53 protein-coding genes (1 of these 53 cut by a window edge) are annotated in these 57,671 nt (G+C 35.9%); 29 read left to right on the top strand and 24 right to left on the bottom strand.

Annotated elements, in window-relative coordinates; translation table 11 throughout:
- The 7 genes from RE431_RS13660 to RE431_RS13630 all read right to left on the bottom strand — a co-directional run.
- Positions 1-164: the 5' end (the start) of an ABC-three component system protein gene (locus RE431_RS13660; RefSeq protein WP_309562545.1), read on the bottom strand. It extends 922 nt beyond the left edge of the window; the window shows 164 of its 1,086 coding nt (coding positions 1-164); it begins with the start codon at positions 162-164; its stop codon lies beyond the left edge, outside the window.
- A 591-nt stretch (positions 165-755) separates the two neighbouring features.
- Complete coding sequence (locus RE431_RS13655; protein ID WP_309562544.1) at positions 756-1,592, bottom strand: DUF932 domain-containing protein; 837 nt, start codon at positions 1,590-1,592, stop codon at positions 756-758.
- Between the two features lie 16 nt (positions 1,593-1,608).
- On the bottom strand, positions 1,609-1,770 hold the full coding sequence (locus RE431_RS13650) for a hypothetical protein (protein WP_309562543.1): 162 nt from the start codon (positions 1,768-1,770) through the stop codon (positions 1,609-1,611).
- Positions 1,771-2,028: 258 nt separating this feature from the next.
- A complete protein-coding gene (locus tag RE431_RS13645) occupies positions 2,029-3,825 on the bottom strand; it encodes a ParB/RepB/Spo0J family partition protein (protein WP_309562542.1) in 1,797 nt (598 codons plus the stop codon).
- Between the two features lie 313 nt (positions 3,826-4,138).
- Positions 4,139-4,939, bottom strand: coding sequence for an ImmA/IrrE family metallo-endopeptidase (locus tag RE431_RS13640; RefSeq protein ID WP_309562541.1), 801 nt, complete (start codon positions 4,937-4,939; stop codon positions 4,139-4,141).
- Positions 4,914-5,321, bottom strand: coding sequence for a hypothetical protein (locus RE431_RS13635; RefSeq protein WP_309562540.1), 408 nt, complete (start codon positions 5,319-5,321; stop codon positions 4,914-4,916). Before RE431_RS13635 ends, RE431_RS13640 begins: the two co-directional genes overlap by 26 nt.
- Complete coding sequence (locus RE431_RS13630) at positions 5,297-5,899, bottom strand: hypothetical protein (RefSeq protein WP_309562539.1); 603 nt, start codon at positions 5,897-5,899, stop codon at positions 5,297-5,299. Before RE431_RS13630 ends, RE431_RS13635 begins: the two co-directional genes overlap by 25 nt.
- 101 nt (positions 5,900-6,000) lie before the next feature.
- Here RE431_RS13630 and RE431_RS13625 point away from each other — a divergent pair, with 101 nt between their 5' ends.
- The 7 genes from RE431_RS13625 to RE431_RS13595 all read left to right on the top strand — a co-directional run bounded on the left by RE431_RS13625 (position 6,001) and on the right by RE431_RS13595 (position 17,350).
- Positions 6,001-6,177 carry a hypothetical protein gene (locus RE431_RS13625; protein ID WP_309562538.1) on the top strand — a complete coding sequence of 59 codons (177 nt, stop codon included), beginning with the start codon at positions 6,001-6,003 and terminating at the stop codon, positions 6,175-6,177.
- A 256-nt stretch (positions 6,178-6,433) separates the two neighbouring features.
- Complete coding sequence (locus RE431_RS13620) at positions 6,434-6,928, top strand: Pycsar system effector family protein (RefSeq protein ID WP_309562537.1); 495 nt, start codon at positions 6,434-6,436, stop codon at positions 6,926-6,928.
- 1 nt (position 6,929) lies between these two features.
- A complete protein-coding gene (locus tag RE431_RS13615) occupies positions 6,930-7,916 on the top strand; it encodes a hypothetical protein (protein ID WP_309562536.1) in 987 nt (328 codons plus the stop codon).
- A complete protein-coding gene (locus RE431_RS13610; protein WP_309562535.1) occupies positions 7,909-8,583 on the top strand; it encodes a hypothetical protein in 675 nt (224 codons plus the stop codon). Before RE431_RS13615 ends, RE431_RS13610 begins: the two co-directional genes overlap by 8 nt.
- Before the next feature lie 365 nt (positions 8,584-8,948).
- Positions 8,949-10,283: a phage integrase SAM-like domain-containing protein gene (locus RE431_RS13605; protein WP_309562534.1), complete on the top strand. Its 1,335-nt coding sequence runs from the start codon at positions 8,949-8,951 to the stop codon at positions 10,281-10,283.
- A 151-nt stretch (positions 10,284-10,434) separates the two neighbouring features.
- Positions 10,435-16,692, top strand: a complete 6,258-nt coding sequence (locus RE431_RS13600) for a P-loop domain-containing protein (protein ID WP_309562533.1) — start codon at positions 10,435-10,437, stop codon at positions 16,690-16,692.
- Positions 16,649-17,350, top strand: a complete 702-nt coding sequence (locus RE431_RS13595) for a hypothetical protein (RefSeq protein WP_309562532.1) — start codon at positions 16,649-16,651, stop codon at positions 17,348-17,350. Before RE431_RS13600 ends, RE431_RS13595 begins: the two co-directional genes overlap by 44 nt.
- A gap of 381 nt (positions 17,351-17,731) precedes the next feature.
- Here the strand turns inward: RE431_RS13595 and RE431_RS13590 are convergent, their stop codons facing one another.
- Positions 17,732-22,195 (bottom strand): NACHT domain-containing protein, encoded by a 4,464-nt coding sequence (locus RE431_RS13590; RefSeq protein ID WP_309562531.1) that lies wholly within the window; start codon positions 22,193-22,195, stop codon positions 17,732-17,734.
- 57 nt (positions 22,196-22,252) lie between these two features.
- On the opposite strand from RE431_RS13590, the gene RE431_RS13585 reads away from it, so the two are divergent.
- The 7 genes from RE431_RS13585 (at position 22,253) to RE431_RS13555 (ending at position 27,517) form a co-directional block, all read left to right on the top strand.
- Positions 22,253-23,257, top strand: a complete 1,005-nt coding sequence (locus RE431_RS13585; RefSeq protein ID WP_309562552.1) for an RHS repeat-associated core domain-containing protein — start codon at positions 22,253-22,255, stop codon at positions 23,255-23,257.
- Positions 23,258-23,259: 2 nt separating this feature from the next.
- On the top strand, positions 23,260-23,871 hold the full coding sequence (locus RE431_RS13580; RefSeq protein ID WP_309562530.1) for a hypothetical protein: 612 nt from the start codon (positions 23,260-23,262) through the stop codon (positions 23,869-23,871).
- Between the two features lie 3 nt (positions 23,872-23,874).
- Positions 23,875-24,528, top strand: a complete 654-nt coding sequence (locus tag RE431_RS13575) for a hypothetical protein (protein WP_309562529.1) — start codon at positions 23,875-23,877, stop codon at positions 24,526-24,528.
- 102 nt (positions 24,529-24,630) lie between these two features.
- Entirely contained in the window at positions 24,631-25,611 is a 981-nt protein-coding gene (locus tag RE431_RS13570) for an RHS repeat-associated core domain-containing protein (RefSeq protein ID WP_309562551.1), read from the top strand.
- Between the two features lie 14 nt (positions 25,612-25,625).
- The gene (locus tag RE431_RS13565; RefSeq protein WP_309562528.1) at positions 25,626-26,027 is read left to right on the top strand and encodes a hypothetical protein; all 402 of its coding nucleotides are present in this window, start codon (positions 25,626-25,628) and stop codon (positions 26,025-26,027) included.
- A 130-nt stretch (positions 26,028-26,157) separates the two neighbouring features.
- Entirely contained in the window at positions 26,158-27,117 is a 960-nt protein-coding gene (locus RE431_RS13560) for an RHS repeat domain-containing protein (protein ID WP_309562550.1), read from the top strand.
- Entirely contained in the window at positions 27,104-27,517 is a 414-nt protein-coding gene (locus RE431_RS13555; RefSeq protein WP_309562527.1) for a hypothetical protein, read from the top strand. Before RE431_RS13560 ends, RE431_RS13555 begins: the two co-directional genes overlap by 14 nt.
- A gap of 195 nt (positions 27,518-27,712) precedes the next feature.
- On the opposite strand, the gene RE431_RS13550 is transcribed toward RE431_RS13555, so the two are convergent.
- From RE431_RS13550 to RE431_RS13520, 7 genes are all read right to left on the bottom strand, one after another.
- Positions 27,713-28,756, bottom strand: a complete 1,044-nt coding sequence (locus RE431_RS13550) for a tyrosine-type recombinase/integrase (protein WP_309562526.1) — start codon at positions 28,754-28,756, stop codon at positions 27,713-27,715.
- Between the two features lie 82 nt (positions 28,757-28,838).
- Positions 28,839-29,171 carry a hypothetical protein gene (locus tag RE431_RS13545; RefSeq protein ID WP_309562525.1) on the bottom strand — a complete coding sequence of 111 codons (333 nt, stop codon included), beginning with the start codon at positions 29,169-29,171 and terminating at the stop codon, positions 28,839-28,841.
- A 277-nt stretch (positions 29,172-29,448) separates the two neighbouring features.
- Positions 29,449-29,664: a hypothetical protein gene (locus RE431_RS13540; RefSeq protein WP_309562524.1), complete on the bottom strand. Its 216-nt coding sequence runs from the start codon at positions 29,662-29,664 to the stop codon at positions 29,449-29,451.
- 102 nt (positions 29,665-29,766) lie between these two features.
- Entirely contained in the window at positions 29,767-30,087 is a 321-nt protein-coding gene (locus RE431_RS13535) for a hypothetical protein (RefSeq protein ID WP_309562523.1), read from the bottom strand.
- A 446-nt stretch (positions 30,088-30,533) separates the two neighbouring features.
- Positions 30,534-30,662, bottom strand: coding sequence for a hypothetical protein (locus tag RE431_RS13530; RefSeq protein ID WP_309562522.1), 129 nt, complete (start codon positions 30,660-30,662; stop codon positions 30,534-30,536).
- 190 nt (positions 30,663-30,852) lie between these two features.
- Positions 30,853-31,479: an Imm52 family immunity protein gene (locus tag RE431_RS13525; protein WP_309562521.1), complete on the bottom strand. Its 627-nt coding sequence runs from the start codon at positions 31,477-31,479 to the stop codon at positions 30,853-30,855.
- 6 nt (positions 31,480-31,485) lie between these two features.
- Complete coding sequence (locus RE431_RS13520) at positions 31,486-32,493, bottom strand: RHS repeat-associated core domain-containing protein (RefSeq protein ID WP_309562520.1); 1,008 nt, start codon at positions 32,491-32,493, stop codon at positions 31,486-31,488.
- 77 nt (positions 32,494-32,570) lie between these two features.
- Here RE431_RS13520 and RE431_RS13515 point away from each other — a divergent pair, with 77 nt between their 5' ends.
- The 4 genes from RE431_RS13515 to RE431_RS13500 are packed head-to-tail and all read left to right on the top strand — an operon-like array spanning position 32,571 to position 38,158.
- On the top strand, positions 32,571-33,407 hold the full coding sequence (locus tag RE431_RS13515) for a hypothetical protein (RefSeq protein WP_309562519.1): 837 nt from the start codon (positions 32,571-32,573) through the stop codon (positions 33,405-33,407).
- Positions 33,377-34,060: a chromosome partition protein MukE gene (locus RE431_RS13510; RefSeq protein ID WP_309562518.1), complete on the top strand. Its 684-nt coding sequence runs from the start codon at positions 33,377-33,379 to the stop codon at positions 34,058-34,060. The genes RE431_RS13515 and RE431_RS13510 overlap by 31 nt, the downstream gene beginning before the upstream one ends.
- A complete protein-coding gene (locus tag RE431_RS13505) occupies positions 34,060-37,233 on the top strand; it encodes a rhoptry family protein (RefSeq protein WP_309562517.1) in 3,174 nt (1,057 codons plus the stop codon). Before RE431_RS13510 ends, RE431_RS13505 begins: the two co-directional genes overlap by 1 nt.
- Before the next feature lies 1 nt (position 37,234).
- Positions 37,235-38,158, top strand: a complete 924-nt coding sequence (locus RE431_RS13500) for a hypothetical protein (protein ID WP_309562516.1) — start codon at positions 37,235-37,237, stop codon at positions 38,156-38,158.
- Between the two features lie 171 nt (positions 38,159-38,329).
- Here RE431_RS13500 and RE431_RS13495 read toward each other — a convergent pair whose 3' ends face one another.
- On the bottom strand, positions 38,330-38,962 hold the full coding sequence (locus tag RE431_RS13495) for an N-acetylmuramoyl-L-alanine amidase family protein (protein ID WP_309562515.1): 633 nt from the start codon (positions 38,960-38,962) through the stop codon (positions 38,330-38,332).
- A gap of 189 nt (positions 38,963-39,151) precedes the next feature.
- Here RE431_RS13495 and RE431_RS13490 point away from each other — a divergent pair, with 189 nt between their 5' ends.
- Positions 39,152-39,439, top strand: coding sequence for a hypothetical protein (locus RE431_RS13490; RefSeq protein WP_309562514.1), 288 nt, complete (start codon positions 39,152-39,154; stop codon positions 39,437-39,439).
- A 16-nt stretch (positions 39,440-39,455) separates the two neighbouring features.
- On the opposite strand, the gene RE431_RS13485 is transcribed toward RE431_RS13490, so the two are convergent.
- Positions 39,456-39,590, bottom strand: a complete 135-nt coding sequence (locus RE431_RS13485) for a hypothetical protein (protein ID WP_309562513.1) — start codon at positions 39,588-39,590, stop codon at positions 39,456-39,458.
- Between the two features lie 119 nt (positions 39,591-39,709).
- Here RE431_RS13485 and RE431_RS13480 point away from each other — a divergent pair, with 119 nt between their 5' ends.
- The 10 genes from RE431_RS13480 to RE431_RS13435 all read left to right on the top strand — a co-directional run bounded on the left by RE431_RS13480 (position 39,710) and on the right by RE431_RS13435 (position 51,169).
- Entirely contained in the window at positions 39,710-42,112 is a 2,403-nt protein-coding gene (locus RE431_RS13480; protein WP_309562512.1) for a TraG family conjugative transposon ATPase, read from the top strand.
- Positions 42,113-42,117: 5 nt separating this feature from the next.
- The gene (locus RE431_RS13475; protein WP_309562511.1) at positions 42,118-42,699 is read left to right on the top strand and encodes a TrbJ/VirB5 family protein; all 582 of its coding nucleotides are present in this window, start codon (positions 42,118-42,120) and stop codon (positions 42,697-42,699) included.
- Positions 42,700-42,701: 2 nt separating this feature from the next.
- Complete coding sequence (locus tag RE431_RS13470) at positions 42,702-43,544, top strand: hypothetical protein (protein WP_309562510.1); 843 nt, start codon at positions 42,702-42,704, stop codon at positions 43,542-43,544.
- Positions 43,541-44,155 carry a conjugal transfer protein TraK gene (locus RE431_RS13465; RefSeq protein WP_309562509.1) on the top strand — a complete coding sequence of 205 codons (615 nt, stop codon included), beginning with the start codon at positions 43,541-43,543 and terminating at the stop codon, positions 44,153-44,155. Before RE431_RS13470 ends, RE431_RS13465 begins: the two co-directional genes overlap by 4 nt.
- 52 nt (positions 44,156-44,207) lie before the next feature.
- Positions 44,208-45,137, top strand: a complete 930-nt coding sequence (gene traM / locus RE431_RS13460; RefSeq protein ID WP_309562508.1) for a conjugative transposon protein TraM — start codon at positions 44,208-44,210, stop codon at positions 45,135-45,137.
- 31 nt (positions 45,138-45,168) lie between these two features.
- Positions 45,169-46,020: a DUF4138 domain-containing protein gene (locus RE431_RS13455; protein WP_309562507.1), complete on the top strand. Its 852-nt coding sequence runs from the start codon at positions 45,169-45,171 to the stop codon at positions 46,018-46,020.
- 6 nt (positions 46,021-46,026) lie between these two features.
- A complete protein-coding gene (locus RE431_RS13450; protein WP_309562506.1) occupies positions 46,027-46,392 on the top strand; it encodes a nuclear transport factor 2 family protein in 366 nt (121 codons plus the stop codon).
- A 66-nt stretch (positions 46,393-46,458) separates the two neighbouring features.
- Positions 46,459-47,646, top strand: coding sequence for a hypothetical protein (locus tag RE431_RS13445; protein WP_309562505.1), 1,188 nt, complete (start codon positions 46,459-46,461; stop codon positions 47,644-47,646).
- Positions 47,647-47,717: 71 nt separating this feature from the next.
- On the top strand, positions 47,718-49,598 hold the full coding sequence (locus RE431_RS13440) for an ATP-dependent nuclease (protein ID WP_309562504.1): 1,881 nt from the start codon (positions 47,718-47,720) through the stop codon (positions 49,596-49,598).
- Between the two features lie 5 nt (positions 49,599-49,603).
- A complete protein-coding gene (locus RE431_RS13435; protein ID WP_309562503.1) occupies positions 49,604-51,169 on the top strand; it encodes a UvrD-helicase domain-containing protein in 1,566 nt (521 codons plus the stop codon).
- A 19-nt stretch (positions 51,170-51,188) separates the two neighbouring features.
- On the opposite strand, the gene RE431_RS13430 is transcribed toward RE431_RS13435, so the two are convergent.
- The 7 genes from RE431_RS13430 to RE431_RS13400 form a co-directional block, all read right to left on the bottom strand.
- Positions 51,189-52,772 (bottom strand): type IV secretory system conjugative DNA transfer family protein, encoded by a 1,584-nt coding sequence (locus RE431_RS13430; protein WP_309562502.1) that lies wholly within the window; start codon positions 52,770-52,772, stop codon positions 51,189-51,191.
- Between the two features lie 10 nt (positions 52,773-52,782).
- On the bottom strand, positions 52,783-53,814 hold the full coding sequence (gene mobB, locus RE431_RS13425) for a MobB family relaxase (protein WP_309562501.1): 1,032 nt from the start codon (positions 53,812-53,814) through the stop codon (positions 52,783-52,785).
- A 10-nt stretch (positions 53,815-53,824) separates the two neighbouring features.
- The gene (locus RE431_RS13420) at positions 53,825-54,214 is read right to left on the bottom strand and encodes a BfmA/BtgA family mobilization protein (protein WP_309562500.1); all 390 of its coding nucleotides are present in this window, start codon (positions 54,212-54,214) and stop codon (positions 53,825-53,827) included.
- A 433-nt stretch (positions 54,215-54,647) separates the two neighbouring features.
- On the bottom strand, positions 54,648-54,845 hold the full coding sequence (locus RE431_RS13415) for a hypothetical protein (protein WP_309562499.1): 198 nt from the start codon (positions 54,843-54,845) through the stop codon (positions 54,648-54,650).
- An 11-nt stretch (positions 54,846-54,856) separates the two neighbouring features.
- Complete coding sequence (locus RE431_RS13410) at positions 54,857-55,306, bottom strand: JAB domain-containing protein (protein WP_309562498.1); 450 nt, start codon at positions 55,304-55,306, stop codon at positions 54,857-54,859.
- A gap of 78 nt (positions 55,307-55,384) precedes the next feature.
- Positions 55,385-55,741 (bottom strand): single-stranded DNA-binding protein, encoded by a 357-nt coding sequence (locus RE431_RS13405; protein ID WP_309562497.1) that lies wholly within the window; start codon positions 55,739-55,741, stop codon positions 55,385-55,387.
- Positions 55,742-56,640: 899 nt separating this feature from the next.
- A complete protein-coding gene (locus tag RE431_RS13400) occupies positions 56,641-57,477 on the bottom strand; it encodes a DUF932 domain-containing protein (RefSeq protein ID WP_309562496.1) in 837 nt (278 codons plus the stop codon).
- Positions 57,478-57,671 lie beyond the last annotated feature (194 nt).

Below are 57,671 nucleotides of genomic sequence, written 5' to 3'. Positions count from 1 at the left end.
TTATTCAAATATCCATCCGCCCATTCAAGAACTAAGTCTTCGAATTCATCTTCGGATAAACTTCTCATTCTTTCAATTGCAGGTGTTATTTGACCGCCAAGTATGTCATTGGTTGAAAGCCTACCTTTTCCTTTAGGTTTAGGGATGTTTTGAAATTTATTCATAGGTTGTTTTCATATGGCATACAACTTGTTATATAGTTCATAAATATAATGTTATCCCATTTATTTACTAGGAATAACAAAACTTTTCTTTTTGGCAGAGTGTAAAGCGGACTTAATTCACAATTTTGGCTAGGGAATGAAGTGTTCTTTTCCAATATAGCGGGAAGGGTTAGCGGAATGGAAAGCTGAAATTGGGAATTGTGTCCAAGAGATATGTAGTGAAGCTCTTTTCACGGAATGAAGTGGTTGCCTGCTTTTTCAGAAGGCGAGCGTGGAATGTAGGGGAATGTGCTGAACGGATTAAGAAAACTATTAATTCTCATTATTCAGGATTTAAAGCGGACTTAACTTTGAAGGTGTAGGTTGGAATGCAGTTTGACCGTTTCCCGATATTTCTCGGGAATGAACGGGCAAGTGGAATGGAAAACGGAAGCTTTGAAGTTGTGTCCAAGATTATTATAGGAAAGCGCTTTTCCCGGAATGAAGTTTTTCGCGAAATGTAGGGGAATGTGCTGAACGGTACTACTATAAAACCTTAAAATGACAAGCACAAAAAAATCCAGTTTAAGGTACTGGATGAACCTTTTGGCTTTAGGACATTTCGTAAATTTCATCAAACAATTTCTTGTCCAATCGTTCTTGTTGGCCAAAGCTTTTCTTCAGCGTGTTGTGCAAAACTGCATTGAAGGCATTATAACCTAACCACAAATTAGGTTCCTCGTTTAGCAACAATGCTTCATAATTCAGAATTTCCAGGACTTCACGAGATTTTTTCGAAGGGTCGCTGTTCTTGTCGCTACATTCATATCTAAAGAGTTTCGTTTTATCAAGTATGGCTTTTACAAATTCCTGTGTATCGATGATTTTAAACTCTTTCATCTTATCAAATTTCTTGGTAATGGTGTAGAACTCATTGTCCAGAAACTTGTCGAATAGGTTGTTCAGTCTCGGCATTATAAGTTGTGTATTATTCCTACTATGCTTAATGGAAAACTCTATTTCAGCCTGTGAAACGTGTAGTCCGTTTGAACAAACCTCTCGATAAAACCCGAAGTGTCCAGAGGTCTTTTCACTTCCGTCATACGAGTTTTTGAACCGAAGCATCGGCAATATCAAGTCCTTATGGTTCTTGACTGTAAACTGGCTTTTATCGTCGATAATAAAGTCAGTAATAAAAGACCTGTCATTCTTGTTTATGGTGCGTTTGTGGAAGTTCAGCTGTGCATCGGTAAGCATTTCTTCAGCTTTCTTGAAGAATAGTTGATTTGGAATGTGACCATAGCTGTTCGAGACCACATTGACGATTTTGCCATTAGAGATTATGGCATTTTCAAGCCCTCTTCGGGATTCCATCTGTGTTAGACTTTTTAAGGATTTCATTTCTGATGGAACAAAGATTTCATCCTGTTGCAAATTTTGTAAATACATAGCTTTTGAATTTAGATTAAACATTTTCTGATAATACTCGGTAATAGTTGGGATGCTTATCCCTGTAATAAGCCAAGTGACTTTCGCCACTATCAATGTCATAATTTTCACTACTCGACTGATAATGCTTTTCAGCCTCTTGTAGCGAAATTTTAGGTTTTTTAGATACTCGTTTCATAATGATATATTTTGATTAAACAATATTTGAGCAGTACCCAAACGGAAGCTAAAATCTCAGCTCAAAAGGAAACGGAATAAATAAGCGTAGGATGTCGCGTTGGCTTTATGCCGTAGTCTTTTGATGGGTGTATTTTACGAGTTTACCTTTGCGCTAACTATTGATTGATAACCCCTTCCTTATAAATACTTTTAAAACACTATCATAAAAAAGAAAAAGGGCCAGCACGAATGCCGACCCTTCTTCAAACAACAAAAGCTACTCGTTGAGTTCCTGAATTTGCTTTTCAAGAACTGTGATGCGCTCTTTCAAACGTGCTTCACGCTTGCTTCGTTTATCGGCATATTCTTTTTTAATGCCGGCAATCTTAGATTTGTAATATCCTTGCATTGCGTTGTAGAATGAAATGTTCGTCAGATTATTGACGTGATTGCTTTCGCCAAAATGCACTTGCTTTGTGAGCATATAGCGTATCAACTTGTGAAAGATTTCCTTTTTGAACTTCTTCTTGAAATTTTCGACCATTTCAACTTTGGTCATCTTTGAAGTGTCGCCCAAGAACTTTGAAAAATACTTTTGTTGACTCATATAGTCCACATTATTTTCAAAGAGCGATATCGAGAATGCGACCATTTCATCCGTTGAAAGTGTCTTCTTCGTATTAATGTATTTTGTTTCACGAATCATCTGCACAACTTCTTCAAACTGGTTGTTGTTCTCTATTTGATTCTTGCGGATTTCTCTTTCGTTGATTTTAATGATTTGTTCTTCAGGCGTACAATCTACCATTTTTCTGTTGGCCAATGGTGCCGAATATTTCGTAAAATCGTTCTTTGATTTTTCAACAATCTTTACAAAGACCTCATTATGCTGGAATGAATTGGGATGGAACACGATGCCGTTTTTAAATCCATCTTCTTTTGCTGAATTGAATTTTTCCAATGCTTCTATATAATTCTGCATTGCTTCATCCAACTCTGCCTTTAATTCATCTTCAGAATAGTCGTAATGCTGATACTCTTTCTGAATACCCTCGATTGTTGGCTCAATCGAATTCTCTATAATTTCAACATCGTCCAATAGATAGACTTTCAATCCGTTCCTTTCCAATTGAGATATAATGAGCTGATTGTTTTCGTCATCTGCCCAATACTGTCGTATTTCAGGAATTAAAAGGATATTCTCTTTCTTGGACTTTTCAATCAGGTTCAAGAACGATTTACTTTTCTTAGTTTCAAAACAGGCTGATTTTGTACAGACCATTTTACCTTCGCCGAACAGATTGCCTTGATTAGCTGCATTGAACGGACATTCTATACAAGACCCTGCTTTTGGAACCAATTTTTTATCGGCAACATCAAAAGATGCTTTTTCCAAATTGTAGGTCTGGTCTTTAATCATCCTGTTTATCAGATGTGCATTAAAATCTTCGCCCATCGTTTCCAACATCATTTGCTGTTCTTCCGGCTCAAAAAGGGCTACACCGACACCCAATGAAATGGTCATTTCTCCATTACGGACGAAAACCTTTAATCCTTCAATAAGTCCAGCCAGTTTTAAGCGTTGTCTTATAAAGTTGTCGCTTCTGCCTAATCGTTTTGAAATTTCTGTAGCCGAATACTTTTCGCTTAGATAAGCTATTGCATCTGCCTCCTCTGTCGGCTCAACATCCTGTCGTTGTAAATTCTCGATAATTTGAATTTCCAAGATGTCATTACTTTTATATTCCCTAACGATACACGGTATAGTTTTCATACCTGCCAATTTACTGGCACGATAGCGACGTTCTCCCATAACGATGATATATTCGTTTCCTGACTTTCGGACTGTGATGGGTTGAAGTACTCCGTGCTTTTTGATGCTTTCTGAAAGCTCCATTAGAAGCAATTCATTAAAAGTCTTTCTAGGTTGCATCGGGTCTGGAATAACCTTTTCGATATTCAGGTTTTGAATTCGAAGTACGATGGCACTTTGTGTCAATTTCTCTTTGACCTGTTTCTTAACGGTCGCATTCGCTTTACCGTTCCTTCTGGTTTTAACTGCTATTGTTGTCATAATACTTAAATTTTAGATTAAACAATATTTAAGCAGGAACCAAACGGAAGATAAAATCTTGGCTCAAAAGGAAACGGAATAAATAAGCGTAGGAAGAAGCGATGGCTTTATGCCGTAGTCTTTTGATGGAAGTATTTTACGAGTTTAAATTGCGATACATATTGTATGATAATAAACTCCCCTTTTAGATAACTCTATTATCAATTTCCAAATAGTACTTCAGTATTTAGAAATAAATTAGGGATTTTGTTGCAGACAATATCCCTTGATTTTTTGAAAATATTTTAGATTGAGTGATTTAAAAACTTATAAGCTATGCTTCCCAAATAACACTTATAAGTGTTTTGTATTTTTTCGTAGGTAAGCAATATTCATTAAACTCAATATCTTCTTCCCAGTCATTTAATTTAAACCAGGTCGACTTTTCAATGGATTGAGTTTTCTCAGCGCCTTCATAGATAAACTCATAATTTGAATCTATATACTCTTTTGCAACTGAAAACTCTGGTGGCGGAATTTTAGTAATATCGTTTGTATAACATTTAAAATCTTCCGTTTTGCGCCAATAGCGTACAACACCGTCGGCCATAAAGACAACGAAAAAAGGTGCAATTTCCAAACTTAACATTCTAAATATCACAGAAGTTAAGCTGGTATTGAAACGCTCACTTAACTCTTTAATTAAATCTGGACCAAATGGCTTTCTTGAAATAAAGTCTCTAAAAACTTGTTCGGGCATTAAAAGCTCGCCTGCAAAATCGTTTGCTTCAATTTCTTGAATACCTCTTTTGTGAACTTCTTCTAATCTATTCCAGCTTAGAGTTTTCTCATCGTCCAAATGAAATTCCAATTTATCGTGAAGAAAGAAGTGTCCTAATTCGTGCGCAGCAACAAACCGTTTGCGCTGAAGAGTAAAAATATTCGTATCTACCTTAATGATTGTTTTTGAATTACCTCTAATGATGACACCATCTGAACCATTTAATTCTTCCTCTATATAGATAACATCAAAACCAGCCAATAAATCTTTCATAGAAAGCTCTGTGACTTCATCAAATCCGATTTGTTTTAATATTTCTTTGGCCTTGTTACTGCCCTTCTGATTCTTTCTCAAGCATTTCTAAAATTTCAATTAGGTTTTGGTCTTTAATAATGTCTTTAATTTGTTCTTCAGACATTTTTTCCAATCTACTGAATTGTGTTTGTAGTTGATTTGTTTGTATTAAATTGTTCATATACGCAATAGGCCTATCTAGTCCTTTGGTTAAAGCATCTTTAAAATAATTTGATGCTTTATCAAGCATACTGTCATTCTTCAATACATTACTCTTTGACTTTAATCTAAATGTTAATTGCTTGATAAATTTATCTTGTGATAAAGATTGTTCGTTCAAATCGACACCTTCCATCTCAAGCTGCTTCCTAACCAAATCATCAGGAATTGCTTTGTCAAAATTCTCAAGACTTTCTTTTACTGTTTTTTTAAGCTTGTCCACTTCTCGTTGAATTTGATTTTTTTTCTTCTTAATCTTCTAGATATTGTATAAATCACATCGATTGGTTTATCGAGTAAATCCGCTATATCTTTTGGTTTGTCAATTCCATTCGCCAAACACTCAAACATTTCTATTTCCTCTTTGTCCGCCCCTTGGTCTTCCAACTGTTTTATCCATTGCTGCAATTTCACTTCATCATCAATCTTTTCGTAATTGTAGTCTTCAGTAGGCTCTTCATCTGAATAATTTGGAATATTGATTATGTATTCTGATTGAGGTTTTTCATCAGAATCATCGCCTTTTCTTTTTAATTGTTTAAAAAAACTATCTAAATCGCTCTGTAAAGCCCAAAATATAAATTTTTCAAAAGAGCAATTTTCTGGTTTCCATTTGCGTGTACCGTCACAGGCCTTGGTTAATGTTTGTTGACAAAAGTCTTGGAACTGAAAGCCTTTTTTGTTTCTATCACTCTTGTCATAAAAGCGATCACGAGTATAAAGTTCCATCCTGTTTAAGAGGCTCTTTATATCGATTGCGTTAAGCTTTTCTATTATTTCTGAAGTTGTAGCTACCCTCATTCATTAAGTATATGCTTCAATGTCGTAAAAATTTACCAAACGATGGTAAAAAAAATAAAATTAAAAGCATATAAGAGTGTAGCAACTATAAAACAACACAAATGGCAACAAATGGAAAAAGTGGCGATAATCGCAGACACGGTGCAATAAGAAGCAGAACGCAAGTTAAAAATACTAAAACTGGGCTTTACGTAAAAAGAGATTCCGATTCTGGAAGATTTATGGACGTAAAGACTAGCGGCGGAAAATTTAAGGGCGTTATTGATAAAAGCAAATAACGCTTCAGCGAAACCCAACTGCTTTGAATTTGGGCTAATTTAATTTTTTTGGATATGAATTATTCATTTCAGAATGACAAGTTGAGTCTTTGCAAAAAGGACACTTGTCTGCATTTAAATAGGAATAACGCCAAAGTTATTTCCACAATTCTTACTGTGATAACATTTGTGGCAGCTGTATCGGCTGTCGCAAAAGCTATCAAGTAATCAACTAGGCTGGATCTTAAGAATCAGCCTAGTTAATAAATTTAACTCTATGGAAAAAGAAAGATTAGAATATACTGTAAATCGCCTAGACCATTATTACGATAGCGTAAATAATAAAACAGCGGTATATATCGCCATCAATACATTTATAACAGGTGGTACTATCACGCTCATAACTCAAATACAAGAATTACTCAATCAAGAAAACTATTTATTGTTTTTTTTGGCGGCAATCATAACCCTCGGTGTGGGTAGTCTCATCCTATTGGCATTAGCTAGTATGCCATATTTTTCGGCAAAATCAGAGATAGAATCCTTGTATTATTTTGCTAGTATAGGACAGAAAGAGCCTGGTGAATTTTTTGACCTTTCAAAAAACCAAACTAAAAAAGGCAATCTAAAAGATTTAAGAAATCAGGTTTATATCCTTTCAAAAGGGTTAAAATCAAAATTCAGAAAACTTAAATGGGCTTGTGTTCTATTAATCATACAATTTATGCTTTTAGCACCCTCAACCTACATATTAATTAAAATTACCTCATAAAATGAACTTATTTGAAGACTACAAAAATGTAATTAAAAAAGCGGTCGAGAACGACCCTACAAAATCAAACAAAATTTACGGGCTTAGTGAACCTATGCTGGAAAGCAACCGCGAGCATCTTAAATTACTAAGAAATGAACTTCCTGGACGTGAACTTTCCCGCGAAATGAAACTATTTGCTAAAGGAATGGGCGTTAAAGAAACTTTCGACTACCAACCATTGGGAAGTCATCCTGACTTTACTTATCTAAAAGCTACAGACTTGGTTGAAGAGCATTGGATAATATCCGGCTTTATAGATGTAAAGAAAAGCACCAAGCTCTTTAATAACTTTACAAAAGGTACCGTCCGATTGATAACGGAAAGTATCATTCGAGCTTCAATCTTTGCAGTTAATCTTTGTGGCGGCTATGTTCATCGTATTCAAGGTGATGGCTTAATGGTATATTTTGGCGGAAAGAATATTGAAAAATTGAAGGCAGTAGAAGATGCGCTAAAATCTTTTTCAATGATATCTTACTTTGTAAAAAACGACCTCAAAGACTTTTTTGAGGATAATGGCATACAAGATATCCACACAAGGGCCGGACTGGATTTAGGTCATTCAAAACAGGTAGATTGGTTCTATTCTGGTATTGGCGAATCTGGGGAAGTTACTACGTGTAGCTTGCATACTAGCCTTGCACCAAAAATGCAGAGTAATGCCAAAAACAGCGGAATTGTGGTAGGGCACAATGTAACAACCCAACTCAGGAAAGACAAGTATTTTGAGCAACGAAGCAAAGAAATACACGATTATGAGGATGGACGGAAATATTATCAATACAATTTCGATTGGGAACGCTACTTGGTAGATAACAACTTGGCTGTTCAAAACGATATGGGCGTTCTAGTATTAACAATAAATACCTTGCCTGACCCAAACAGGAACAGTAGAGATTTATACCCCATTGCATCCAAAAGCAAGCCTTATTTTAACTATGACTAAGACAAATCTTAATTATGATATTGATAGCTTTTTGAGTAAGTATTATTCTTTTAAGGAAGTGGATAGTCCTAAACCTGGTTATTTGGCCCTTAAAGGGAAAATTAGTGTCCTCGATAAGAAAGGCAAACTTTGGGGTCAATTTGAAATTCTCATTTTAATTAATAAAATTGAATACCCATACACTATTCCTATTGTCATCGAAAAAACTCAAATAATTGATAGAGATTGGGATTTCCATATCTCAAAAGAAGGCGTTTGCTGTTTGGATATTCCACATCAACTTTTAAAAAGAAAAAGGCGAGGAATCACATTTGAAGAGTTTTACAGGAATGTCATATATCCCTTTTTTGCCAATTACCATTACAAGGAATCAACTGGTGAGTATGCAAATGGGGAATACAAACATCATTTTGAAGGAATAGCTCAATTTTATCAAGAGGAATTCGACCTCGAAAATCTTGAAGATATAGTTGCACTTTTGGAAACTTCGATAGGTGGTATTAAGCATCAACCCAATATTGAATGTCCGTTATGTGGAAAACCTAAATACAAAAAATGTTGCCGTAAAAAAGTTTATAGCTTAAAAGGATATGGTATGCAGCAATTAAAAATAGATTTGGTTCTATTTAGGCAACAACTACTTAAAAGAAAGAAAGTATTAGGCTAACTGTCAGCTCAAAATAAAATACATACACAAATGATATCAATAATTATCAAAGCTAATTAGTCAATGAAAAAGCCCCAAATGTTGTACCTATGTTGTACCCAAGACATAAAAAAAGCCTTTCAATTTCTTGAAAGGCTTAATTTTACTAGTAGCGGGAACAGGACTCGAACCTGTGACCTTCGGGTTATGAGCTTGATCTGGATGTATTTCAAAATACTCTAAATCCCCTTGAAATCTACTGTTATCAGTAATATCAATATTTATTAGCATCAATTAATTCCGTTTAAAATCAAATTATTCTGTACTTATTCTGTACTACTTTTTCAACTTTTACTTATCTTTAATAGGATATAAGATAAATACTTATGGCTAGCATCAAAGTTGTTTTGCGGAAAAATATGATGAAAAAGGATGGCACCATTCCTTTAGCTCTTAGAATTAGCGAGAATTATAAAACGAATTACAAATGGCTTGGACAGTATGTCCTTGAAAAAGATTGGGACAAAGTTGTTGGAAAAGCCAAGAGAACTCATCCCAACTATCGAAAGCTGAACAACTTCCTAATGAAGAAATTGACGGAAGCCAATGACGTTTATTTCGATTCAAAAGATGAGAGCATTACCCCAAAACAAGCGAAGCTAAAATTAAAAGGCCCGGGGGGCTCAAAATCGTTTTTTGCTGTCGCAGCAGAAAGAATTAAAGGTAAATATGATCGAGGAACTTTTTCGGTGGCCAAATCAGAGCTTTCAATTTTATATAATCTGGAGGAGTTCCTTTCTTTCAAATCTTCTCTTCCGAAGAATGAAGTTATTGAAGGAATCAAACAGAGAAGAAAGAATAGGGTTAGTAAGGCCCGTAAATCAGAATATTCATTTTTGGCTGGAGTTGACAATTTCAAGAAAAACAAAAATCTAAAGTTCAGGGATATTGACGAAGCATTTTTAGAAAAGTTCAAAACTTTCTGTTCCGCTTATTTAAATCAGAAAAAACGGACTATATCTAATCAACTTATATTTGTAAGAACCCTCTTCAATATTGCAATAAAAGAAGGAATTGTTGCCCCTAAATTTTATCCTTTTGCTGGTGAAAAAGAAAAAATTAGAATAGGTTCAGGAAATAAAATTGGTTTGACAATAAGCGAGGTTGAAAAAATAGAAGCCTTGGAATTGGAAGAATATTCCTCTATTTGGCATACTCATAATATTTGGTTGATTTCATTCTATTTTGCAGGAATCCGTATATCTGATGTCGTCAAATTAAGGTGGTCAGATTTTAAAGATAACCGTCTTTATTATATTATGAACAAAAATGAAAAACCACTGAGTTTGAAAATTCCAGATAAAGCTCAAGAAATTTTAACCCTATACGAAAAAGACAAAAAGAATAATAACGGATATATTTTCCCTTTCCTTATAGGTACTGATTCTAAAAACGCTGAAGATATATTTAGAAAAACTCGCAATGCTACAAAACTTTGTAATAAGTATTTAAAACGAATTGCTCTACAATGTAATATAGAAAAAAACTTATCAAACCATATTGCTCGTCATAGTTTCGGAAATATTGCGGGAGACAGAATTCATCCTTTAATGTTGCAAAAATTATATCGCCATAGCGATTTAAAAACGACCTTAAACTACCAAGGAAATTTCATTCATAGAGACGCTGATGAGGCTTTGGATAATGTGATTAATTTCTAAAATCTTATCTTTTGGCAAAAAAGATGATCAGTTTATATTGAGTTAATGCAAATACAAAGTAAATTAATAAAAATGAAAGCATTTGATGACTCTCACTAACTTCTAAAAAATGAGTACACCTTCCATCCCCGAATTTTAAAATACCTATTTATTGAAAATTAATGAAAATGCATATAATTTAGTTTCGTATTCAAGAGCTGGAGATGTTTTCCATTACCGATGGGCTGCCAGACGATGTCTAAGCCTTATTCAGCCCCAATCAGACCTGGAGTCCATTGTTATTGAAGGCTCCAAAGAGAGAAAGAAAGCAGGGGAGTATGTCATTGATGTTTCCGAATACTACCAATCTGATAAGGATACGAGAAGGATTGAATATTATCAGTTAAAGCATACCACTGTACAGCACGACAAGCCTTTTACACTAAGCGGATTGAAAGATACTATGGTGGGTTTTGCAGAAAGATATCTCCAACACCTCCAGGACAAAGCTACGACGGGAATTTCTTTTACCGTCATAACCAATCGGAAAATCAGTGATACATTCAAACGCAATCTTTCCAATTACGTACACCAAAAGGACGTAAATGCAGAATTTGAAAAGACGCTTAAAAAATATTCGAAACTAAACGGGGCGAAGCTTCGACATTTCTATAGTTTATTGAACTTAGAGGATGGCGAAGGAGATTACGATATTCAGAAAAATACCCTTAGGACTGAAATAGCAAGAATCCAACCTGGCATCATCGATTCAGCCCAGATCAGCAATATAGTAGCTCTAGTACAAGAAAAAGTGTTGCCTAAATCGAATGGTATAATTCTCAAGGAAGACATTTTAAAACTCTTTGGAGTGACTTCTGAAAAGCATTTATTTCCGGCCCCTCCCCTTTTTGAACAATCCGATAATCTTACCCATAGGTTCCAGTACAACACTCTTATAGAGACTATTCTTCATTCTAACCATCCGCTGATCATTCATGCGGAAGGTGGAGTAGGAAAATCTGTGTTTAGCAAATATGTACTCAAAGCGCTGCCACAAGATTCACTTGGTATAGCCTATGATTGTTTTGGATCCGGTAAATATCGTAGCCGTAGTGAGCCCCGGCATCGCCATAGGGATGCTCTTCTGCAAATTTCTAATGAATTAGCATCTCTGGGATTATGTGAGCGAATGCTGATCCAAAATACCACCCTGGAAAGTGATATTATGAGAGGCTTTTTATATCGGATTCAAGCCGCTATCATGACTCTAAAAGAAGTGAATAATATGGCCAAATTGGTCATTTTAATTGATGCAGCGGATAATGCAGAAATGGCAGCCATGGAATTCGGTGATGCCTGCTTTGCCAATGAATTATTGAAAGAACAGTTTCCAGAAGATTGTAAAATTGTTTTACTCTGTAGACCAGAACGTACAGCACTTCTAAAACCTCCAACCAATATTCAGAAACTAGAATTAAGTTCGTTCTCGAAAAAGGAAACCTTTGAAAATCTCAGAAAGTGGTTTCCAGCAGTAAATGAGAATGAAGCCTATGAATTTCATCGACTGACGGGTGGCAACCCCAGGGTGCAGATGAACTCAATAGCGGAAAATTATGAGTCAGTGGAGACGTTACTTTCCTACTTGGGACCTTTCAGAACTTCTGTGGAAGAACAAATTGAACATCAATTACAAACTGCGGTAAATAATATAAAAGATGTCTTGCCAAATGTCTACCAAAGTAGTATTGAAAAAATATGTACCGGCCTCGCAAGTTTACCTCCTAATATCCCAATTCATATTCTGGCTACAGCGGCGGATGTTAGAGTAGAAGATGTGAAAAGTTTTATATCGGATATTGGTCGCTCCCTATGGTTATTAGATTCCTCAGTGCAATTCAGGGATGAGCCTACTGAAACATGGTTTCGCAATACATTTTTAGGAACACCAGAAGATTTTCAAAGGTATATTGCCGCGATGGAACCCCTGGCAACCAAATTTACGTATGTAGCCGAGGTTCTGCCTCAGCTTTATTTACAAGCCGGTCAATATGATCAATTAATACGCATTGCAATATCCGATACCCTGCTCCCCTTCCATAACCCAATAGACACAAGAAATGTAATGGTTTATCGCCTACAGTTTGCTTTTAAAGCAGCACTTAGAGCAGGAAAATATAAAGATGCTATTCAGGTAGCTTTAAGAGCGGGAGAAGAAGTGGCGGGGGATCAAAGACAGCAAAGCCTTTTTCAGGATAATGTCGATCTGCTCACGAAACTTCAAGATAATTTAAAGGTTCAAGAAATTGCCTTTAAAGGACTGCTAAAGAGTGGCTGGGAAGGATCAGAGAATATTTACACGGCTTCCCTACTTAGTGAAATTGAGGAATATCAGGGAGAGGCCCGTGGGTATCTGAGATCCGCTTTGAATTGGCTACAGATTTGTTTCGAGACACAAAAACGGCAGAAAAATGATTATGATCGGGATCACGCAGTAAACGATAACGATATTCTGGAAATTGCGCTCACACAATTAAATCTGGATGGTGCAAATGCCTGCTTAAAATTTTTAAATAGTCTCAAGCCTAAGGAAGCTATATATAGAATTATACGTAAATTCATCAGCCGCCTGATCGATGCAGGTCGATTGGATGATATCCAAGCACTTCTTAAACGCTCACGAAAAAGCAAGTTTTATGTGATCGCTATTGTACACGAATTATCTGAAGTCGGAATATTCGTCGAAGCTAAAAACATCGAACATTGCCTGCAACTGTTATCAAAAACTACAAGTCGGATTAAGAAACCGGCCCATTCGTTACAGGATAATATCACGTCATCAATAATAGCATTTTTAGAAGTCTGTCTCTATCGAAAATTGAATACTCAAAATATTCTCAAAGTGCTAGATTATTATGTACCCGAAGAAACTCCTCAAGGAATAGCAGGAAACTTTGTTTCAAAAGATCGGACCCAATTCCTCAAAGCAGTCTCCATCAGAAATGTTTTATTAAGTAAAAGCGAAATCGACCTGGAAGACCTTCTTCCTGAAAGCTTTAAATCCAGTAACAAACAAAGAGGAAAATCAAGTGACATTAAAGAGTTTAAGGAAGTGATTGGTGCACTTCTCCCCTGGTATACTTTGAGGATAAAGCTTATTTCTGGTAAAATCGGTGACCTTACTAAAGCGGCAGCCCAAGCACATAACGCTTCAAAGAAAGCACATCAGACACGCTATACAATTTCAGACTATCTTCCAAAAGAGATAGCTGATTTATCAGCCGACATCCTTATTTTCTGCCATCAACAAACACCCGAAAATATCCAAAAATATCACGACACCTACCTACGTGATAACCAATCACTTTCCATACACCAGCGTCTTTATCTTTTACGCGCAGGACAAATAAAATCGCATCTCACCCCTATTCTTAATGAACTTGAAAATTCAACACTTATCCTCATAAAAGACCTCAACACTATTGGTCCTGAAGAAAGTGCAAACTATTACATATTAATGGCTCGTGCAGTCCTTTCACATTCCAGAGAAGATGCTGCTGTTTATTTTGAAGAAGCCATAACGATCATCTCTAAATTTGGAGACGAAATCGTAGAACGATGGGAAGCCTTGGCTTCATTAGGCAAGCGATGCGGTTCAAGCGCATCAGATAAATTGGCCTACCGATTTGTCCGATGTACAGAACTGGTGGGAGAATATGTTTACCGTGAAAAACATTGGGATCGTTCTGGAGCTTTAGCCACTTGTACCAGAATGTCACCCGCTATTGGAATTGCAGCACTTAGTAGATGGCGCGATAGAGAAATAGGTAGATTTGAGTATCAACTGGAAGCGTTATTAATTCAGCTAATCGAATCCAAGAGTTTGACTCCAGAAGTGGGCTGGTCCATGACACGGTTTATCTCAGATCACCAATTATTTGATTTTTTGAAATTGTGCTTGTCCCATACATCCTCAGAATGTTTAAAATCGGAAATCCTAAACGATGCCTATAAACTACTTTTACAGGAAGGTGCGAGTTATAGCGAATTGAAACAATTACACCAAATCGCTGAAGATTCCAAAATCCATCTGGATGGATTAGAAAAAAATCTGCATACATATCCAGATGGGTTAAAGGACCACTCCAATTCAAGTCCTTCTTATTCAGATACACAACTAAAGATTAACCCGAAAAAATGGAATACAGTATTCGATGGCGTAGACATCTTAAGCATTCATGGATTTACCATTTTAAGAGAACGTTTTTCGGCAGCATTTAAGAAGGAACATTATGTGGGGATTAAAACCTTATTCCGAGAAATTTTAAATCGAATTAAACCTCATGAGATATATGATTTTTTTGATCTCCTTTTAACTTCAGATGATATTAATTATTACGACAGCATTCAATTATTAAAAGTCATCCCGGAACACTGGAAGCATAAGGTTAGTTTTAAAAAGAAATGGCCGGATATCCTCTTTGAGATGGGTCGAAGATATGCTCATGACCTGATAAGCTTATATTCTTTTGAAACCGCTGTACGTGAACTAAACCTTGATGATGCCTTAAAGCATACTCTGAAACGCGGTATTTTTTTTGGATTATCAGAAGGTCAGGAATTTACCAATGCTACTGTTTTATTTGGATTTGTAAGGCAGGCAACAACTTCTATCGATCCGGAAGAAGCCAGAGAATTAGTAGATTATGCATTGACGAGATTTGAATTGCACGTGGAAAATGATTTTGGAGATGGGCCCTGGAAAGACTGGCTAAAAGTTTCTGATAACATCCATGACACGGTGGGAGGTTTTTTATGGTCAGCATTAGGTGCTCCTTCTTCCGAAACCCGTTGGCAGGCCTGTCATGTAATAAAAAAACTTGCTGACTTTAAATGTACTGAAATGTTGAGTGCTCTAGTTACATGGTTAGAACATGATGAAGTAGATGCCTTTGGGAGCCACCAATTCCCCTTCTATAAACTTCATGCTCGCCAATATTTGCTAATAGCACTGAGCAGAGTCTCCACAGAGCACCCCGAAATACTTATTCCCTACAAACAGCTATTCTTAAAATATGCTCTGACTGAATCCCAGATACTGATCCAAAAGTTTTCAGCGGAGATTGCCCTCGCTATTGAAGAGGCCTTCCCGGCAACATATAGCCCTACCGAAATCACTGGATTGGAAAAAAGCACCTATCCTCGAAAAACAATTGAAATTGGGAAATATGATGCGAAAGTCGATAGCTATTTCCATAAAAAAAATCAGGTCGATACTACCGTGGATTACTACTTCGGATGGGATATAGAACGTTATTGGTTTGAACCATTGGGTGACGTTTTTGGAATACCTGGAAAACAAGTTCAGGAATTATGTGCCGATGTTATTGTCAATGAATGGAAATTAGGAACCACCACCGGTTATAATAATGACCCCCGTGTAGGTCTATGGAACAGGTCTCAAGGACGTACCTGGCACGATCATGGAAGTTATCCCAAAACAGATAGTTTGGATTTTTATCTCGCATACCATGCAATGCTATGTGTAGCATCCCGATTGTACAAATATATGCCGGTAATATCCATCTATGAGGATCATGAAGATCCATGGAAAGAATGGCTATCACGACATCTACTGACCAGAAATAATCATAAGTGGCTGGCAGATTGCAGAGGCCCAGTTCCACATTATAGACCCGATTGGATTTCAAAATCACCATATGAAGGCTGGAGAACAGATTTTAAAGACAGTGATTTTCTAAATAACATTTATACAAGCGATGATAATGAATCATGGTTAACCATCCATGGAGGTTGGACTGAAAGGCATGATTCAAGATATGAATCCTACACAGTTTCCTCCGCATTGGTTTCGAAAAAAACAGCTGATGCACTGCTAAGAGCTCTTTCATCCTGTAATAATTCTCACGATTTCAAGCTACCAGATTATGAAGAAAGCAATATGGAAATTCGTTTCGGAGACTTTCAGCTTAAAGGGTGGTTAGCTAAACCTTATATTTCCAAAGGAATTGATGAAATGGATCCTTATGCTAAACATATAAATTATCCTCCAATAATTCCCGGAACGACCGTCCTGAACAAACTCGAGCTACATCCAGATTGTGAGGGGAAAGTGTGGGTCTTTAGTGATGGGCAAGCCGCATTAAAAACTATTTCATGGAGCAGTAATTTACAGGGATATGATGACGAACCTGAACAATCAGGTGAACGGTCAAACGCTTCGTTAAACCTGCTCATAAAACTCTGTACATTGTATGATTGCCACCTGATTTTTAAGGTTACAATTAAAAGGGATATCACCTATAGAAATAGATTGGATACCTATGATTATTTAGACCCACGTCATAACATTTACATACTATCAAAAGGTGGAAGACTCAAAAGCACAGAAAAAAATTATCAGCTTAGGTGAAGCAATCGTAAAGGAACTGCAGCTGGATCCCGGCATCGATACGCTTAGCAAATGGATGGCTCATTATGTGGCCGAAAAAATAACGGATCTTCAAACCCTTACGGGAAAAAATAAAAGCAAGGCGGAAAAAGAATGTGCCCAGATCATTTTAAAATTGTGGGATCAACGATGGTCAATTCCCTACGAAAAACCATTTCTTAAAGATTTTGAGTCGCTGTTTGAAACGCTGCACCAACTAAGCCCCTCCTCTAAACACTCCTTTTTTATTCCCAAAGTAGTACACACTGAGATTAGGACAGAAAGTAGAAAAAAGCGACCGGGTACAACTGAGAATTATTTTAAGATCGCCTTACAAGTAGATAACCTCGCTAAAAATTTCATTTTCGATTTACTTCGTATGGGAGTATCTAAATTAAGCTTGGATAAGGAGCGGGAGGAATTAATCAGAAGCTCACTTGATGTCCTAAATTATTCAGATATAAAGGTTATTAAACTAATTTCGGAAGACGATAAAAAAGAAACCCCAGGAGATCCAGCGACCAAGGAACAGGAAAAACGAAAGGCAACCCTTCAAAAAAAAATAATCGAGATCGAAGCACTCATGGATATACAGGAAGACATTTTAAAAACATATAGAAAAGAGCTAACGGAAATATAATGGTAGAAACTAAGCAATACTTGGTAGCTCAGATCCATCTTTCTGACCAAAACCGATTAATACTTTCTGCTTAAACTCAAACATATTATACTTGAAGTAAAATTTAGTTGTATTAAGATTCTGAAACTATTGAATGCTTCAAAATAGGGGGGTTGAAGGATGAAGGTTTTAGTTATTTTGGTTTTTACATCTAAAGAATATGAAGTTTTACCGACCAGCCCTAACTAACTTAACGACGTACTTATAATGAAAACGATTCAACTTTTGAAAACCCATATGTAATTCTGGATAAATCCATAAAGAAAAGTTGGAAAGCTGCATTAGTGATTTAATTATCTTTTATTCAGTAGGCATTTGAAATACGATCCAAATGAGGTCGTTCTAATGAAAGGTTTCCAGGGCTTTACCTGATTCTACATGAAGGTGATCCAGCAGTAGCATCTCCTCAAAAATATCGAGAGTTTGTGCTATTTTTTTAGAGTCGGGCTCCTCCCTCTTAGTAAAGGCATCGTAAATCGCTAGGATCAAGCGAACAGGTTCGTTGGAGTAATAGCCTGCAGCCTGAATATCAGGACGTTTTTTAAAATCCATCCGCCGAATCAGCTGGAAACACAGTTCTGGACAGTCCTGTACATGTAGCAATAGTTTATCCAGCAGTGGTTTAGGATATTGCAGAAACTTATCGGATTTGACATATATCTTCAAAAAAGGGAAGAGTTTTTCTAAAAAATCAACGCCCTTTCTGCGCTGGTGGAATAGGGAAACATAAATTCCCGCCAGATCTTTATCCTCATCCTTTAGAAACTTCGGGAGAAGCTTTAGACATTTAGCCTGTGCTGTTCCATTTCGTTCCAATACTTCCATCCGCAATGCCTGTAACAGACTCTTTCGAGCTTCAGGACCGGCTTTTAAAAATAAGCGGAGATTATTTTTTGCATATGAATAGCCTTCCAACCAGTTATCCACCAGCAATTCTCCAACCTGACCATGGACCTCTGGATGTGCTCGTAACTGTCGATAGAATTCCTGGAGTTCTTTATTGTAAGATTCTCGATAGTGATACACAGCTGAGATCCCCAGGGTCAGGAGTTCTTTTTCTCCATTTTGTACGAATTCTTGAAACTTTTGGAATCCATAAGCTCTGCCAATGCTATTGAAGCATGCTATATCTTTAACACAAGTCATCCGGTATACTTTCTCACTGTCAGGACCAAGCTCATCCAACACCTCTTTGACGGTTGTTTGTAGGTGTTCCAGTCTACTACACAATAAAATGACATTTAATATTGAGGGAGCGATATCGTTTAACATTTTTGAATAGTCATCATGAAAGGAGGTTTCAACTGATTGATGCTTCCGATATAGGCCAATGAGTTGATGTAAGAGTTCCTCATCCATCTCTTCAGCCTTGATGATATAAGGAAGCTGCCAAATAATATATAACAAGTTGCGGCCTTGTGGGGTTTGGTTTAGAAAACGCTTGACCAGTTCCCGAAGCAACCGGGGATCAAAGCCGCCTTCGGCCAAGCTTCTCAGGGCTTCAGTCTTATATTCCGCTTCCACGCTTGCATCTTCTAGTAACGCCTGGATAAAGGGATAGTATTTCTTCGGAGCTTCTTTTACCAGGGAGCCAAAGGAAGTGACCAGCTGATCTTTTCCTCCATGCATTGCCTTTCGTTTATAGGTACTGTTATATTTTCTAAAAGCTCCAAGCAAGTCGTCGTAGGACAATAATCGAAGCCGTTCCATGCCGATGGGAGAGTTGATGGAATAAGTACGTGCTGTACTTTTGTTGATTTGCTCCAGGGAACGCTTGCCAAATTTTCTGAAAAGACTCCGGTAGGTTTGCCATGCAGTTTTATGAGCTTTTAATGGTTCCTCGGGAAGGGCCGCCAAAAAGACATACTTTTTTAATCCGTTTTCACTAAGGTCCACACGCTCTTCCTCCCGATACATTTCCATAGGATGCTGCATGCGCAGAATTAGCTGACAAACCTGTTCTTGCTGCTTATGACTTAACTTTTTAAAAACAGTTTTTAATAGCATTCGGATCTCATAATGCAACTCATCATCGCACCCTTTGAAGCCATTTTTATGATCGAAGGTATGAAGGAACTCCAGTAGCTCTGTTGTATAAAAATTAGGTGATTGTGAAAAGCCAGATACCAGCAATTTTAAATGATGGATGGAATTAGAATCTCCATAAGAGGTTTTAAACGTTCTAAACCAGCACACGTCTGTTTTGGCCATATTTTGTACATGCTTGGCGAGTAATTCTGCGATAAAATAACCGGCTTCCTGACTCCCATCAAGGCTCCAAGGTTGTCTGAATAGATAAGACTGTACAAGGACTGTTTGCCGGTTACCGGCCACAGAATACGTATTATGATGCTCCTGGACCAAATCGGTCATGATATCCAAAAAGAATCGAAACGTGGTATCTGGGGCCTGTCGATACATCTTTTTGAATAATTGTTCCTCTTCATATTCGAAACGGAGGTTAAATCCGGCCTTCTCCTTAAACCGTTCCAGGATCAACGGGCGCAACTGATCCAATACATAGGTTGTACGGACAGAAAACATATTGCCTAGCAGCGTGTAATACCAGAAGTTATTGTAAGAATGGGCAGTGTCATACCTGGCATAGCGATCAAACAATTGTAACGCCAAGTCCTGATCCCATTGCTTTACATGCTTTAATAAGGATTGAACCAGTCTGGTTTTTGCTTCGCTGGCCTTCAGAGAATTAATATAAGAAAATACGACTTGTTCCTGCTGGATGTTATTAAAAAACAGGCGATAGATCGCATCTAAGCGTTCCTGTCTTTCCAAGTCTTCCGTATGCTGCTTGGTGGTCCACCATGGCCATATCTTGGAAAACAGGCTTTTCCAGCGAAAAGGAACCTCCGATTTTTTAGCAAGGTAGCGGGCCGGATAATCACTTTTTGTGAGATAGCTAAGCCAGCCTTTGGAAAAAACTCCATGCAAAAAGACACTTTCATAGTGATTGTTCCCTATAATATGATTTTCAAACAGCTCTTGCTCTTTGATGGTAGGCGTCTCCCGCATACCGAGGGTTTGAAGAATCATCATTTTTAAATGAAAACGGTAGGAGTGGTTGGAAAGAAACATTTCGATCAGGCGGTTGTATTCCTCATTATTGAATTCACGCTGGTAATCCAGGATCATTTTTACAATCGATCGAACATAGAGTCCCTGCCCGTTTTCTTTTAAATAGTTTTCCAGGGATTTGCCTTCTTCCACAAAACTCCGAGCGAATACGTAATCATAAAAGGTCTGATGGAAAAATTGAACTTCACCCCGGTTCAGGCTTAAAAGGTTATTACTGATTAGATAATCCAACTCGGTCTGGTAATTCTCTACAGTAAATGCAATGGTGATACGCTGCTCCTCGTACATACGTGAAGCTATATGATACAAAACCTTTTTTAACTCTAACTGAGGCTTGCTATTGATTAATTGTTTCCACAAGACCTGATAAAGATCGGAAAGCGTCGTCAGGGTATCGGCATGGACTTTCTTTTTATTCGGTAGCTTACAGAAAATATCCAGGTGATTTGGAGTGCAAAGTAATTCCAATAATTGATTGGAAGGCTGATAGATTTCATAGGTATATAAGATATTGGCCACTTCCTTAGTACTTAGACGGGCCAAAGTCAACCGCTTAATATTTGCTTCCTTATAGACTCTAAGATCGGCATCATTCTCTAGGTCTACACTCCTTACGGAAATAATTACCTTAACATTGGTCAGTTTTGTCAGGCTGCGTATCAATTTATTATAAGTGTGCAGGTAAGCTCGTTTCGATGAGAGACTCAGAGACATGGCATCTAATTGATCCAGCAGGATAACGAGTTCCTGATCCCTGTTGGCCAGATATTGGGCTAACTTTTTAAAGGAAACCTCATTGCTGTCAAAAATTTTTTGTTCCAACTCTTGTAGGCCAGAGGCATAATAACGGTCAGCTTTGATTCCCAGTACCGCCTGCCCTTCTTTTTTTAAATGACTCCAGATATTTCTCAGCACGAGGCTTTTCCCCATGCCCTTCTCCCCATCCAGGATAAACAGATTTCTTTGGGATCGCTCTGGATCACCGTTGATCCAGTCGAGGATCTCCTGTTCCTGACTTCGTTTCAAATGGGCATCTTTATGGTCCCCAAAGGTTTTTCGTAAATATTCAAAATCTACATTCGCTAGCTCCATAGCCTGTTCCAGTCTTATATCGTCCGTATCAGGAACGGGTTCACTGGCATGTACCCTATGATGAATTTCTTTTAAAAGAATGTTGGTTTCCTTTTCAAAGATCTCATCATAAAGCCCTACGTCTTTGATTATATCAATCAGGTCATTACCTTCCTTTAATTTTATAAAATCCTTCCCTAGACCATATTGCTGTCGTTGCTTTTCTTTCCACCCACTCCACCAAATATGCTCATCTTTCGTAAATTCTCGAGGGAGACATAAAAACCATTGCTTTACGATTATCTTCTGGTTGGTCATCACCCGTGTAAAAGAATTTTGGATTTGTTGTTTTTGAGAATTTCCAAATCCCTCGATAAAGAATTTACATTGGTAGACGATGATAGGTTCCACCCCGGGCTCCCCGATGAAAATATCAATTCCTCCATCCCCACGAGAAACCTTTACTTCCTGAACCCTTTTATCAGGGTATTTGCTGGCCAGTATACGCCGGCAATCTTTTTCAAAAGCATGCCTAGCAGCCGGGGCTCCCTTTTTTTTAAATAAATATTCCTGCCATTCCTGACTCATTTGAACTAAAATAATGATTGTTGTTTGGGGTGGGCCAAAAATAATAGAAAACAAAGTTTAAAAAATACCCGGTTCGCAAATAAATAAAAAGATGTTCTTAAACATTAATTTATCGGTAACAATAATTACTATCCTTACGGTTCGCTTCAACCGGGGCGACATGGTAATTCTGGAGAGTACCGTTATGGGTTTAACGGTATGGAAAATGATAATGAACTTAAGGGTGAAGGGAATAGTATAGATTATGGAGCTAGAATGTATGACCCGAGAATTGGAAGATGGTTTGCTCCTGACCCAATGGAGCACTTGTTGCCCTCTTCTTCTACATTTTCTTATGCTAATAATAATCCAGTAATTTTAGTTGATAGCGAAGGTGAATTACCAATATTACCACTCTTATTAAAAGCAGGTGCTGCTGGAGCAGCAGATATGTTTTTACAAGTTGCGATGTCCTATTATTTTGATGATGATGTACAAGATATAAGTCAAGCATTTGAGAAAGTCAATTGGTTGCAAGTTTCTCGCTCAGCTGCAGAAGGATTAATACCTTGGAAAACACCAGGAGGTAAATTAGGAGCGGCAGCTTTAACAGCTTCTGGAGATGTTATGATTAATGCAACTACAGCAAGTATAAATGGTCAGAGTTATACTGAATCTGATGCTTTAAACGATTTCGCTGTAGGTTTTTTAGGTAGTTTAGCAGGGGAAAGTTTTGGAGAGTTATTGGCTAAACACGGACCTAAAAAGGTTGCTATAGTTCTTTCTGATTTAGGTTTCGATGATCAGAAAATTGAGGAAATATTTACTGGAGCAGGTACTACTTGGAAAGGTAAAGTAGATTATTCGGACATACCAGACCATAGAACTGTTGGGCCAGGTAAAAACTTTACTCAAACTAAGAAAAAAGCTATACATTCAAAAAATAAAACAGCGAATAACGGTCGTTTAAGAAGCGACGAAGATGGAACATTTTTGAATCCTAGTAAAAAAGGAGGTAATGACCCATTAGGAGCGGAAGTAGACCATATAGTGCCGAAATCTAAAGGAGGAAGTAATAGTTCAAAAAATGCACAAGTTTTATCTAAAAAACAAAATTTAAAAAAGAGGGATAACTAAGTATGAGTGATTTATTAGGAAAGTCAACAGTAAAAAGACGTAAAGCTGCTATTGCCTTAAGAATAAAAGCAGATGTTACGAAAGCCGAAAAAAAAGAATTGTATGAAGCATTAGTATTAGAGGAAAACACTAATAATTGGCAAACAAAATTAGAGCTTTTGAAATCCGTAGGAGTTTTAAATGTCAGAGAAGCATCCAAATATATCTACGATACTTATATTGAATACGGCGATGATAGAGATATTGTTGTGATGGCTTCCGCTACGGCATATGTTAGGTTAACAAGAAAGAACAATAAGGATTTATCCGTAGCATTAGCGTTAATAAACAAAAACAATTATTCCATCACAGAGGGTGTTTTAGAGGCGATTGGATATGATAAAATGAGTTCTAGTATTGAAACTCAAAATGAGATTATTGAAAAATGCTTTGATTTTGGTAAAGATAGAGGAGATGGATATACAGACCCACGTTATGGTTTAGCGGCAGCTTGTGCTGGATGGAAATCAAGTAAAGTTCCTTTATTTCTCAATGAATGTTTAAATTCGGGAGATGCGCCTTTAGAGTATGTGGCAAAGAATTCCTTAAAAGGTAAATATGTAAAATTAAGATAATAGATGAAAAATATAATATTAATCATATTGGTGTTTGTATGTTGTAGTTCTTTTAGTCAAAGTTTTGAAGGAACAATAACCTATAAAACGAAGTTACTCAATCCTAATCCTGAAATGATACTACAAGAAACTTGGGATGCACAGATGAAATCTTCTCTAGGGGATAAAGGTTATATGTTACAAAAGTACTTTTACAAAAAAGAAAATTATATATCAGAAATTACGGCAGGTGGAGAAGAAGGCTATCAATTATATAATCCAAAAGATAAGTTGCTATATGCGTGGCAAAAAGGTTCGGGTCAAGCAGTAACAATTAATTCTACTGTCTACCCAGATGAAATAATTGAAGTTGAACATTTAAAAGAAAAAGAAACAGTTTTAAATATTGAGTGTAATATAGTTGTTATTAAATCTAAAGCAGGGACTATGAAACTTTGGTATAACAAGAAGTATCTAAAAATGGATGCATCTTTTTATCAAGGACATATATATGGACACTGGGAACGTATACTTGAAGAAATAGAATGCTTACCTCTTAAAGTGGAGCAGAGAGGATATATGTCACACGCAGTACAAACAGCACTATCTTTTGAGGAGCAAGAAGTAGATGATTCTAAATTTAAGTTACCAACTTTTACCAATATTATTTCTAATTAGTTGGACAATATATTCAACAAGACTCCATTATGGTTGGATTGCAGGTTATATTTTGTATTGTGAAATGGTGCTTCACCTAAACTTTTAAAATATTTCAATAAAATTAAGTATCCTTACGGTTCGCTTCAACCTGGGCGTCACGGTAATTCTGGCGACTACCGTTATGGTTATATTGGTGCCGAGAACGATAATGAAATTTTAGGAGTTGGAAATAGTCAAGATCACTTATTTCGAAATTATGATGTACGTCTGGCTAGATACAAAAGTTTGGATCCGCTTTCTACAAAATTCCCGGCTTTATCACCTTTCCAATATTCCGGGAATAATCCAATAGCAGCATTTGACTTAGAAGGTCTGGAACCTGCAACAGTTAATCCTAATACAGAAACCTTGATAATTGTTCTTCAAGGTTATGGCGGCGATCCTCAGGATGGAAAGACTCAAGCTCAGAATGCGGGTGGAGCATTAGGTATAGACGCTGCTGGATTAGGCCAGATTGCTCAAGCTGCAGAAGGGAGCACCAAAATTCAGGTAGTGACTTTTGCATCTTCTACCACTAAAAACACTAAGGAAAATATTAAGTTAACCTTATATCGCCATTATGCAAATACAGAAGGAAAAGGAAGGGTAATTGTTGTAGGTCATAGTCAAGGAGCGGATAATGCAGTTGAATTATTCGGAGAATATAGTGAACTTACGGCTGACTTATTAATTTTATTGGATATTAAAGATGCATCTGGAAATGGGATACTGTTTATTGATGAGGATAATATTGGTTCAAATATTAAAAATGTAATTAATTACTATCAGACAGGTGAATTTATAGGAGGGGAAAAGATTGATATTGATGATGAATCTAAAACTAATGGTGCAAATATATTGTCTCCTGGATCCAATCATAGATCTATAGATAATGATTTAGTTCCATATATTATCAAAGATATCAATAATATAATTCAAGCCAAAGATCCTGTTAAAGAAGCTAAAAATAGAAAGCTCCCTATATTTAACCCTAATAAAACTAGTAGTGATGATATTACAGGTAAATCTAAATCTACGGCAGGTCCAAAGTCTGGTTCATAAATTTAATTCAAAATATGCGAAAATTATTATTACTTTTTATTTGCTCTATTTATTTTTCTTGTCAGGAAAAGGACACTGAAATTTTTTTTGCAGTTCAAAAAAATGAGACTGGAGACCTTGAATTAAAAATCACAAAGGATTATAAATATAAAATAATTAAAGATGATTCAATTTTAGATAAAGGAGATGCAGTAGTTAATAAAAGTGAAATTGAATTGGTGCCGACTCCTGAAAGCCCTCTTATAACTTTAATTCACAATAAAAAATTTATTTTAAAAAATGATAGTCTATGTGGTATTGAATATAAAAGACCTTACCAAAAAATGAATGATTCAATTTTAGAGCAGGCAGAAGAAGTTGCAAACCTAAAAAACTGTTTCATAGTCAAAAAGAATCTTTTGAAAAGAATTAATTAATCCATACAAAACACTAGATTATTTCAATTGTAAAACTAGAATAATTTAATATTTCGAATGCAACAGGGAATTATTTTTGGTGAAATTTATGATCGTAAGTAGTAGAAAATACTGCGTGAACTAGTGTCATATAAATCGCTTCAATTACTATCCTTACGGGATGCTGCAACCGGGGCGTCATGGAAACTCCGGTGAGTATCGTTATGGCTTCCAGGGACAAGAAAAAGATGATGAGCTGAAAGGGGAGGGTAATTCTATAAATTATAAATATAGAATGTTCGACCCTCGTATAGGTAGGTTTTTTAGCAGAGATCCATTAGAGAAATCCTTTCCGTGGAACTCACCCTATGCATTTAGTGAAAACAGAATAATCGATGGAGTAGAACTAGAAGGAAAGGAATGGTCGGTTTCTATCTATGGTCCTTCAAAAGAAAATGAAGTCACTACAGTAGAAATTAATCTAAAAATTAAAGTTATAAATTCGTCAAAGATTTTAACAGATAAAACAAAGGTTGATAAGCTCTTATTAGGAGCTCAATCTGAATTTAAAAAAGTATACAGTCAATTTGATAAAAATAATAATGTCCAATACTCCGCTCACTTAGAATATGAAATTTTAGACAAAGTACCTGCAGAGGGTCTGAGTGATTCATTCGTTGTTAAATTAAATGATCTTAAAACACAGACTTTAACCAGAGGAGGCAGAACTTTTAGAGGAATTATTGCAGGGAGCACCCCTAAAGGTAGGACTCAATCCACTCTTGTGAACGTAGGACTGTCCATAGATGGAGTAATGAGGCAGATTGACGGGATTATAAGAACAACTTTGCATGAATTAGGGCATTCTGGGGGTCTTCCACATCCTTTTAGTATAGACAATGATATAAGAAGTGTTGATCAAACTAATGATAAGAAAGCCAATGCATCACCAGGTGTAGATCCGCAGGCGATAATTGAAAATTTATTAAATTCTGATGCAAACCCTAATAAATCCTTAAGACCAGGAAAAACTAAGGGAAAGAATATTGAAATAGAACAGTTACAAAAAATAATAGAAACCGTTAAAGGACAACAAGATGTGGAAAATTAAAGTTTTAATTATATTATTAATGGGAATGTTTAATTCTTGTAAGAGTCAAAATTTAGAAACTTGTTCGTTAAATGTAGATTACGAATTTAAAGGTGAAAAAGAAAATAAAATTGAAAATGTAATTCTAGTTCTAGAAACCGGTTTTGACGATTATTTAGAAATATTCGTAAATGATGAACTTATACAAAAAGGCCTGTATGTAACTAATAGAGAGTATGGAACTGCTGGTGAAGTCATTGATTATCAATATGAAAAAAATGACTTACCAAGTTTTATGATAAAAACAGAAAAAGGATGTTTAGCTTTTAAGGCAAACGAAAACTATCGAATTATTTTTTTACATAAAGGCGAAGACAGTTGGATAGTTGAATATAGAAATGAATTTAAAATAATAGAATAATTTATCCGAGACATTTTCTGAATCTAAAGTAAGAGTAGCTTAATGAATGGAGATGACCGTATAATAATGGTAGGTTTGAATAAAAAATATGTAGGCAATATGGAATGAAACAAGGTTAAATAATTCAAAGACACTATGCCGCATAACATTTAAAATTTGAATACATGGGGTTGGACTTTTTATTATATTTCTACTTTAAGTTTGAGGCTCATAATGATTTAATTTTTCATGAACCTTATCTATTTCCCTATCAAGATATGCTTGGGCATAATGCACATACCTGTTAAATGATTTACTGTCTGCCCCATGACCACTAATTTTTCTCACAAGGTGCTCAGGCATACCTAAAATAAGCATGGTAGTTATAGCGGTACGGCGCATCATGTGAGAACTCATCTTGTCACAGAACCTTAATTCATCAGCACCAGTTCTAATTGGCCTGCCTAGCCTTTCCCTGGTTTTATGGATTGGCTGTAAGTATCCTGCCTTTCTACCAATATTCTTGAGTGTTTTGTTAAAAATGTATAGGCTAACAGGATTAAAAATCCTCTTATGTACAGAATTGCTACAATAAGCTTTAAAGATCTCTATGGCATACTCAGGAAGCTTTATAAAGCTATAGGTTTTTGTTTTCTGAGATTTAATTTTTAAATAGTAATCACTATTTTGCTGCTCAAAATTCTTTAATGTTAATTGGAATAAATCTGAGAACCTTAATCCAGTAGTACAACCAAAAACAAAGGCATCTTTAATTCTTTTTTCAGCTGGGGACAGCTTCAAATTAAAGATCTCATCGTGGATTAAAAATTTTAACTGATTTATAGAAAGCACTAGTATATCTACTTCCTCTTTCCTTACATAAAACATTTTATGAAAGCCACCCGTAGGAAAATCCTTTTCATATTCTAAGTAATTAAAAAAGGTTCTAATATGCTTTATATTCGCTCCTACATAATTATCGTAGCATCCTTTTTTGTATAGAAAATCTGTAAACTTTTTATAGAATTTTTTCCAGTAGTTTTTTTCTGTTTTTCTTTCACGAGTACTGAGTTTTTGTGCATTACATATTCGAAGCTCAAAACCGGTAGCAGCGAATAACTCTAAATTATTTAAAACATAGTAGTAGTTATCAACAGTACTTAGAGAAATCTTCTCTCCATTTTTCTTAAGTCTTTTTCCTTTTTCTGTATCTTTTATAAATTGCTTGAATAATGGAATTAAAGGGGTTGATATTTTCATGAATTAACGGTAATAATTTTGGTATATGAAAATAACAAAATTATTACGGTTACGTTTAAATTTTAAAAATTTCAGTCTTACTCTATTTTACTAACTCAGACTTCAAAATTTTACCGGTATTTATATCAATTGTCTCTTCAATGCCACATTGTCTATATACAACGATCTTAGATTCGGAATATTCAAAATCTATTATCGGACAAAAATCTCTTGGATATTTTTTAGATTGGATTGTCCATTTCAATTCATAATCCTGATCCAATAAAACCAAATTACTATTCGATTTAATTTCTGAGGAATTCCAGATTATAATAATACCTATAGGTATCAGCCCAAATCCATTTATATCTCCTGGGGTTTGATAAATAAATTTATTCTTAATGAATAGCTTATTTTGAAGTAGTTTTATTTTCATTCAATTTAAGAGGGATGTTTTATCTTCAAAAATCAATTTGTTGAAACACTTTCACATTTGTTTCCCATTGGGATAGTTTGAATTTACCGTCAAGGTAGGATATGTAATTCGGCTAGAAGGGATGCCGCCAAGAAGTGTTTAATGCCAATTAATATCCAGGGCAGTTACTTACAATCTAAAAATAAGGGGTCAGACTTTTAAGAAGCCCAACCCTGTTTCTTTGAACTTTATCCACTTAGTGGTATATTCTCAGTAAAATTTTTTACTTAATCATTTTCTACCATCTGTTGAGATAATTGTTAATTTCATTTTTTAATTTATAATAAACAGGTCCCTTCTCTTGTTTAATATCCATTAAAATTTTTCCTACACAGTCTGTAATTTCACCACCTGTAGATCCATATCTAATACATTCATCTATTTTGTCTACTATTCCTGGATGTGAATCCTGAATCTTTCCCTGTGCGATTTTAAACATCTTATTGTAATCCATTAATCATTAATATTTGAAATTTTATTATTCGTAGTACCTCCCTTTTCTACTACCACTTCAATGCCATTACCGGTATTGGAACTTCCAGGAGCCTTCCCTGCTTCATGTGTTATAAATATAGCCTCTTTTTTGATACTGCTGTCTCGATAAAATTAGCATTTTAAGATTCCCAATTGGCACATTGTATTTCTTCGCATATTTTTCAGAATCCATACTTACTGGATTTTTTAAACTCCAATATTGTGCGTCTGCTCTTACTCTAGATTTACCTTTAGTACCTATTCGATATAAAGTAGCTCCATTTTTTGCTTTTGCAAATGAACCAAGAGCAGCATCACTATATGACTGATATGCCATATTGTATGGTGTTTTCGCTCCGGATTTAGGACCAAATTTCAGTTTATATCCTGGTCTAAAAACCATTGGATATCTACTTACTCCTTCTTGGGCAACTGCAAGTCCAGAAAATAATAATAATTGTTTTTGATAATCTTTACTAAACTGGGTATGGGATTGAAGATTGAAACTATCCGGATTATTTATAAAATCGTTGAAATCATCATTATTATAATAAAATCCATTTCTAGTAGAAGAATTTCTAAATCTATATATCTCATCTTCATAATGAACTATATAAGTTTCAATATCACTCCAAAAATGAGTTAATTGACTAACAAAACTAGCATCTTGAACTTTTTGCAGGGAAAGAATTGGTCTTCCATCAGAGTCTTTTTCAAATCATAAGTATAGACTTTTTCCTCAAGCCCATCGAGGTCAGAGGCTAAAACTGTTCTATTTCCTGCAAATTGATATGGGGAATACCATGGATAGGAAGCGAACAAAGGATATATGGAAAGAAATCTTGATACTCAAGAATCATAAATTCTGAATCCATAATTATAATGATTTCCTTGCCCTTTGATCTCATCGTCCTTCTCTTCCCCATTAAACCCATAACGGTATTCCCCGGAGTTACCATGGCGTCCCGGTTGCAGCATCCCCGCCAGATGATAGTAATTATTCTAAATCTAAATAAAAACTTAAAGTGTTGTTAGATAATGTGGATACAGCAAATAGAAATATTTATTAGACTTAAATCAATTAATATTCAATAATTTTACACTCCAATTTTCTTTTCATCTAACCTTAAGAATGTATCTGAGATTGTAAATAAGTTCTTCAGTTCTCCTATTTTTTCGAAAAATTACTAATATTTGAATTCTTTATAAAGGAAAGATATCCTTTATCAATCTTTTTCACTTCTAGTACATCTAAATCCAAAATTTCAGAATAACTTCTGAAAAAAGTTACTATACCTACTTCTTTATCGCCCCTAGCTAGCTTATCAGTCAGATTAAAAAATTTGGGAGAGTTAATTAGTCCAAATTCAGGATTCCAAATATTAATTAGCTTTATAAATATTTTCAATAATTCCTGATCGTATTTATCAATTTTCAAATCTAATACTATAGAATTTGGAACAATGGAATCATTTAGTCCACAAGAAATCGATAGAACATTAGCTTTCCCGAAATTTAAATCAGATGTTAAATAAAATTTAAAACCCAAATTTTCCAGGTGATTTCCATGATCATCCTCCAATTTTGCACTCTCAAAAAAATAATCAAAAGTCTCTTCATTTAATTTTGGAATATCTGCTCCTTTTTGAGGTTTCCTTGTGGAATACCAATTTTTTAAACCAGTTTTGAAATGGCCTAACTCAGAAATTGTTTGGAGTATTTTATTTTTTATAATACTCTTATTAGATTTATCATTATTCCAATATAGCCCTATGTAGAAATTCTCATTATTCATATTAATTTACTTTATTGGTGTGTGGTATACATCGATCCCTTTGACTCCTTCCTTTCTAAATAACATTTTAACTACGTCTGCAGCATCCTTTTCGGCAAAATGCCATTCAATTTTTGCCCCTTTAATATTTTTTGCTGCATTAAGCTGTCTTCTTGCTTGTTTAAGCAATCCTTCCTGAGCCCATCCTTTCTTTAGAAGAAAAGAATATTTGCCTTTTGCATCTAGAAGGGTTGAGCCTCTAGCTCCGTCAAATTTAACTCCATTAAATTTAAAAGCAATACCATCAGTACCGGCAATCTGTTTCTGATACTTTTTAGAAAAAATAGACCAACCTTTATTACTTTCTGCAACCCAAGCTCCTCCTCTAAAATTCGTAGAAAAACCAGTAATCGCCATTGAAGCTTCCACTCCTCCAAGATCTTCCAATGTTTGATAATTATCAGGAGCGTTTAAATCTCGGGAAATATTCTTATAATGCTTAATAGGATTAAATCCGGCGTATGCAACATCATCGGTAATTTTTCCTGGAATGACATCTTGCGAATAATCATAATTCGCTGAAGGCTTTGGGGATGTAGAATTAATTACTTCATACATATCTTCCGCTTGAACAAAGCCACCATCTCTCATTGCATAAAAAACCTCAGTTTTTGCGAAAACTTGACCATTGGGTCCTTTATATTTCACAGATCTATCAATATCAACCGCAGTTTTAACAATTTTAGGAGATCCGTCACCATAAACACCATCCACCCAGTGAATCACAACTTTTCTTTCTGCTCCCTCAAGATCGATACTCCTTACAACATCGTTTTCTGCAAAAGAATAGGGCGAATTCCAAGGCAATACGGGTTCTAAAGGATCAGATTTTAAAAACTTTCCTAGTCGAGGATCGTATAGGCGGAGAGAAAAGTTTACACTATTCCCTTCACCCTTCAAATCATCATCTTTTTCTTGTCCCTGGAAGCCATAACGATACTCACCGGAGTTTCCATGACGCCCCGGTTGCAGCATCCCGTAAGGATGATGTAAATACCAATATTAAAAAACTAAACGAAGTACTTGCCAAGGATTTTGAAAGTGCAAGTGCAATGGCAGATGAATTTTCAGCAATATTCAAAACTATCGGAAAACGGTCTGATGAAATAAAAGACACAATGAAGCTTGGTGGTGCATTAGATTCTAAAATGCGACAAGTTGTTGAAATGTTTAAAAACCGATTGGAAGATTACAAACATCCTGAAGATGATGCCGAAAAAGAAAAATTTGAGATTTTGGATATCGAGTATAAGGAAGCCATTAATATTCGAGATAAAGTTTCTTACTTTTTTCAACGTGTGGACGATAAGTTACAGCAGTTGATTGATAAATTTATTTTTGCAAGTGCTCAACTAAACCATCTACAGGATAACTTTAGAAATCAATCCCGCTTTAGGCTCAATGTAAAGCGTTTTTTAAGATTTACGCTTAATGAGGCTTACTATGACAAGGATGGCCCAAAACTACCTGGGTATTTTCCTAGAAAGACGCTACCTAAAGAAACTTTTAGATTCAGATGGGTTAGATACAAAGATTCTTTTAGCAAACCTGTAAATAAGGTTATCCCATCACAAATTGATACCACATATCAAAGAAAAGAAACGGTAAAAATCGAAAAAGAAATAGAACGACAACAGAATACCGCCAAACTCACAAGGTTTTATAAGGATTTATTGAAACGCAATAAAGAACTTGATTTTACCGAACATTTTTATAAGATATTGAGGGAAAAAAATGATACTGAAATTGCGTTAAACGTAGGTTACGAACTTTTTGAGTATGCCAATGGGCTTTCTGAATATTCCGTTGAAATATCAAAAGAAATGCCCGAGAATTATGAACAGAACAACATTATTGTATGGAAAATGAAAATCACATCGGCACAATAGATAATTCATATAAATATTTGCAAAAAGAAGAGTTTCAACGGCATTTTGCCGATTTGAATATTGAACTTTTACGTGGCGGCCACATACAAGATGATAACTATTATCTTTTCGACCTTTTAAGAAAGTTCACTAGTGAATTGAACCATTATTACACATCACTCTATAACTTGGAATTATCGAAGGAAACCAAAGACAACATCACATTTTATTATTTGGATTTTATTGGCGAATCTAAAGGAAAGCTAAGTCCAACGGCACGAAACAAAGAGTTGTCAGAAAACCAAACAATCGTAGGCATAATGTTATTAAGTATGTACTACGACCGTTATTTTGAAAAACCTAAGAACATCGTTTTTGAAGATATCAAAAGAGAAATAACTGACGGCGAACATAGCTCACTTTACAAAACTCTTTTATTCAAGGAAGAACGCGACAGCTATTCTGAATCAGAATGGGGCAGAGTCATCAAAATGCTAAAAAGTACAATCAGGGATTTTGAAAAAATGGGATGGGTAAAAAGGTTTAACTCAGAAAACTCTGGGGAAATCGCTTTCACAATCAAGGAATCCATATACAGATTTCAGAAATTATACGAAAATGAAATAGCCAATTTTGAAACCTTTGTTAATGATTACAGAAAACAAAAAGAATAATGAATTACCCAAGAATATATTCGCTTTCAACGGTTGGTGTGATTAAGCACTATAATCAAGATTATTTGTTGCACAATGTAAGGACAGATTTTACAGGCAGTAATGGCATAGGCAAATCTATCATCGCGGATTTAATACAGCTCATATTCATTACGGATAAGGACAAAATTGTATTTGGTACCGATAGTTTGAAAAAAGATAAGAGACTAATTTCCACGTTGCCGTATCATACATCCGATGCTTATGTTTTTATGAACATCGAATTTAAAAAAGACCAGTTCATTACTATTGGTGTAAATATACCAAATAAAAAAAGTCGCCCGCTCAAATCCTTCTGGGCACTCAACAAAGCCTATAAAATTGAAGACAACATAGATATAAGCGAACTGGTAATCCCAAAGCAAAAATTGCTGACTTTCAAAGATTTTATAAAAAACGATGAGATACCAGATATTGAGAAGTTAATGGTAAATCTAAGAGAAGATAAGGGCGTTTACCTGAAGCATTTTACGTTCAAAGAGCAAAAACTGGACTTCTATAAGTTTCTATACGATAAAAAAATAATGCCCATAAACCTTGCGAATGAGGACAACCTTAAAACATTTGCCAAAATCATTCAATCATTTTCAAAAGCCAAAACGCTGGATACCGATAACGACAGCAGCCTAAAGGATTTTCTTTTTGAAAATGATAATGAGTTATTCCAAAATCAATATGAAACGCATAAAAAGGATTTAGAGAAACTAATCAGCGACTACAAAGTTCTTGATAATTTGATAATTGAGCTCAATAGAAAACAGAAGGACTTAACAAATTTAAAAGTCCTTGAAGAAAAATTGAACGAACATAAGCTCACATATTTTACCCTAAAATATTGCGATTCAAAACAAGAACGCTTTCGTATTGAAAAAGTCAAAAAATACCTCGAAGAAAAATTGGGTGCAGACCGAAAGAGATTTGATACACTCAAAAAATCTTTAAAGGAAGAAAATAAAGAAGCGTTAAAAATAACCAAGAAATTAGAAAACTCTAATCTTCTGCTCGGAAAAATGCTTGAATATGAAGAGATTGTTGAAGAAATGTCTGACTTAAATAAAGAAGTCACTACCTTATCTAAAATTCAGATTCCGAAGTTAAAGAATGAGACAAAATATTCAGTAACTGTAAATATTGAGGATTACCACACAAGCGAAATCAAAAGACGAATAGACCATTTCACACCTATTTATTTACAATACGCCTCACTTTCAGAAATTTATAAAAAAATAGAAAAACAAAGTAATGCTATCGCCAAAGCAAAAAATGACTTCGCTGAAAAAACATCTGCAATAAAAAACACCATCGAGCTGCTTTCACTTAACAAAAAAGACAGCTTATTTTCAAAATTGCTAAACGAGGGAAATGAACTGACTGAAGGACAAGAAACCATACTTTTCAACCTTCTTTCAACTGCCCTAACAAAAAAACCAAATGATATAAGCAGCGGAACGTTAGTAGTTGAAAATACTACAGTACTCAACACTAAAAATATCGAATACGATAAGGTTAATAACGGATATTGGTTTAAAACAGGTCAGCTTTCTCAATTTGTCCAAAAAACAAAGTCCAAAAGAATGTTCCAAGATAAGGAAACGTTAGTTGCTGCGGCTAAACATAAGAAAGATGAATTACGAGAAGAACTTGAGCATATTAATCTGAAGCTAAGCAATATTGAAGCTTTTGAAAAAGGACAGCCGTATGAGGAAAACATTGTAAATGATTATTTGAAAAAAGCTGATGATAAGATTAAAGATTACTCTGCATTTAATGAATTAAAATTATGTGCTGGCATTATTCAAAACCTCTCAAAAAAATTAAAAAGCCTAAATAACAGCATTGAGGAAAAAGAAAAGAATCTGGCTAAGATTACCCTTAAAAAATCACTTGGAATTACTCAAAACAATATTTCAGATAAAGTTATAGAACAGAACAATGCAATACAATTTCTCAAAGAAACACAATCTACTCTCACAACTAAAATTTTAAAGGATTCTACTGAACAGCAAATGCTGGAAAAATACATTCCCAGACAGGAAGGGGATTTGGAAAAAACTAAAACAGAATTTGAAAGCGCAACATCTACGTTACAATCTGATTTAGATAAGCTAAAAAAACATTATCCAGATTTTGATATTGAAAGTTTAAAAAAATCTGAGACTAATCAGAACGACTTAAATAGTTTAGAAGAAAAGTACTCTAAAGCCAACGTTAATTTTGTAACTGATTATAGAAGTACTGTTAGAAGCTATCCCGATATTGAAGAAGATGTTGAAATCAAGGAACAACTTGAAAACAGTATGTTTTCCTTTAAAGTTTTAGAGCGAATTTTATTGGGCGCTTCGGTTGGGTATCTGGACAATATCCCTGAGAGCCTTAACGAATCCAACCGGCAACGTTTCTCGATGATGGATAGCATATATGAAGCTATGCTCAAAATCTTTAAGCACACACGAGGCAGGTACGACCACTATGAAACTACCATAGCAGATTTGAACACTTTTTTTAAGGGTAAAAAAATTGGTGGGAAATATTATTTTCAAATAAAATTTAAACCGCTTCAGAGTTTCAGCATAGATTGGGTCAATGCTTTACAATCATCATCACAAAAAGTGTATCAAGAGGGGCAATTGCCTTTTGGGAATTCGGTAGAACAGTTTGTTGAGGATTTTTTTCAAAAAGCAACGAATTATTCTGAACGTATTAAAATGGCCGACCTACTTAACCCCAAATCTTATTTTGAACTCGATACAAAGTTTACAGACAACAATAATGTTGAGAAACCAGGAAGTACTGGCGAAAGCTATGCTGCAATAGTTTTACTCGGAATAGGAAGATTATCCATAGTCGAAGAGAAAAAGAGACCTGGCATACGCTTCTTGATACTTGAAGAAATATCAAATTTAGACAGAACCAACTTTAATGCGTTCCCTGACATAGCTAAAGAGTTTGGATATCAAATAATTACAATGACACCAAAACCCTATGGCTCTGATAGTACCGATGGTTGGTATTTATACCATTTAATCGAAGGAAAGGACAACCCAGAAATTAACTATCCAACACCAAATAGTTTTTTCAAAACCAACGAAAACAAAGAAGACCTTAAAACTTATTTAGAAAGCACTAATAATTGATATGAACTGGACTGTCCTAAAATCTCTAAATGAAATATATCTTTCTGGCAAAACCAAAAATAAAGCCTCGCTTAAAAAGGATGCTGAAATTGAGCATTTATTAAATACAAGAGAATTAATTTCTCTTGGTAAAAATGTAAACAAAGGACGTGGTTTTGATGACTATTACGAGAAACACCATCTGCAAGATTTTAAAGATTACTTCACATTTTTAGAAGAAAATGAATTGATAAAGCCGCAATTGAGATTTGCAGAAGAGGATATTAAAATCCTGATGGATATAAAGACAAGGATGGATAGTGGCGAGCTATTGGAAATAAGAGCTCAGATGATTGAATATGAAGAATCCATTAGAGGTGTATCCTCAATGTTCTTCAAAAATGAAAAATACCTTTTGGGCAAAAACGCCTTAATCGATGCTGTAAAATATGTTTTGAACATATCTGAATTAGCAGATGACAAAGACCAACAATACATCTATGCCTTAAAGTGCAACAAACCAAAATGTATTGTGCTTTGCGAAAATCTCGATTTTCTCAAAAGACCAACAAGACCTCGAAAATACAATATTGAACTTTGGTATGCAGGTGGGCGAAATATTTCAAAATTGATTTTTTCAGAAACAAGAGACCTACCTATATATTATTCTTGCGATTGGGATTATGACGGTTTGGATATTTTTCAAGATGTAAAAGAGATTTTTCCACAGATAAAATTACTTACACCCAATGCACAATCCAAAGACATTGTGAAATCTGAACATAATAGTCTATGGAAAACGCCTCAGAAAGCTTCCATTCTTTCCGGCTTGAATTTTACAGATTATAGTCTAAATCAGCAAACTATCATCAAGACTCTTATTGAACAGAACCATTGGATTACAGAAGAAGACAATGATTTAATTGAAATGGTTGAGACTGTCTAGAAACATTTATATAATTACCCATTAATCCTAATTTCTTAACTTGGAATTGGAATGTTCAAAGAAGTTGCTTAATTTCTAAAGGACTTATACATCAAAATCACTTCTGAGATTAATTGTAAAACAATAGCCTTCAAACTCTTTGTCAACTCTAAAAATATATCTTTCATAACGCTAATGATTTTGGATGGATTGCAAAATGGATAATGCGACAAAATGGATATTTTCGTCATTTGAAATAAAGTTGCCTTCATCTTTATTGCTCAAAAAACCCAATTCCAATAGTAAAGAAGGGCAAAAGTCAACTGTTCCCCGAATCACTTGAAAGTTCGTAAACTTTACACCTCTACTTTCATAACCTATGGTTTTACATAACGCCTTTTCAATTTGATAGCCGATGAGAACAGATTCTTTAGAAAATTCGCCTTGTTTCTTTGAGGTATAAATTTCGATCCCCCTGGCATTTGGATCATCGGAATGATTGCTATGCAAGGAAACAAACAAATCAGTTTTTAGGGCTTTAGCCATTTTGATCCTATCCGACAAAGAAATTAGCGTATCACTATATCTTGTCAAATAGATATCAATTGGATTTTTAGACCATTTATTTAGCCTCAAAATTTCGTTCGCAATATTCAACACCACATCTTTCTCCTGAATACCATTTATTCCAACGGCACCGGAATCTTTTCCACCGTGTCCCACATCAATTACAATTATTTTTTGGATAGGAATTTCCTGCCCAAAAATGAAGCACATTTTTAAGAGTAAAATCACAAAACTGACGTTTTTAAACACCTTCTTCATTTTTACTTTTCGGGTTATCAACAACTTACTATCCAAAATTCATAGAATTTGATGTCAAATAAAACCATCCGAATTCATTTGAGTTTAAATAATATTTTATTCACAATTATTTGATTATCAGTTATTTAAAAACAAATATATGTACTTTTCTTATAACGAAAATGAATCAAAAATTTAAAATTTTCCGTTATGAAAAAATCAATCTACCTAGTAACTTTTCTTTCATTGCTCTCCTCGTCACTTTTCGCTCAAATTGGAGGCATTGAAAATTCTGTCGATGATGTGTCCAATACCATTCGAACCATTTTCCCCATTATTCTGGGGGTAATTTTCCTCATTGGTTTTCTTTTTAATGCAGGACATTTCTTTGGAGAGAATGCTGATCTTAAAAAGGGTATCACCCGGGTACTGGTCTTTGTGCTTATTGCAGGGGCAGTTGTGGGAATCTTTACCTATCTAATCTCAATCGTTGTATAATGAAAAAATTTGAGGTCTATAAAAACATCAGGAAAAGGGCGGTCATTTTTGGGCTACCTATTTCCCTGTTCGCATTGATGATGATTTCCATTATCGCTTCGCTTCTGGTCATCATCTTCTCTTTCAGTTTTACGATAATTATTTGTGCCATGGTATTCAATGCAGCACTCTATATTTCATTGACTCAGATAACCAACAATCCACAAATCTTACAAACGGCAAAAGCCTTCCCAGAAATTATCAGCAACAAACAAAACTCAGGCTTTTATTATGGACAAGATTAATCTTTCAAAATATCGCCCCATTGCAGATATTCAAGACAATATCATTTTTGCCACAAACGGCAATGTGGTCTTATGTTATGAAGTAATACTCCCGGAGATCTATTCCCTATCTGAAAAGGATTTTGAAGAAATCCACGGAAGCTGGTTTCAGGCATTAAAATCCCTTCCAGTTGGCACGGTAGTTCACAAACAGGATATCTATTTAAAAAAGGTCTATTGTTCGGATAAACTACCGAATAAAACTTTTTTGGAAAAAGCTACGCATGATCATTTCCAGGGAATGGAATATATGAAACACCGCTGCTATCTATTCTTTATCCTGACTAAAAACAAGGCTTTGAACAATCCAAAGTTTGTAAATCCTTTCCGCAAAGTTACCAAGGGTATTGCACGAAAACTGGACGATAATATAAACAGCTTTATAGGTTCGGTTAACGATTCAGTTTCGTTTATCAATAATAGCAGAAAAATCGAAATTATTCCGCTTGAAGCAAATGGAATTAATGAGCTGACCAGCGGGTATTTCAATGGCTTTAACGAAGGTTTTGATACCGATATTCTGTTGGAAAAGTCAAACGTCAATATAGGAGAAAATTATTTTGATGCCCTGGCCATCAATAGCGAACTGTGCTTTGGCGAAAGTGTACAGAGTAGCAAAACCAATGAGAAATTCACTTCAGACGATTTTGTGTTTCATCAGGGGTTTATTGATGGTTTAGGGCTTACGTTGAAAGAAAACCATATTGTCAACCAGATCCTGTATCTGGACGATAAACAAAAATGGCGCAAGCTGCTCGACAAGAAGGTCGAGGAACTGAACAAGAGTTCCAATTTTGGCTCTCAGAATAAAGTGGTTCTGGGAAAAATCCAGCATATCCTTGACCAGATCAATGCCGATGATAATGCCCGGATTATTCGTGGTCATTTGAATATCGTGTATTGGGACCGGGAAGACGCGAAACTAGATAGAATAGCTTCTAAAATAAAAACGGAGTTTAAAGAACTCGATATCATCCCCTACTATCCGCGTGGCGAGGAACGTAAGAATTATATACTAAACAGTTACTGCTGCTTTTCATCTAATTTTTCCAACGAAGATTTATATGTAACCGATTTAAAACATGCGATTTGCCTATTCATTAACAATACCAATTACAAATCAGATGCGACCGGAATCATATTTAACGACCGGGAACATAACATTCCTGTTCTTAAAGATGTTTGGGATGAAAGTAAGAAACGCATTAAAGCAAGAAACTTTGCCATTTTCGCCCCGACTGGCGAAGGCAAATCCTTTTTGGCTAACAACATCCTACGTCAATACTTTGAAAGTGGGGTTCGCCTGGTCATCATTGATTTGGGAGGTTCTTATACCAAATTTGCCAAACTTTATCCTGGACAATATACCGTGCTCAGATATGAGAGCGGAAAGAATTTGGGTATTAACCCATTTTACATCAGCAATACAAATGACCTGACACCGGAACGACTGGAAGATCTATCGGTATTTCTGTTCGAGCTCTTTACTTCCGATCTGAAAGTCACCAAAGCACAATCAGTTTCAGTCAAAAAGATACTACGCTATTATTACGATAGCACTTCAGAAGATCACTCGTTGGATGGTTTCTATCATTTTATCGAGCAGAATCAAAACGACCTTCTGGATACCCTTAAAATTCATCCTGACTATTTCAATATTACCAACTTCCTCCACATTATGTCGGAGTATGTCGGCAATGGTTTATATAGTTTTCTCTTTGAGGTAAGCGAAGACCAGACTTATAAAATCGAGGACAAGCGATTGATTGTTTTTGAACTCGATGAAGTAAAGGATAATAAGGAAATCCTATCCGTGATGTTGAAACTGATAAAGTCAGCTATACAACGAACAATTTGGAAGAACCGTGCCGAAAAAGGCATCATCCTATTCGACGAATTTGCCAAGCAGCTGAAGTTTGAAAACGTACTGGAAAGTGTGGAATTCTACTACCAGGCTATTCGGAAACAGAACGGGGCGATTGGAATCATTCTTCAATCCATCAATCAGCTCCCCCAAAACGCTACATCCGCCAGCATATTGGAAAATACGCAAGTGATCTATAGCCTAAACAACGAAAAGGGATATGCAGAATTGGTCAGGCGACTCAACCTATCAAGCCACGATCTCAATCAGTTGAAATCTATTAAGAACAACCTTACCGGTTCACGCAAGTACACTGAAATGTTTATCAAGATTGGTAAGGAAAGTAACATTTTCCGGCTTGAAGTTCCCAAGGAAGTTTTCGCCGCCTATCTCACAGACGGGCAAGAAAACGACGCTATAATGAAGCTCTATAAGCGACATCAAAATATGGAAAAAGCAATCACGGAATATTCATCTAAAAATTAGAAATCATGAGAACTAAATTTCAAATCTTAGTAGGGGTAATGATGATTACCCTCTTACTGCCCGGCCGGGCTGTGGCCCAGGGAATGCCGGTCTATGATAACACCAACTTTGTAAGTCTGGTTAAGCAACTATTGGAGTCTGGAAAACAAACTGCTAATCTTCTGAAAACCGTAAACTTTTTGAAGCAACAAAAAGAAAGTTTAGAAAAAGTAAATAATGTGGTGCGGCAATTAAAAGCGGTTCGAGAAATAAGTCGTAACAATCAGCGTCTTATTGCGGTGATGCAAAGCGATTTACGCGATATTCTTAATTCCCCCTACATCAAACCAGAGGAAGTGCAAAGAATATCAGAATCGTTCAGTGCTATTGTAGATAATTCATTGGACACAATGGATTTCATAGACGAGATCCTATCCAGTGACTATCTCAAAATGAGTGATGCAGACCGTGCCGAAATACTAAAGCAGAAAGAGCTGGAGTCCAGAGAAATGGTCTCCAATATTACTACAAAAACAAGGCGCTATCGGGATATCATTTCCTTCCGAAAGATGCAGGATAAAATCAATAACCGCGAAACAGCATATTAAAAATGACCGCGACAATTCTTTTAGGAATCGGACTGGAATATATCGATACGGTTTTCCAGACTATCCAGAACAGCAGCTTCTCGCAATATACCATTGCCGGAATGAAAACACTTGCAGTGTTGTTCTTTCTAGTCAATATCCTTAAAAAATACAACGAAGGCGTGGCAGATAAGGATGGTTACACCTGGGGCTTAAGTCCAGGGGAATTAGCCAAAAACTTTGCAGTGGTTCTCCTTGTCATTTTCTCCACACAAATCCTTGGTTTTTTTGATAGTATCCTGGTTTCCATAGAAGCCCAATATCGCGGCACCGCGCCTGCCCTGTTGCCTTTACAAATGCAGGATATTCCCATTGAAGAAGATGTTAACCTAATGGATGCCGCAAAAAATGCAATGACATTGCTTTATGAGGCACTGGTCACACCCCTTTACGGATTTAAAATATTTGCATTTATCATTGGTATTATTCTATGGATTTTAGACCTATTCATTTACCCATTATTTCTGGCTGAGCGCTTCTTTCTTTTAGGCATAATGCAGGCCTTCTTTCCATTGGTCATCAGCCTTGCCGTTTTTGAAAAATTCCGATCCATGGCTTACAACTTTTTCAGATTGTATGCCGGAGTCTATATGCTTGTCCCAGCCTTTTTCCTGGTAAATATTTTCGTTAATGCGATATATACGGAGATCAACACCAACTTTTGGACGAACCTGTTTGGGACAGATTTAGGCAGTGGCTTTTTTGCCCCTGTTGTACAGCTGGGTTCGGTGGGTTTTATCGTATTTCTAAAATTCAAACTCTATCGGCGCGCTATTTCATTTACACTAAGACTTTTTACACAATGAAAACACCTTATAAAAACATATACACCGTGCTTAGGATCAACCGATTTATCGTTTTGGCTGTGGTTATCTGTGCAACACTCTCCAGCTTCTTTTCAGTTTGGATGGTATTCAACATCAATAACAAGGCAATGAACAACGCATTTGCGATTAATACAGATGGTTCCGTAATTCCTTTGAAGCTCATAGCCCAGAAAGAAAATTTCAGGGTAGAAGCCCTTGCCCATTTAGAATTGTTCCATAGGTATTTCTATAATATCGATGCAAGTAACTACGAGACGAACTTGGAAAAAGCGCTTTGGCTAGGCAATAGTTCCGTGGACAATCTCTATAGACAAAAGAAAGCTGATGGAGTTTATAATCGATTACTTCAATATTCGCTGGTACAGAAAGTTTTAAGTATCAATTCCCAACTTGAAGAAAAGGATGGAGCTTACTCTTTTAGAACAATTACCATTTTTGAAATTAACCGGGGGTCAATTGTAGATACCTATGAAATGGTATCTACAGGAAAGCTCATTAGCGTCAACCGTAATTTCCCCAACAACCCACACGGGCTGCTTATTACCGATTATTTTGAAAACACTTTAAAGAAAATATCTGCTGAAAATTGAAAGCCCATAACCTGGCCGACGGCAGGCGGGTGGGCACTTAAAATCCAATCTTATGAAAATTGAAAAAAATAAAATCGTGTTTGCCTCCGTCCTTCTGGTAGTTGTGATATTCATTGTTTCCTATTCCTTGATAGTCATTGGCGGTAATGAAGACGAAAATGAAGTTCTTAGACAAACCTTGGTGCCTGAGCTTGACGTGGAACAGAAGGAATATGACTCAAAACTGGATGCCATCAATGATTTAAAGGAAGTACGGGAAACCAATGCACCGAGTATCTATGATGAAAAATTGATAGACTCCCTCGGTTTCTACGACCCTGATTTACCCGAAAAGGAGAAAGAGCACATTGTGGACAGTATATATAAAGCTGGCAGAATACAGTATTCTGAAAAGACGTATCAAAATATAGGCGTAAAGAAGGTGGCTGAGTCCGTGATCCAGAAAAAAGATTCCGCTGAAATAAAAGCCGGACAAAAGATGGAAGCTAAAGAATTAGGTCTGGAACATCAACTGTTCTTCGCTTCAGCTCCAGCTAAAAATGAAAAATTGATTAGTGCCAAGACAGATGCTATTATATTTGCTGTGGTCGATGGTGAGCAAGTGGTCAAGATTAATTCCCGACTACGAATGAGGTTAAGCGAACCAGCAACTATTAACGGTAAAATAATTCCTAAGAATACGCCCGTTTTTGGATTCATCAGTTTTCAGCCTAATCGTGCACTTATTGAAATAGAGAATATTAACCACCACCCCACCAGATTAAAAGCCTTTGATCTTCAGGATGGAACCGAGGGAATTTATGTGGAAAATAGTTTTCGGGAGGAAGCTATAAGCGAAGTCCTGGATGACCTCATACAGGATATCAATATCCCAAGCGTTCCCCAGATAGGTGGTGTAACCAAAGTACTCCAACGACAGAATCGGAATGTAAAAGTAACGGTCCTGAACAATTACAAATTAATTCTAAAACCAAAATTATGAGTCCATAAAGGGCATTTAAAAATTTACTCCTATGAAAAAGTACATCATCATTTCGACTCTTATTTTTGCTTTTGCTCCCCTACTTTCTTCGGGACAGATAAACGCAAAAACACCCCTAAGTTTAGATACCATTTACGCCAATGATCAAAAGAATGTCGCCTTATTTTTCCCGGAACCTATCCGGCAAGGCATAACGGGGTCAGACAATTTTGTATTTACTTATAATCGCGAAAAAGAACAGTACTTTGGATTGCTTCAGGCCAAACCGGGAGATGAAAGTAACTTACTAGTAATCAATAGAGATGGCTCAGTTTTTTCGTATATTGTAAGGTATAAAAAACAGCTTTCGAAGCTGAATTATTTTATCCAAAACACCAGTAGTATTGGTAATGAGAAGCCTTTAGTTGCGGCACCTACAAGTATCGATTCTCTGGATAAAAAGATTGATAATAAAGCGCATTCTTATAAGAAATTCTGTAGTTATTTAATTAACCGAAAGCAGAAGATAGGAACGATAAAAAAGCGAAATGAAGGCATCGTATTACGTGTTGAAAATATCGTTTTTGATAAGGATGAACTCTACTTCTTTATAGAGATTAAAAACAAATCTTCTTTAGACTATGATCTAAATTTCCTGAATCTATCAGTTGAAACAAAACAAAAAGGTAAAAAGAAATCATTACAGAAGCTATATAAAGCACCGGTATTCAAATATAATATGCCTTCCAGAATCAAGGAAGGTGAAACCGCAAGATTGGTATATGTCGTTCCCAAATTCTCTTTAAGTGACGACCGAAGAGCTGTTCTTGAATTGAATGAAAAGAACGGGGAACGAAAGGTTAAACTTAAAATATCGCATAGATTTATTAATCATCCTAATTGAATTGTTATGAAAAAAATGCTCATTTATTCACTCCTAATTTTATTCTTTTCCTGTGCGGAAAATAATAATCATTCCCCGGCTGAAACGGCAAAAATTGTTGCCGAGAGTTTTTATCATGGTGATGAGGCTACCCTGAAAAAATACACTACTGCAGAAGGCTATGCACACCTGGCCAGCATTCAGTCAATGTTTATTGAAGACAAGAACTCAGAAGCCGACTTCAAAGTTGTAGACAAGGCTATAGAAGACGATGTGGCCTGGATAAAATACTCGACTTCTTACGACTCTCAGCCTGGTATTTTCAAGTTAGTGCAAAATGATGGCCAATGGAAGGTTACGCATAATGGGCCGAAGGATAAAGGACCGTTCTGATTTCTATTAGACCAATAAAATTTATCCTTTCTTTGCAGATATTTCATTAGTATTGGCTTTTTTTTTATGACACCATCCGAACGCTATGTAGCCAGTTTATGCCAAAAATCCTTCCTTCCTTTTTGGAGTTTCCCAAATCCTATAGGTAAAAAGAATAAAGAGTTATGTGATGTTTTGGTTGTTTGCGGTAATTATGTTTTAATAATTTCTGTAAAGGATATCAGAATGTCTAACCATTCTGATGAAAACGTTAGATATGAGCGTTGGATAAAAAAAGCTATTGAAGATTCTGCAAAACAAATCTATGGTGCTGAACGTTATCTAAAAACTGTCAATGAAGTTTATGCCAAAAACAGAACAAACAAAATTTCCTTACCACCAAAAAACGAAAGGATAATATTTAGGATTGCGATTGCTTTTGGAAGCGACAACACAATCCCCTTACCTTATGGCGATTTTAGTCAAGGCTATGTTCACGTTTTTGATGAGGAATCAACCTCAATTCTTTTAAGCGAACTTGACACCATTACAGATTTCACAAAATATCTTTCTGAGAAAGTGCAGTTTCTAAAAGAAAAATATTTCTCTATGCCTAAAGAATCTGATTTTCTTGCTTTTTATATCCAAACTGGTCTTGATATAGATGAAAAAGTGGATTCGATAGTATCTGAAGGTGGCTTGTGGGATTCTTATATTGAATCTGATGAATATGCAGAATGGCAAGAATTATTACCACAAAGCAATATTTGGGATTATATGATTACCCAATTACACCATTATCACATTTCTGAGGAAACAACAGATGAGCGTAGGAATGATTTTGAGGATGCCGTAAGAGAGATCAATCAAGAATCCCGTATTAATAGAATTGAACTAGGTGGTATTCTGGATAATGCCATTCAAAGAAAACTAAGTGCTAGAATGCTAAGACCTTTGAAGGATGCAAAACATTGTTACACATTTATGCCCTTAACTTCCAAGAACTGGGAAGGCAAAGAAAAAGAGTTAGAACTTAGATGTATTGTAGCCAGAATGGAAAATCCAAATGTTGAAAGAGTTATCGGTATTGCTTTTGGAAATAATGGAGATGGACAAGATGTCTATGATATTTGCGCTCACTATATTCCGGAAATAAGTGAAGAATTCATTGCACTTGCCAAGGAAGTTCGAGACGAATTAGGCCATTTTAAAAAGCCAACTATCTCAAATAGTAAGGAATACAGGAAGGAAGATTTTAAAGGATTTGGCCTTTAATAGTAATTCTTCTTTTTATGCAGGATTAACTTTGTTAATTTTATTGGCCAAACCAACCATTAGCCTTAAATATGTATGTATCGCAGCTTGAAATATCCAATTACAGAAACTTTAAAGACTTTACCGTAAAACTAAAACCAGTTACTCAGATAATTGGTGAAAATAATATTGGCAAATCCAACCTGTTAGACTCTTTGGGCTTAATATTCAGCCAAGAAGTATCATTTTTCAAAAAGCGTATGTTAGATGTTTCAGACTTCAATTACGAGACTATTCTGAAACTTAAAAAAGAAATTTTTGATACTTCTATCGAACCAAAAGATATTTCCTATCCTAAAATCGTAATAAAAGCAACACTTAAAGACTGGGGTTTAAAACAAGAAGCTGTTATTACGGATTGGATGAGTAATTCTGAATTTACAGAAGCTACGCTTACCTATACGTTTGCACCAATATCATCTTTTGATACAATTGAAGAAATAACCAAACAAAGGCAGTTTCTTCAGGACTACCAAAATGAGTTAGGATCTGAGGAATTTAATAAAATACCCGAAAGCGAAATTCTGAATTTGATAAATTTTCCCATTTCAAAGTACCACTATCGTATACACGGTGGAAATCAAAATGAGAGCGTAGCGAATGCCTATCACTTAAACCAACTTAAGTTTGAGCTATTGGATGCACTCAGAGATGCCAAATCAGAACTTTCCGCAAGTAGGAATAATGGATTACTTTTTAGGGTTCTTAATGCAAACGAAGAAACCGATTATCAAGACTTAAAAAAACAGTTAGTAGGTCTTCAGCGAGCAATTGAAGGCAATGTAGCTATTTCAGGAATAAAGACTCGGATTTCAGAGCAACTTGATAAAATTTCATTGAGTTCCGAAACATCCAATAATGTTGTAGACCTTATATTCTCTCTACCAAATGTATCGGACTTATTGAGGAAACTGAGCCTAATTTACAACGATAACCCCATAAAAATCGAACGTAATGGAACTGGGCGAAACAACCTTCTTTTTATTTCGTTAATGCTCTCTTTCATAGAAGATCCCGAGCGAATGCAGTCCACTTTCTTCAGAATTGTCGGACTTGAAGAACCAGAAGCGCATCTTCACGCAAATCTTCAGAATCATTTAGCCTCTAACCTTGAAGGGCTTATAAAAAAAGAGGACGGTACTTACAGAAAGGATATACAGCTCATTCTAACTTCACATTCTAACCATATTACCACCAAAATAGATTTCGAAAATACTGTGGTGCTTCATTATAAAAACGGCATCATACAACCTCATTATATATTGGAAGGTTTTGGAACAACTGCCGAAGAAAAAAGACAAGTAAACTATCTCAAAAAATATCTTGATAGTGAGAATGTCAATTTGTTTTATTCAAGACGATTGGCATTGGTAGAAGGGATCTCTGAAAAACTTCTATTTCCTATATTCTATAAAATCCAAACAGGTGAAACTATTGACCAATCTGCTTGTGCCGTCGTAAACGTGAATGGGCTTGCCTTCAAAAATTTTATACAAATAATCGTAAACGGTTTTCACACAAGGTGCTTAGCTTTAACTGATAGCGATATTGGAACACAAACAGAGCTTAGGGCTCAAGAACTTAAAGACAAATATGATGCTGTAGATGAAGTTGATGTTCAAATTTCTGAGTTATCTACATTTGAAAAAGATTTAATTGACTGCAATAAATCTGGAAGTGGTAAAAACATCTTGTGCAAAGTTATTCGATTGGTGCGACCTAAGGCTGGTAAAAAATATGCAGATGAATTGGGTACAGATGATATTGATATCGAAGGCTATTTTTCTTTGATTGAAGACTACAAAAGTGAATTTGCTTTGCAACTTTTACTATCGTTGGCAGAAAACCATAGCGGTTTTACAATACCAAAATACATTAAAGACGGTATTAAATTTTTAGACCCTTTGATGTAATAGATATGGGAAATGTAAGTAAGCCAAAACTTGTTATCGCTGGTCCTGGGGCTGGAAAAACCCACGGAATGGTAGACGAAATAATTCACGCTCTAAAATCCTTGGAACGTCATCGTTATATGATAGTTGTTACCTATACCAATTCGGCAACAAAAAACATAAAAAAACGGCTCGGCAAGAGAATAGCCATACCACCTAATTTATTTATTGGCACCATACATTCCTTTTTGAATAGATTTATAGTGATTCCGTATTCGAGTTTACATAACGAATATGTCAATGGTGAAAAATTGTTTATTCAATGTGGAACTGATGATGTTTTAAAAAGGATGTTTGATAATAGTGGTGAAACACCAGACTATAAAGCTAAAAATTATATTAAAAGTAGATTAACTACGTCCTTACACAAAAGTGGATACATTACCTATGACCAGACCCTCAATTTAGCTGAAAAAGCCATCACGAACCAGAGAATAAAAGAAATGTTGGCTAACAGAATACAGTATTTGTACGTGGACGAATTTCAAGATACTGGAAATAAAATGTTCTCAATAATGGAGTCTCTTAGAAAGGAAAAGAGGACAATAATATACTGTGTTGGCGACCCAGAACAATATATTCAAAGCTTTGATTCTTCGGTAAGAGATTTCCAAAATATCCCGATTCTTAAAGCTTCAAGAATGAACCAATATGAGACCCTATTAAATAAAACTAATAGACGCTCAGTAAATACGATTGTAACATTCTTGAATAATTTTAGCAAACGTGTTTACGAGAACAATACATTTGAACAACAATGTCATAACGAGATACCTGGTACACCTGTAAAATTTATAAGTGCGACCCAAAATATTACGGCAATGCTTCCAGAATTCTTTGCTCGATGTGAAAACGAAAATATTTCGCATAAAGAGCGAGGTATAATAGCCAAAAAAAATGATGTCGTAAATAAGGCCATCGCCGCTTTGAATGGGAATGTTCTTGCCCCAGATAAATCTGCTAAGATTTCGGCAGTTTCTGAAATTAAAGACACATTATTATCATCCTTGGGAACTAACCAAGCAACATTTTGTCAAGAGCAAGGGCTTACTCCTTTTGACCTAAGAATTATGGCTGTTCAAATAATACGTGCCATTTGCGCAGAAGTTATAACAAATGAAAACTCTTTTGCTGCTTTCGTTAAAGACGAGTTTGGTCTTACTATCAAAAATGACATACCGTTTAAATTGGATAATCTACGTCAAATCATTGTCTCTAACACCGATGCTAAAGCTATAATGGTTTCAAACATTCATAGATTTAAAGGTCTTGAATTAGATGCTATCCTCGCTGTTGCTAAAAATGAAGTAGAACTTAACCTTTGGTTAGAATCAAATACCGAAACCAGAGATGCACATTCAGACCGAGGCACAAGTGATTATCCCAGATTAGGTTATGTAGCTTTCAGTAGAGCGAGAAAAGTATTGTGTATTGCTTGCTTAGAGCCTATATCAGATAATACGAAAGAAAAACTTAAATCTTTGAGGGTTGAAATAGATGCTCCAACGCTTAAGTTTCCCAGCTTGATTTAACGCTGCTAATAGTACCTATTTAATTCCGAAAAATCGACCGCGCCTCCTCATAAGTCCTCTCAAAATTAGCCTCCAAATCAGCCTTCGAAAATTCCCTGGAATTTTCAGGAAGATCTCGCTTAATCTTTTTCAATTTAAACTGAACTTTCTTATCCTTTCCATCGGCATACGTAATAAATTCACCCTGCTTTAACCTAAAAAATACATCTGCTCTATTTTTAGGAATTTCATGTTCACCGGTTATGACTCGTGTATCAAAATTCAGATTGTGGCCGCTGCTTACACTTCTTGTTGGATCCTTAATAATCTCAAAAAAGCGTTCATAGTACTTAGCGGTGTCAGGATCATTTACTTTTCCGAAGAACTGATAGGACAAATTGCTTAATATCGCTTTGCTAGCCTTGTCGCCATACATCATATCGTTCTGGATCTTGTCCTGCATCACGTAAACCGTGGCAATATCATAGCTTCTTAAGGTTGCCGGAATGCGGTGCATATTCAATAAGCGTATAGTAGGTGCTTCTTCCATCAGTAAAAATGCGGGATTGGAATTACGTACGCTCATTTGCTTAGTAATTGTATGGATAATGGCAGCGATCACTGGAGAATAAGAAGATTCAAATTTAGGGTTGTTCACTACAGAAATTACCGCTGGATTATCAGGATTGTTGATGTTCAGAGGTACCTCGTCTGCAGATAAGGCCATAAAAATACTTTTTGTACTAATGCGTTTTAAGGCATTGGCCAGGGTACTTTTCACCCCTGCGGTTTGCCTTTCAGAATCTTTACCGCTAATAAAAGCATCTGCCATTGCCCTGGAAGTTCTATTTGATTCCAAAAAAGCTATCAGGCTCTCCGTGTCCAGAAATTGATAGATGGCGATTAAATGTGGTAAGGTGCAGTATTCGGGATAGGATGTTCTCAATTTCCAGATCATCCCTCCTATCAATCCTTCCGCAGCATCATTGAAAAATTTGGTTGTTCCGCTAGTTCCCGACTCTTTATGTTCCAGCAGATTTTCAATCAGCACCCTGGAAATTTCGTTGACGCTCTCTTCATTTTCCAGATAGCGTGGCGCAATAGGATTTACACGATGGATGATTTTATCAAAGGAAACCACTTTAAAAGGTATATCCGAATTATTGAAAAGTGGATAAGCCATTTCTGTAATCTCAAAATCTTTATAATCGTGGATCACCCCACAAAATTTGTATTTCTGAAAATGCTTTAGGAAACCATAGACCACGCTTTCTGTTTTTCCGCTTCCTGCAGAACCAATAATAGAAACACCCCTTTTGATATTTTCAATTTTGAAACTTTTACCGGTTGTTTTAAAATTCACCTGGTATTTCGAAGCTGCGTTACTCTTTAAATCAGTTTTATGCAGAAAAACATAGAAAACAGTATTTATTAAAATCAACGGACAGCCAAAATAAAGTAAACCTTCCATCATCTGATCTGGATAAAAAAAGTAAACGATAAATCCCGATAGCAATGTAGTATTGAAGAAAAACGCAAATCTGGAAATCTGATAAAGTCCGTAGAAAAGCAAACTACCAAAAGCAGTAATTGATAAGATGTTGATGATACTAAATAACTCCATAATTTTCCGTTTAAATTCCGATAGAACTTGATTTAACGGCTATATCTAAGCCTTTTCGTAAGCGATTAAATACTTTTAATGCCAGTTGCGCCTGACTGGTAGGAATACTTGGCATTATGGGCATTCCAGTTTGCTTTAGGATTCTCATCGCCATTGCTTTTTCACTGGTAGGCAGCTTCATTAAAGCGGAAAAATAACTTTTGGGATTTCGGATAAACTCTTTACGAGCATTATAGGTTTCCACAAAATTTCGCTGATATCCGAAATTCTTGTCAAAGGTCTTTTCAGCCTTACCAAAGAATTTATCCCGATCAAAGCCCCGTTTGACAGTTTTACCATTTAGCTCCACCTTGGAAGCTTTGTATTTACTTCCGGGAGATAGGCTAAACCTATTGGAAGCATCCTTACGGCTCACGATAATATGGACATGACTTTGATTACCTTCCTTGGGCATCCCCTGAACGATACGTTCTCCATTCTGCTGATGGGGTGCTGTCTTTTCAAGCTTCTGGATCTCCCGTTCCATCCTTGCGATATTGCCAGAGATTTCACCGCGCTCTACTTTTTGGATATCGCTTTTTAATTGAAGTATTTTGCTGGCAAAAGGCTGGTTCTCCCTAACCTGTTTATCAGTGCCTTTAAATGTTCGTTGATGCTCGATTTTCGCATAGTATTTTATATCATCAATACTTACAGGTCGGTCATTGATCTCCCGGTTAAAAGAAGCCACATAATCTTTCATAACCTCCCGGGTATATTTTTTCAAGTCTTCGCTGCTGTTTTGCAACCTATTCAATTCGTATTTTGAAGGGCTTAGCGTGATAGAATAAAACCTGGGTTCGGTTTTCTCAAGCTTAGCGGTATTGGCATCAATTTCCCTAACTACTTCCTCTGCTGTAATTTTGTCGTCATATTGATTGAAAAAGTACTCTCCACCATCCTGATCAAGATCCTGATTTTCTTTTTCCAAATAGTCTACAAAATCACCTGATCCCGAGGAGTAATTCCCCCCTAATTTCTGTGCTGTGATGGTGATATACATTTCCGATGATTTATGTTTCTTGCTTGTTACGTTCCTGATATTTAGGCGGATCTTTTTCAGCATTTTTTTTCTCCAGAATCAGATTTTGTTTTTTAGGTGCTGACTCCTCAAATAAGGATTGCATCATGGCCACGGTAGGTTTGGTCTGACTCTTTTCCATATCCTTTAGAATCGCGATCACTCCATTGAACCTTTTTTTGATTAGGTGCTCCAAAGTTTGCATTTTAGGACCCATCGTCTCGGCCGGGGAAATTCCGTTGTCCTCAAAAAATTCAAGCATTAAAAGCAAAGTCATCGACTTCGACTTAGATAATTTTCTGCAATAACTATTGAATTTCTTTGCAACTGAAATCTTAAGGCTTACGCTCTCAAACCGCTCTTTTTCATATCCCTTATCCATTTTTTCCGTGAAAAATTTACTGGTTTTGTTGGGCTGCAAGGGTTTTTCCGTGAAAAATAACTTCCAAATTCCCAAAAACCAAATAATTTTATTTTTAAACCACTGGTTTTCAGTTGTTTAAAATTTAAAGCGAATATGTAACGTGGCTTTGCCCGTTACCCTCTTGCTATTCCTTTTCGTCCCGCCAGGCGGGACAAAAATTTCATACAATTTGGCCAATTAGCCAATTGCATTTTTTGGAATTTAAAATTCCTTATAAGGTTAATTGATGGATATAATGAGCAGCGAAAGTCAAAATAAAAGGCTCACTATACGTAAAAATAAATACTGAAGTTCAGCTTTTTAAAGATACGTTATTTTCCGAAAAATCCAATTGTGTTAAACAAAAACACCTCTGAAAATCAGAGGTGCCTATAATTCTTTTTGGAAAAATTCAGATATTAAAAACGTAGTTGTAACTATACAAATTTCGCATCGCTTCCTCTTCGAGCATCGTTTTAAAATTGAGGCAATGTTCTTTTGCATATCTCCTAATATCATTACCAAATTTTTGCCCTACATCCCTTTTGGAATTTTTCAGAAGTCGGTTCTGTGCTTCTTCGTTTAAGTCTGAATAATTTAGATATATCATAACTTTTTGGTTTAAAGGATTCCACTATCCGCGAAACTAAAATAATCACCATCGGGGGTCAGGATTAAATGGTCCAGGATTTTAATGTCTAAAAGTTCCCCCGCTTTCTTAATTTTTTCAGTCAGTCGTTTATCTGCTTCGCTGGGCTTTAAAGTTCCCGACGGATGATTGTGTGCAATTATCAAATTTACGCTTAATGTCTTTAATACAACGGCAAAAAGGATACGCAGATCTACCAAAGTGCCTGTAATTCCACCGGTAGAAACTTCAAAAATGCCCTTCACTTTATTACCGTTATTAAGTAGCATTACTTTAAAACATTCCTGCAGGCCGATCTGATCTTTATTCCATGCATTATATAATAGTTCCGCAGCGCTAACTGAAGAAGTTATTTTAGGCGCCTGAGAGATTTTAAAATTTCCCTGATATTTTATCGATATTTCATTAACTTTCGTTTTCATTTGAATCTTGTTTAAAGGGTTGAAATTGAAAAAAGAGGGCGTTACCGTGAGCAAGTACCCGCCCTCTTTATTTTTAAATTACTCGGCTGAATTATTGTCGTTCTTTACGCCTAGCAAAAGAATTTCACTGGCTTCCACTTCGGTTACATAGCGCTTAACTCCATCCTTGTCCTCGTAGCTGCGGGATTTTAATTTCCCTGTAACCCCTATCTCTTTACCTTTTCCGGCATATTTTTCGATAATTTCGGCGGTCTTGCCCCAGGCCACAATAGTGTGCCATTCGGTGTTCTGTAATTTCTCGCCTTTCTCATTTTTATAAAACTCATTGGTGGCGAGTGAAAAACGGGCTACTTTTTTTCCGCTTTCAAGGTTCGTGATTTGTGGATCCTGTCCAACATTTCCAATTAACTGTACGTGATTTTTTAAAGTTCTCATGATTAAAAGAATTAAAGATTACTAATTATGCTACCTGAACCTTTCAGATAGTTTGCTTTGATATTTTTTTGAAATGATTTACTTATTATATCTGGAGCGTTTTCCCTTTTTGTTTTTTTTTGGTGTTGCTTCCTTTTGTATGTTTTTATAAGATTTCATAAGATTTATTTTAGATTTACTTCCTATAGTGCCCTCGCTGTTACCTTTTTTTGTTGCTGATACATTTTCAATATTTGGGATTGATAAGGACTTATAAAAAGGAGGCACGACTGGCTTATGCAGTCCGTTCAACTTCTAAATGTTGGTATTTTGCTGTCAAAAAAAGGGAGTGGCGGCGAGGGTGCGGGAGTGAGTTCTAAAGGCTTTTGTGAAATATCATAATATAGGAAGCGGCACCAAATGATTAAATGGAATTCCGATAAAGCGGACTCCATTCACGATTTCGAATAGGGAATGTAGCGTCCCGCACCAAGACAGTGAATCAGGTTAGTGGAATGACAAGTAGAAATCGTGAATGGTGTCCAAGACTTTTTTTAGGAAAGCTCTTTTCCCGAAATGTAGTTTTTACGAAATGCAGGGAAATGTGCTGAACGGGCTATGGAAACGGATTATCCTCTTGAAGTAGGATTTAGAGCGGACTTGACTTCAAAGGTGTAGATGGGAATAGAGTTTGGCCGCTTCCCGACTTTTCTCGGGCATAGGCGGTCAAGCGCAATGAAAACCGGAATCTTTGAAGTTGTGTCCAAGACCTTTTTAATGAAGCGCTTATTCCGAAATGAAGCTTTTTCTACGGAATGTAGGGGAATGGGCTGAATGGAATGGGAAGTCAACTTTCCAACCCAATTCTTTTGCTAAAAATAAAAAATCCAGTTTAAAGTACTGGATAAACCTTTAATGAATCAAGTCATTTCAAAGACATCATTGAACAGTTTTTTGTCCAAGCGTTCCTGCTGTGAAAAGCTTTTCTTCAATGTATTGTGAAGCATTTGGTTAAAAGCATTATAGCCTATCCACAAATTAGGTTCTTCATTAAGTAACAACGCTTCATTATCCAGAATTTCAAGAACTTCACGGGATTTCTTTGAAGGATCATTGTTCTTATCACTACATTCATACCGGAACAATTTCGTTCTGTCCAAGATAGCTTTCACAAATTCTTTGGTGTCGATGATCTTGAATTCCCTCATTCTGTCGAACTTCTTGGTAATGGTGTAAAACTCATTGTCCAAGAACTTATCGAACAGATTGCTCAACCTTGGCATTATCAGGTCGGTATTGTTCTTACTGTGCTTGATGGAAAACTCAATCTCAGCTTGCGAAACGTGCAGGCCATTGGAGCATACTTTCCGATAAAAGCCAAAATGCCCGGCAGTTTTTTCGCTCCCATCATAGGAATTCTTAAACCGTAACATTGGTAATATAAGGTCTTTACCATTTTTAACTGAAAACTGACTTTTGTCTTCGATTATAAAGTCGGTAATGAAAGACCTATCATTTCGGTTAATTTTTCTTTTGTGAAAATTGAGTCCTGCTTGCAATAGCATTTCTTCAGCTTTCTCAAAGAACAATTCATTTGGTACGTGGCCATAACTGTTCGATACCACATTGACAATCTTGTCATTTGAGATAATGACATTTTCTAATCCTTTTCGAGAGTCCATCTGTGTTAGACTTCTCAAAGACTTCATTTCCGAAGAAACAAAGATTTCATCTTGCTGTAAATTTGATAAATACATAATAATGATTTTAGTTAAACAATATTTAAGCTAAAACCAAACGGAAGATAAAATCTCGGCTCAAAAGGAAACGGAATAAATAGCGAGTGCGGGAGCGGCTTTATGCCGTAAGCTTTTGATGGGAGTATTTTACGAGTTTAACTTGCGTGTATATTGTATGATAATAACTCTCCCAATCGAAGAAAAAAGGAATT

The sequence above is a fragment of the Christiangramia sediminicola genome (assembly GCF_031344135.1).
In the GTDB taxonomy this organism is placed as follows: domain Bacteria; phylum Bacteroidota; class Bacteroidia; order Flavobacteriales; family Flavobacteriaceae; genus Christiangramia; species Christiangramia sediminicola.
The sequence above is the reverse complement of the archived record's forward strand: the minus strand, read 5'-3'. Positions and strand labels throughout refer to the sequence as shown.

Excerpts from the sequence above, each read along its gene's own strand:
- RE431_RS13610 (WP_309562535.1), top strand. The coding sequence starts at position 7,909 with ATGACTAAGACAAATCTTAATTATGATATTGATAGCTTTTTGAGTAAG.
- RE431_RS13465 (WP_309562509.1), top strand. The coding sequence starts at position 43,541 with ATGAAAACACCTTATAAAAACATATACACCGTGCTTAGGATCAACCGA.
- RE431_RS13555 (WP_309562527.1), top strand. The coding sequence starts at position 27,104 with ATGTGGAAAATTAAAGTTTTAATTATATTATTAATGGGAATGTTTAAT.
- RE431_RS13615 (WP_309562536.1), top strand. The coding sequence starts at position 6,930 with ATGAACTTATTTGAAGACTACAAAAATGTAATTAAAAAAGCGGTCGAG.
- RE431_RS13470 (WP_309562510.1), top strand. The coding sequence starts at position 42,702 with ATGACCGCGACAATTCTTTTAGGAATCGGACTGGAATATATCGATACG.
- RE431_RS13445 (WP_309562505.1), top strand. The coding sequence starts at position 46,459 with ATGACACCATCCGAACGCTATGTAGCCAGTTTATGCCAAAAATCCTTC.
- RE431_RS13485 (WP_309562513.1), bottom strand. The coding sequence starts at position 39,590 with ATGGCACAAATAATTATCGTAAAACTGAAAGAGAAGATGATGACCAGA.
- RE431_RS13500 (WP_309562516.1), top strand. The coding sequence starts at position 37,235 with ATGAACTGGACTGTCCTAAAATCTCTAAATGAAATATATCTTTCTGGC.
- RE431_RS13530 (WP_309562522.1), bottom strand. The coding sequence starts at position 30,662 with ATGCTGCAACCGGGACGCCATGGTAACTCCGGGGAATACCGTTATGGG.
- RE431_RS13495 (WP_309562515.1), bottom strand. The coding sequence starts at position 38,962 with ATGAAGAAGGTGTTTAAAAACGTCAGTTTTGTGATTTTACTCTTAAAA.
- RE431_RS13630 (WP_309562539.1), bottom strand. The coding sequence starts at position 5,899 with ATGAGGGTAGCTACAACTTCAGAAATAATAGAAAAGCTTAACGCAATC.
- RE431_RS13650 (WP_309562543.1), bottom strand. The coding sequence starts at position 1,770 with ATGAAACGAGTATCTAAAAAACCTAAAATTTCGCTACAAGAGGCTGAA.
- RE431_RS13415 (WP_309562499.1), bottom strand. The coding sequence starts at position 54,845 with ATGATATATCTAAATTATTCAGACTTAAACGAAGAAGCACAGAACCGA.
- RE431_RS13540 (WP_309562524.1), bottom strand. The coding sequence starts at position 29,664 with ATGGATTACAATAAGATGTTTAAAATCGCACAGGGAAAGATTCAGGAT.
- traM (WP_309562508.1), top strand. The coding sequence starts at position 44,208 with ATGAAAATTGAAAAAAATAAAATCGTGTTTGCCTCCGTCCTTCTGGTA.
- RE431_RS13620 (WP_309562537.1), top strand. The coding sequence starts at position 6,434 with ATGGAAAAAGAAAGATTAGAATATACTGTAAATCGCCTAGACCATTAT.
- RE431_RS13550 (WP_309562526.1), bottom strand. The coding sequence starts at position 28,756 with ATGAAAATATCAACCCCTTTAATTCCATTATTCAAGCAATTTATAAAA.
- RE431_RS13575 (WP_309562529.1), top strand. The coding sequence starts at position 23,875 with ATGAAAAATATAATATTAATCATATTGGTGTTTGTATGTTGTAGTTCT.
- RE431_RS13430 (WP_309562502.1), bottom strand. The coding sequence starts at position 52,772 with ATGGAGTTATTTAGTATCATCAACATCTTATCAATTACTGCTTTTGGT.
- RE431_RS13455 (WP_309562507.1), top strand. The coding sequence starts at position 45,169 with ATGAAAAAGTACATCATCATTTCGACTCTTATTTTTGCTTTTGCTCCC.
- mobB (WP_309562501.1), bottom strand. The coding sequence starts at position 53,814 with ATGTATATCACCATCACAGCACAGAAATTAGGGGGGAATTACTCCTCG.
- RE431_RS13475 (WP_309562511.1), top strand. The coding sequence starts at position 42,118 with ATGAGAACTAAATTTCAAATCTTAGTAGGGGTAATGATGATTACCCTC.
- RE431_RS13625 (WP_309562538.1), top strand. The coding sequence starts at position 6,001 with ATGGCAACAAATGGAAAAAGTGGCGATAATCGCAGACACGGTGCAATA.
- RE431_RS13605 (WP_309562534.1), top strand. The coding sequence starts at position 8,949 with ATGGCTAGCATCAAAGTTGTTTTGCGGAAAAATATGATGAAAAAGGAT.
- RE431_RS13655 (WP_309562544.1), bottom strand. The coding sequence starts at position 1,592 with ATGTATTTACAAAATTTGCAACAGGATGAAATCTTTGTTCCATCAGAA.
- RE431_RS13535 (WP_309562523.1), bottom strand. The coding sequence starts at position 30,087 with ATGGTTTTTAGACCAGGATATAAACTGAAATTTGGTCCTAAATCCGGA.
- RE431_RS13480 (WP_309562512.1), top strand. The coding sequence starts at position 39,710 with ATGGACAAGATTAATCTTTCAAAATATCGCCCCATTGCAGATATTCAA.
- RE431_RS13580 (WP_309562530.1), top strand. The coding sequence starts at position 23,260 with ATGAGTGATTTATTAGGAAAGTCAACAGTAAAAAGACGTAAAGCTGCT.
- RE431_RS13510 (WP_309562518.1), top strand. The coding sequence starts at position 33,377 with ATGGAAAATGAAAATCACATCGGCACAATAGATAATTCATATAAATAT.
- RE431_RS13420 (WP_309562500.1), bottom strand. The coding sequence starts at position 54,214 with ATGGATAAGGGATATGAAAAAGAGCGGTTTGAGAGCGTAAGCCTTAAG.
- RE431_RS13545 (WP_309562525.1), bottom strand. The coding sequence starts at position 29,171 with ATGAAAATAAAACTACTTCAAAATAAGCTATTCATTAAGAATAAATTT.
- RE431_RS13405 (WP_309562497.1), bottom strand. The coding sequence starts at position 55,741 with ATGAGAACTTTAAAAAATCACGTACAGTTAATTGGAAATGTTGGACAG.
- RE431_RS13490 (WP_309562514.1), top strand. The coding sequence starts at position 39,152 with ATGAAAAAATCAATCTACCTAGTAACTTTTCTTTCATTGCTCTCCTCG.
- RE431_RS13400 (WP_309562496.1), bottom strand. The coding sequence starts at position 57,477 with ATGTATTTATCAAATTTACAGCAAGATGAAATCTTTGTTTCTTCGGAA.
- RE431_RS13505 (WP_309562517.1), top strand. The coding sequence starts at position 34,060 with ATGAATTACCCAAGAATATATTCGCTTTCAACGGTTGGTGTGATTAAG.
- RE431_RS13440 (WP_309562504.1), top strand. The coding sequence starts at position 47,718 with ATGTATGTATCGCAGCTTGAAATATCCAATTACAGAAACTTTAAAGAC.
- RE431_RS13565 (WP_309562528.1), top strand. The coding sequence starts at position 25,626 with ATGCGAAAATTATTATTACTTTTTATTTGCTCTATTTATTTTTCTTGT.
- RE431_RS13525 (WP_309562521.1), bottom strand. The coding sequence starts at position 31,479 with ATGAATAATGAGAATTTCTACATAGGGCTATATTGGAATAATGATAAA.
- RE431_RS13520 (WP_309562520.1), bottom strand. The coding sequence starts at position 32,493 with ATGCTGCAACCGGGGCGTCATGGAAACTCCGGTGAGTATCGTTATGGC.
- RE431_RS13515 (WP_309562519.1), top strand. The coding sequence starts at position 32,571 with ATGGCAGATGAATTTTCAGCAATATTCAAAACTATCGGAAAACGGTCT.
- RE431_RS13435 (WP_309562503.1), top strand. The coding sequence starts at position 49,604 with ATGGGAAATGTAAGTAAGCCAAAACTTGTTATCGCTGGTCCTGGGGCT.
- RE431_RS13450 (WP_309562506.1), top strand. The coding sequence starts at position 46,027 with ATGAAAAAAATGCTCATTTATTCACTCCTAATTTTATTCTTTTCCTGT.
- RE431_RS13410 (WP_309562498.1), bottom strand. The coding sequence starts at position 55,306 with ATGAAAACGAAAGTTAATGAAATATCGATAAAATATCAGGGAAATTTT.
- RE431_RS13645 (WP_309562542.1), bottom strand. The coding sequence starts at position 3,825 with ATGACAACAATAGCAGTTAAAACCAGAAGGAACGGTAAAGCGAATGCG.